At 49.4% G+C, this 57,671-nt stretch carries 56 protein-coding genes, 1 tRNA gene and 1 other annotated feature (2 of these 58 running past the window's edge); of the genes, 46 read left to right on the forward strand and 11 right to left on the reverse strand.

All coding sequences use genetic code 11. The features are described from left to right. Positions 1-2,952: the 3' portion of a WIAG-tail domain gene (locus KJS69_RS02595; protein WP_213581436.1), read on the forward strand. The gene continues 1,944 nt to the left of window position 1, outside the view; 2,952 of the gene's 4,896 nt are visible here — the last part of the coding sequence; its start codon lies off the left edge, out of view; it ends in the stop codon at positions 2,950-2,952. A gap of 175 nt (positions 2,953-3,127) precedes the next feature. Here the strand turns inward: KJS69_RS02595 and KJS69_RS02600 are convergent, their stop codons facing one another. Further along, a complete protein-coding gene (locus KJS69_RS02600; protein ID WP_213581437.1) occupies positions 3,128-3,625 on the reverse strand; it encodes a CcdC family protein in 498 nt (165 codons plus the stop codon). 375 nt (positions 3,626-4,000) lie between these two features. On the opposite strand from KJS69_RS02600, the gene KJS69_RS02605 reads away from it, so the two are divergent. The 7 genes from KJS69_RS02605 to KJS69_RS02635 all read left to right on the forward strand — a co-directional run bounded on the left by KJS69_RS02605 (position 4,001) and on the right by KJS69_RS02635 (position 8,741). Continuing rightward, positions 4,001-4,378, forward strand: coding sequence for a hypothetical protein (locus KJS69_RS02605; protein ID WP_213581438.1), 378 nt, complete (start codon positions 4,001-4,003; stop codon positions 4,376-4,378). Between the two features lie 316 nt (positions 4,379-4,694). Next, the gene (locus KJS69_RS02610) at positions 4,695-5,477 is read left to right on the forward strand and encodes a glycosyltransferase family 2 protein (RefSeq protein WP_213581439.1); all 783 of its coding nucleotides are present in this window, start codon (positions 4,695-4,697) and stop codon (positions 5,475-5,477) included. Between the two features lie 233 nt (positions 5,478-5,710). After that, positions 5,711-6,433, forward strand: a complete 723-nt coding sequence (locus KJS69_RS02615; protein ID WP_213581440.1) for a glycosyltransferase family protein — start codon at positions 5,711-5,713, stop codon at positions 6,431-6,433. 227 nt (positions 6,434-6,660) lie between these two features. Then, complete coding sequence (locus KJS69_RS02620; protein WP_213581441.1) at positions 6,661-7,692, forward strand: mannose-1-phosphate guanylyltransferase; 1,032 nt, start codon at positions 6,661-6,663, stop codon at positions 7,690-7,692. A 124-nt stretch (positions 7,693-7,816) separates the two neighbouring features. Next, positions 7,817-8,104: a nucleoside-diphosphate sugar epimerase gene (locus KJS69_RS02625; protein ID WP_213581442.1), complete on the forward strand. Its 288-nt coding sequence runs from the start codon at positions 7,817-7,819 to the stop codon at positions 8,102-8,104. A 23-nt stretch (positions 8,105-8,127) separates the two neighbouring features. Further along, positions 8,128-8,457 (forward strand): alpha-helical endospore appendage domain-containing protein, encoded by a 330-nt coding sequence (locus tag KJS69_RS02630; RefSeq protein ID WP_213581443.1) that lies wholly within the window; start codon positions 8,128-8,130, stop codon positions 8,455-8,457. After that, on the forward strand, positions 8,457-8,741 hold the full coding sequence (locus KJS69_RS02635) for a hypothetical protein (RefSeq protein WP_213581444.1): 285 nt from the start codon (positions 8,457-8,459) through the stop codon (positions 8,739-8,741). Before KJS69_RS02630 ends, KJS69_RS02635 begins: the two co-directional genes overlap by 1 nt. Positions 8,742-8,753: 12 nt before the next feature. Here the strand turns inward: KJS69_RS02635 and KJS69_RS30185 are convergent, their stop codons facing one another. The 3 genes from KJS69_RS30185 to KJS69_RS02645 are packed head-to-tail and all read right to left on the reverse strand — an operon-like array spanning position 8,754 to position 10,033. Beyond that, entirely contained in the window at positions 8,754-8,873 is a 120-nt protein-coding gene (locus tag KJS69_RS30185; RefSeq protein ID WP_374706607.1) for a zinc-binding dehydrogenase, read from the reverse strand. Beyond that, a complete protein-coding gene (locus tag KJS69_RS29545) occupies positions 8,821-9,012 on the reverse strand; it encodes a hypothetical protein (RefSeq protein WP_249730317.1) in 192 nt (63 codons plus the stop codon). Before KJS69_RS29545 ends, KJS69_RS30185 begins: the two co-directional genes overlap by 53 nt. Position 9,013: 1 nt before the next feature. Beyond that, on the reverse strand, positions 9,014-10,033 hold the full coding sequence (locus tag KJS69_RS02645; protein WP_213581446.1) for a ketoacyl-ACP synthase III: 1,020 nt from the start codon (positions 10,031-10,033) through the stop codon (positions 9,014-9,016). A 200-nt stretch (positions 10,034-10,233) separates the two neighbouring features. Here KJS69_RS02645 and KJS69_RS02650 point away from each other — a divergent pair, with 200 nt between their 5' ends. The 4 genes from KJS69_RS02650 (at position 10,234) to KJS69_RS02665 (ending at position 13,433) form a co-directional block, all read left to right on the forward strand. After that, positions 10,234-10,878: a YhcN/YlaJ family sporulation lipoprotein gene (locus tag KJS69_RS02650; RefSeq protein ID WP_213581447.1), complete on the forward strand. Its 645-nt coding sequence runs from the start codon at positions 10,234-10,236 to the stop codon at positions 10,876-10,878. A 116-nt stretch (positions 10,879-10,994) separates the two neighbouring features. Then, positions 10,995-11,219, forward strand: coding sequence for a helix-turn-helix domain-containing protein (locus tag KJS69_RS02655; protein WP_213581448.1), 225 nt, complete (start codon positions 10,995-10,997; stop codon positions 11,217-11,219). 473 nt (positions 11,220-11,692) lie between these two features. Beyond that, positions 11,693-12,445 carry a class I SAM-dependent methyltransferase gene (locus KJS69_RS02660; protein ID WP_213581449.1) on the forward strand — a complete coding sequence of 251 codons (753 nt, stop codon included), beginning with the start codon at positions 11,693-11,695 and terminating at the stop codon, positions 12,443-12,445. After that, on the forward strand, positions 12,432-13,433 hold the full coding sequence (locus KJS69_RS02665) for an MBL fold metallo-hydrolase (RefSeq protein ID WP_249730318.1): 1,002 nt from the start codon (positions 12,432-12,434) through the stop codon (positions 13,431-13,433). The genes KJS69_RS02660 and KJS69_RS02665 overlap by 14 nt, the downstream gene beginning before the upstream one ends. 40 nt (positions 13,434-13,473) lie before the next feature. Here the strand turns inward: KJS69_RS02665 and KJS69_RS02670 are convergent, their stop codons facing one another. Beyond that, positions 13,474-14,022: a phosphatidylglycerophosphatase A family protein gene (locus KJS69_RS02670; protein ID WP_213581451.1), complete on the reverse strand. Its 549-nt coding sequence runs from the start codon at positions 14,020-14,022 to the stop codon at positions 13,474-13,476. A gap of 170 nt (positions 14,023-14,192) precedes the next feature. On the opposite strand from KJS69_RS02670, the gene KJS69_RS02675 reads away from it, so the two are divergent. The 3 genes from KJS69_RS02675 to KJS69_RS02685 all read left to right on the forward strand — a co-directional run bounded on the left by KJS69_RS02675 (position 14,193) and on the right by KJS69_RS02685 (position 16,807). Next, positions 14,193-15,242 carry a GerMN domain-containing protein gene (locus tag KJS69_RS02675; RefSeq protein ID WP_213581452.1) on the forward strand — a complete coding sequence of 350 codons (1,050 nt, stop codon included), beginning with the start codon at positions 14,193-14,195 and terminating at the stop codon, positions 15,240-15,242. Positions 15,243-15,432: 190 nt separating this feature from the next. Continuing rightward, positions 15,433-16,188, forward strand: coding sequence for a ribonuclease PH (gene rph / locus KJS69_RS02680; RefSeq protein ID WP_213581453.1), 756 nt, complete (start codon positions 15,433-15,435; stop codon positions 16,186-16,188). Beyond that, positions 16,175-16,807: an XTP/dITP diphosphatase gene (locus KJS69_RS02685; protein WP_213581454.1), complete on the forward strand. Its 633-nt coding sequence runs from the start codon at positions 16,175-16,177 to the stop codon at positions 16,805-16,807. The genes rph and KJS69_RS02685 overlap by 14 nt, the downstream gene beginning before the upstream one ends. A 409-nt stretch (positions 16,808-17,216) precedes the next feature. On the opposite strand, the gene KJS69_RS02690 is transcribed toward KJS69_RS02685, so the two are convergent. Next, positions 17,217-17,489, reverse strand: coding sequence for a hypothetical protein (locus KJS69_RS02690; protein WP_213581455.1), 273 nt, complete (start codon positions 17,487-17,489; stop codon positions 17,217-17,219). Between the two features lie 187 nt (positions 17,490-17,676). After that, positions 17,677-18,240 carry a biotin transporter BioY gene (locus KJS69_RS02695; RefSeq protein WP_213581456.1) on the reverse strand — a complete coding sequence of 188 codons (564 nt, stop codon included), beginning with the start codon at positions 18,238-18,240 and terminating at the stop codon, positions 17,677-17,679. A gap of 105 nt (positions 18,241-18,345) precedes the next feature. Here KJS69_RS02695 and KJS69_RS02700 point away from each other — a divergent pair, with 105 nt between their 5' ends. Further along, positions 18,346-19,218 carry an ATP-binding cassette domain-containing protein gene (locus KJS69_RS02700; RefSeq protein ID WP_213581457.1) on the forward strand — a complete coding sequence of 291 codons (873 nt, stop codon included), beginning with the start codon at positions 18,346-18,348 and terminating at the stop codon, positions 19,216-19,218. Next, the gene (locus KJS69_RS02705) at positions 19,202-21,016 is read left to right on the forward strand and encodes an ATP-binding cassette domain-containing protein (RefSeq protein WP_213581458.1); all 1,815 of its coding nucleotides are present in this window, start codon (positions 19,202-19,204) and stop codon (positions 21,014-21,016) included. The genes KJS69_RS02700 and KJS69_RS02705 overlap by 17 nt, the downstream gene beginning before the upstream one ends. Here KJS69_RS02705 and KJS69_RS02710 read toward each other — a convergent pair. Continuing rightward, the gene (locus KJS69_RS02710) at positions 21,013-21,738 is read right to left on the reverse strand and encodes a DUF421 domain-containing protein (protein WP_213581459.1); all 726 of its coding nucleotides are present in this window, start codon (positions 21,736-21,738) and stop codon (positions 21,013-21,015) included. The two genes, KJS69_RS02705 and KJS69_RS02710, sit on opposite strands and share 4 nt — an antisense overlap. 365 nt (positions 21,739-22,103) lie before the next feature. Here KJS69_RS02710 and KJS69_RS02715 point away from each other — a divergent pair, with 365 nt between their 5' ends. The 7 genes from KJS69_RS02715 to tatA all read left to right on the forward strand — a co-directional run bounded on the left by KJS69_RS02715 (position 22,104) and on the right by tatA (position 29,015). Continuing rightward, complete coding sequence (locus tag KJS69_RS02715; RefSeq protein ID WP_213581460.1) at positions 22,104-23,057, forward strand: cation diffusion facilitator family transporter; 954 nt, start codon at positions 22,104-22,106, stop codon at positions 23,055-23,057. Positions 23,058-23,073: 16 nt separating this feature from the next. Continuing rightward, complete coding sequence (locus KJS69_RS02720; protein WP_213581461.1) at positions 23,074-24,141, forward strand: flavin-containing monooxygenase; 1,068 nt, start codon at positions 23,074-23,076, stop codon at positions 24,139-24,141. Positions 24,142-24,413: 272 nt separating this feature from the next. Further along, complete coding sequence (locus KJS69_RS30100; RefSeq protein ID WP_213581462.1) at positions 24,414-24,872, forward strand: FAD-dependent oxidoreductase; 459 nt, start codon at positions 24,414-24,416, stop codon at positions 24,870-24,872. Positions 24,873-25,115: 243 nt separating this feature from the next. Continuing rightward, positions 25,116-25,484: a hypothetical protein gene (locus KJS69_RS02730; RefSeq protein ID WP_213581463.1), complete on the forward strand. Its 369-nt coding sequence runs from the start codon at positions 25,116-25,118 to the stop codon at positions 25,482-25,484. Between the two features lie 8 nt (positions 25,485-25,492). Continuing rightward, positions 25,493-26,062: a hypothetical protein gene (locus KJS69_RS02735; protein ID WP_213581464.1), complete on the forward strand. Its 570-nt coding sequence runs from the start codon at positions 25,493-25,495 to the stop codon at positions 26,060-26,062. A gap of 306 nt (positions 26,063-26,368) precedes the next feature. After that, positions 26,369-26,588, forward strand: a binding site (T-box leader). Positions 26,589-26,630: 42 nt separating this feature from the next. Continuing rightward, positions 26,631-28,559: an arginine--tRNA ligase gene (locus KJS69_RS02740; RefSeq protein ID WP_213581465.1), complete on the forward strand. Its 1,929-nt coding sequence runs from the start codon at positions 26,631-26,633 to the stop codon at positions 28,557-28,559. Between the two features lie 231 nt (positions 28,560-28,790). Next, positions 28,791-29,015, forward strand: coding sequence for a twin-arginine translocase TatA/TatE family subunit (gene tatA, locus KJS69_RS02745; protein WP_283777433.1), 225 nt, complete (start codon positions 28,791-28,793; stop codon positions 29,013-29,015). Between the two features lie 223 nt (positions 29,016-29,238). Here the strand turns inward: tatA and KJS69_RS02750 are convergent. Beyond that, positions 29,239-29,312: transfer RNA gene (locus tag KJS69_RS02750), tRNA-Arg, on the reverse strand. A gap of 597 nt (positions 29,313-29,909) precedes the next feature. After that, entirely contained in the window at positions 29,910-30,431 is a 522-nt protein-coding gene (locus tag KJS69_RS02755) for a DUF4188 domain-containing protein (RefSeq protein WP_213581466.1), read from the reverse strand. 207 nt (positions 30,432-30,638) lie between these two features. Between KJS69_RS02755 and KJS69_RS02760 the strand changes: the two genes are divergently transcribed. The 7 genes from KJS69_RS02760 to KJS69_RS02790 all read left to right on the forward strand — a co-directional run bounded on the left by KJS69_RS02760 (position 30,639) and on the right by KJS69_RS02790 (position 39,370). Beyond that, positions 30,639-31,544 carry a hypothetical protein gene (locus KJS69_RS02760; protein WP_213581467.1) on the forward strand — a complete coding sequence of 302 codons (906 nt, stop codon included), beginning with the start codon at positions 30,639-30,641 and terminating at the stop codon, positions 31,542-31,544. Positions 31,545-31,642: 98 nt separating this feature from the next. Beyond that, complete coding sequence (gene tig, locus KJS69_RS02765) at positions 31,643-32,944, forward strand: trigger factor (RefSeq protein WP_213581468.1); 1,302 nt, start codon at positions 31,643-31,645, stop codon at positions 32,942-32,944. Positions 32,945-33,198: 254 nt separating this feature from the next. Continuing rightward, the gene (gene clpP, locus KJS69_RS02770) at positions 33,199-33,783 is read left to right on the forward strand and encodes an ATP-dependent Clp endopeptidase proteolytic subunit ClpP (RefSeq protein WP_213581469.1); all 585 of its coding nucleotides are present in this window, start codon (positions 33,199-33,201) and stop codon (positions 33,781-33,783) included. A gap of 19 nt (positions 33,784-33,802) precedes the next feature. Further along, entirely contained in the window at positions 33,803-35,059 is a 1,257-nt protein-coding gene (gene clpX / locus KJS69_RS02775; RefSeq protein WP_213581470.1) for an ATP-dependent protease ATP-binding subunit ClpX, read from the forward strand. Positions 35,060-35,148: 89 nt separating this feature from the next. After that, positions 35,149-36,246 (forward strand): flavodoxin-dependent (E)-4-hydroxy-3-methylbut-2-enyl-diphosphate synthase, encoded by a 1,098-nt coding sequence (gene ispG, locus KJS69_RS02780; RefSeq protein WP_213581471.1) that lies wholly within the window; start codon positions 35,149-35,151, stop codon positions 36,244-36,246. A 708-nt stretch (positions 36,247-36,954) separates the two neighbouring features. Then, on the forward strand, positions 36,955-38,406 hold the full coding sequence (locus KJS69_RS02785) for a transposase (protein WP_213581472.1): 1,452 nt from the start codon (positions 36,955-36,957) through the stop codon (positions 38,404-38,406). A 325-nt stretch (positions 38,407-38,731) separates the two neighbouring features. Continuing rightward, positions 38,732-39,370, forward strand: coding sequence for a hypothetical protein (locus tag KJS69_RS02790; protein WP_213581473.1), 639 nt, complete (start codon positions 38,732-38,734; stop codon positions 39,368-39,370). Between the two features lie 602 nt (positions 39,371-39,972). On the opposite strand, the gene KJS69_RS02795 is transcribed toward KJS69_RS02790, so the two are convergent. Then, positions 39,973-40,677, reverse strand: a complete 705-nt coding sequence (locus tag KJS69_RS02795; RefSeq protein WP_213581474.1) for an N-acetylmuramoyl-L-alanine amidase family protein — start codon at positions 40,675-40,677, stop codon at positions 39,973-39,975. A 161-nt stretch (positions 40,678-40,838) separates the two neighbouring features. Here KJS69_RS02795 and lonB point away from each other — a divergent pair, with 161 nt between their 5' ends. The 15 genes from lonB to hemL all read left to right on the forward strand — a co-directional run. After that, positions 40,839-42,548 (forward strand): ATP-dependent protease LonB, encoded by a 1,710-nt coding sequence (gene lonB, locus KJS69_RS02800; protein ID WP_213581475.1) that lies wholly within the window; start codon positions 40,839-40,841, stop codon positions 42,546-42,548. A gap of 131 nt (positions 42,549-42,679) precedes the next feature. Then, on the forward strand, positions 42,680-45,028 hold the full coding sequence (gene lon, locus KJS69_RS02805; RefSeq protein WP_213581476.1) for an endopeptidase La: 2,349 nt from the start codon (positions 42,680-42,682) through the stop codon (positions 45,026-45,028). Beyond that, positions 45,029-45,646, forward strand: coding sequence for a ribosome biogenesis GTP-binding protein YihA/YsxC (gene yihA / locus KJS69_RS02810; RefSeq protein ID WP_213581477.1), 618 nt, complete (start codon positions 45,029-45,031; stop codon positions 45,644-45,646). A 347-nt stretch (positions 45,647-45,993) separates the two neighbouring features. After that, the gene (locus tag KJS69_RS02815; protein WP_213581478.1) at positions 45,994-46,584 is read left to right on the forward strand and encodes a non-ribosomal peptide synthetase module; all 591 of its coding nucleotides are present in this window, start codon (positions 45,994-45,996) and stop codon (positions 46,582-46,584) included. A 264-nt stretch (positions 46,585-46,848) separates the two neighbouring features. Then, the gene (gene speD / locus KJS69_RS02820) at positions 46,849-47,256 is read left to right on the forward strand and encodes an adenosylmethionine decarboxylase (protein WP_213581479.1); all 408 of its coding nucleotides are present in this window, start codon (positions 46,849-46,851) and stop codon (positions 47,254-47,256) included. A gap of 431 nt (positions 47,257-47,687) precedes the next feature. Then, entirely contained in the window at positions 47,688-48,224 is a 537-nt protein-coding gene (locus KJS69_RS02825; RefSeq protein WP_249730319.1) for a hypothetical protein, read from the forward strand. A gap of 141 nt (positions 48,225-48,365) precedes the next feature. Further along, on the forward strand, positions 48,366-49,748 hold the full coding sequence (gene hemA, locus KJS69_RS02830; RefSeq protein WP_213581480.1) for a glutamyl-tRNA reductase: 1,383 nt from the start codon (positions 48,366-48,368) through the stop codon (positions 49,746-49,748). 112 nt (positions 49,749-49,860) lie between these two features. Continuing rightward, on the forward strand, positions 49,861-50,682 hold the full coding sequence (locus KJS69_RS02835) for a cytochrome C assembly family protein (RefSeq protein WP_213581481.1): 822 nt from the start codon (positions 49,861-49,863) through the stop codon (positions 50,680-50,682). A gap of 39 nt (positions 50,683-50,721) precedes the next feature. Next, positions 50,722-51,666 carry a hydroxymethylbilane synthase gene (gene hemC, locus KJS69_RS02840; protein WP_213581482.1) on the forward strand — a complete coding sequence of 315 codons (945 nt, stop codon included), beginning with the start codon at positions 50,722-50,724 and terminating at the stop codon, positions 51,664-51,666. A gap of 12 nt (positions 51,667-51,678) precedes the next feature. Continuing rightward, on the forward strand, positions 51,679-52,491 hold the full coding sequence (locus KJS69_RS02845) for a uroporphyrinogen-III synthase (RefSeq protein ID WP_213581483.1): 813 nt from the start codon (positions 51,679-51,681) through the stop codon (positions 52,489-52,491). Positions 52,492-52,635: 144 nt separating this feature from the next. Then, on the forward strand, positions 52,636-53,631 hold the full coding sequence (hemB, locus tag KJS69_RS02850; protein ID WP_213581484.1) for a porphobilinogen synthase: 996 nt from the start codon (positions 52,636-52,638) through the stop codon (positions 53,629-53,631). A gap of 336 nt (positions 53,632-53,967) precedes the next feature. Then, positions 53,968-55,044, forward strand: a complete 1,077-nt coding sequence (hemE, locus tag KJS69_RS02855) for a uroporphyrinogen decarboxylase (RefSeq protein WP_213581485.1) — start codon at positions 53,968-53,970, stop codon at positions 55,042-55,044. Next, positions 55,031-55,966, forward strand: coding sequence for a ferrochelatase (hemH, locus tag KJS69_RS02860; RefSeq protein ID WP_213581486.1), 936 nt, complete (start codon positions 55,031-55,033; stop codon positions 55,964-55,966). The genes hemE and hemH overlap by 14 nt, the downstream gene beginning before the upstream one ends. Before the next feature lie 6 nt (positions 55,967-55,972). After that, on the forward strand, positions 55,973-57,406 hold the full coding sequence (gene hemG / locus KJS69_RS02865) for a protoporphyrinogen oxidase (RefSeq protein ID WP_213581487.1): 1,434 nt from the start codon (positions 55,973-55,975) through the stop codon (positions 57,404-57,406). A 51-nt stretch (positions 57,407-57,457) separates the two neighbouring features. Further along, positions 57,458-57,671: the 5' portion of a glutamate-1-semialdehyde 2,1-aminomutase gene (hemL, locus tag KJS69_RS02870; RefSeq protein WP_213581844.1), read on the forward strand. 1,088 nt of this gene lie beyond the right edge of the window; the window shows 214 of its 1,302 coding nt (coding positions 1-214); the start codon lies at positions 57,458-57,460; its stop codon lies beyond the right edge, outside the window.

Below are 57,671 nucleotides of genomic sequence, written 5' to 3' on the forward strand. Positions count from 1 at the left end.
GGCAAACTGGCGATACGAAGCGAGCATCTTGCTGACCGGTCTGTTCTTACATCCCATCTCAGTCCTCAATCGATTGGTCCCGATCAGCTTCAGGAAAACAGCATAACCACTAATGCGATAAGAGACAGCAGCGTGACGACAGGCAAACTGGCTACCGGAAGTGTGACGAGCGACAAGCTGGATGTAGAGATTGTGACGGGAAAGCATATTAAACATGAGGCGATAACAGGGCGTCATATTCAGCAGGGAAGCATCCAAAGCCGGCATTTGGAGAAAGGAGCTATACTGCTGGACCATTTGGCCACACATAGTGTGGATGAAAGCAAGCTGAAGCCCGGCTCCATCCATGCGGAGCAATTGGCCGGAGCGGCAGTAACGTCCGAGAAGCTGGGGGCTGAATCCGTGTTAAGCGGACATATCGCCAAACGATCGGTGCAAACAGGGCATCTGGAGGAGAAGATTATCCGGCAGGAGCATCTGCAAAACGGCTCTGTGACTGAAGCGATTCTGCAAAACGACGCCGTGACCGGAAGTAAACTGGCCTCCGGGGCGGTTACCTCCGACAAGCTCGCTGAACAATCCGTCGGCGGAATCCATATCCAGGCTGAGGCGGTTGGACAGCGTCACATTGGGGATGAAATGATAGGCTTCCGCCACTTACAGAAAGGTGCCTTTACTTCGGATATCTTTACCGAACACGGAATAGACGGTGCCAAGGTGAGGCCTTTGACGATTGATACAGAGCAGCTTACCAACGGCTCGGTCACCGGGGATAAGCTGGCTCCGGGCTCGGTGCATGGAGTTCATTTAACCAGCCAGTCGGTGTTGGCCGAACATTTGGGAGGACGCATCATTGATTCCTCCCATATCAAGGACAATACGGTAAATGGCTCGATGCTGCAAAATGAATCGGTCACCGAGGAGAAGCTGGCTCCGGGCTCTGTAACCGGCATTAGTATTGACGATGAAGCGATTGAGGGGAGACATCTCCGGCTGGAATCTATAGGTGAAGGCCATATCCGGGAAGGAGCGGTTGGCGCCCGTCATATCCAACCGGGAGGGCTGACCGGGGAACAGCTCGCTGCTGGGAGCATTGACGGATCGAAGCTACAACCGCAAAGTGTGAGTACCTCACATTTAGAGGAGCAGTCGGTAACCGGCGCCCAACTGGCGCCCGGCTCCGTCACCGCAGAACATCTGGAGCCACTCTCCATCCGCACGGAACATATGAATCCGGGGATTATCGTCGGCGAGCATATTCAGGCCGAAGCCGTTACCGGCACCCAACTGGCGCCCGGCTCCGTCACCGCAGAGCATCTGGAGCCACTCTCTATCCTTACGGAACATATGAATCCGGGGATTATCGGTAGCGAGCATATTCAGGCCGAAGCCGTTACCGGCACCCAACTGGCGCCCGGCTCCGTCACCGCAGAACATCTGGAGCCACTCTCCATCCTTACGGACCATATGAATCCGGGGATTATCGGTAGCGAGCATATTCAGGCCGAAGCCGTTACCGGCACCCAACTAGCGCCCGGCTCCGTCACCGCAGAGCATCTGGAGCCACTCTCTATCCTTACGGAACATATGAATCCGGGGATTATCGTCAGCGAGCATATTCAGGCCGAAGCCGTTACCGGCGCTCAACTGGCGCCCGGCTCCGTCACCGCAGAGCATCTGGAGCCACTCTCCATCCGTACGGAACATATGAATCCGGGGATTATCGTTAGCGAGCATATTCAGGCCGAAGCCGTTACCGGCGCTCAGTTGCAAAAGCATTCGATCACCGCGGATAAATTGGCGCCAGACTGTGTTACTTCGGAGGCGCTGGAAGAAGGAGCTGTCGGCAGCAAGCATATTAAGACGGATGCGATTCGCAGCTACCACATTAACATTGGATCGATTCTTGGCCGCCACATTCAAACCGAAGCGATTCATGCACGCCATGTCAAGAAGGGAACCTTGACCTGGGATCATTTTGAGGTGCCGGGGGTTGACGCCTCGCAGATCCGGAATCTGAGCGTTGAGTCCAATCATATTATCAATGGATCGATAACGCACCATAAGCTGGCCGTCGACTCGGTCCAAAGCGAGCATATTGTGAACGAATCGGTATGTACCGAGCACATCGCCCCTCTGGCGGTGACGGAAGAATTGCTGGAGGACGGGGCAGTGACAGAGTCGAAATTGGCGGAGGGCAGCGTTGGCGCGGCGCATATTCAATCCGGCAGTATTCAGCTGCACCATTTGGACCCGGAGCTGCTGGCCTGGCATCAAAGCCTGCAGGAGTTGCGGCAAGCCACGCTGGGGGCCCCATCGGAGCTGTCGAAGCCCACGGCTATGACGGCTCCGGAAGGCTCGATAGCTTCGCCCGAGTTGGCGGCTCCGGACGTTGCCGCGGAAACGGGAACGTCCGAACCGATGACGCAATCGGAAGTACCGGAAGCTCAGTCGGCCCGGAAAGGGAAAGCGGCCCAAGCCGAGGCCGTTCTGGGAGCAGAAGCTCTCACATCCGACCTTGAGCTCGAAGCGTCGGCAGCACCAACTGCATCTGCACAAACTGATGGTGTATTGGCCACTCCGACCTCTGCGGGAACGTTCGCGTCAGAGCCCGAGTTGGAAGCTGCGGCATCCGCGGCCGGCTCCGAGACATCCAGGGCTTCCTCGGAGCCGGAGGCTGGCTCTGCACAAGCGACCGTAGCCTCTGTCCGGCAGCAATTCGGCGCGGCACCGTTTCATCTTGGGCTCGAAGAGGAAACGGTGGAGGTCGAGATTCAGCTCCCGGAGGCTTTTGCCAATGAAGCTTACGCGTTTGTAGCGATGACTAATCATTCCGCATGCTATGCGGTAATGAAGGAGCAGAAGGCCGATTGTGCGGTGATCGAGATCGTTAGGGCGAAGCTTTGTCCCGGCTTTGACGGAATCGTCACCTGGATCGCCATCGGCCACTAAGTGAAGACGTAAAGAAACGACGCCCACAAGAAATAGGGGGCGTCGTTTTTTGACGATTGAACCGTTATGCATTCATAAGGGTGAATATGCATCTATTTTCTATATTTTTTACCGACCTAACGCTTTGTGAACTTCACAGAAGAATAATAGAAACATGACTGGCTCAGTATTATTTTTACGCCTGATCATTGACCCCCTGCTCTTTATCCAATTTCCGGTATTGCAGCAGCATGGCGGTTCTCCATGGAAGCAGCATGCCAAACGCCAGAATGAAGAAGATTCCTGCGCTCTGCGAAATAGTAATATACTGTTCCAATATGTCGTGCAGAAGGGTGCGGACCAGAAGCAGGACAATGATGACGACTATAAACATGCTGGAACGTTTCAAGTAAATGTCGTTTCCTATACGGTGGAATTTCGAAGTCCGGATGAGCGGGTAGGCAAAAACCCCCGCTCCAATCAAGAAAGCGGCCGCAGCCCAAGACCAGGGGACACGGAATACCGGAGCTAGGAACATGAAAAAGCCCGTAGCCATACCTATAGGAGGCATAATAATTTTTTTTAACGATGTCGGTTTATGGGCTGCCCTTAGTCGCAGGAAGATGACCGCACTTCCCGCTAATAACGAAATGAGAATAGATAATATCTGCGTTGAAATCAGAGCCTTGGACATCACATATCACTCCCTAAACAAGATTGTGCAAGCAGATGATTCGAGTAAAGGAGCACTCATGGATTTGACGCTTGCCTCACCCAGCGCGAGTTGGTCACTGCATGAGGATGGTCAGGTCCCGTGTATAATCATTAAGTGGATGAAGGGCCGTAAAATGAATAATTGCCCACCCTATTATTGTATCTAATATTAAGTGCATCTTCAAAATCCCCCCGTTATGCAACTTGAGTGATCGAACGAATCCCCGGACTCCTTTTCCCTAAATCTCTTTTCCATCTCCCCCCTATTATCTGCCCATCGTTAATTGCTGGCGTGGAAACAGGATTCGATGTTATTCACGCCTGCTTGTATCTACCCGTTTAAGGGGATTCATGGGTGGGAACCGTATCCGCTCCGGGAGCGGGACAAGCGGACACACGGTATACAGTGAACGGCCTTTCCCCTGCATTAACCTACGAGTTCAGGGTAGAAGCTGCCGACGCAACAGGCAACTGGACGAATAATGGTCCGCAGGTCCGTGTGACGACAACGGGGCAAAAAGACGAGGAGCCGCCCAAGGTATTGCCTGGAAGCCGGATCGAGCTGGCGGATAAAGTCAATACAACATGGCTTACGATACGATGGTCGGCAGCCACCGATAATATAGGGGTAAAAAAGTATCTTATTTATGTTAATGGGGAATTAAAAGGGACAAACTCAAGTAACGGATTCTTCCTCTGGAACAACGTATACAGCAACAGGCCTGTCGTTTGAAACGGCATACACCTTTGAGGTGGAAGCGGTGGATGCTGCCGGCCATACGACGAGGTATCCGAAGTCCCTAAGAGGCAAGAGGAGAAAGCGTTCAGCCGGGGAGCTTATTCCCCGGCTGCTTTTGCTCTTCTGGGATCACATTGTGATAAGAGGCAATAAACTTTTATAATGTTCTAATCTATACGTCTAGCCAGGTTAGGCATTTTCCGCTTTTTCACCAATCAGAGAGCGCCAGTTGTACAAGTGCCGTTACATAACAAGCACGGATACATACAATGGGAAGGAAGTCAAGGCTTAAACTCGGGAGATGGTATAAATGGCCGTTGATGAGAGCTGCCGGCATACCGTCGTGGAACGGCTCTGTCTGGATTCCGGTAAACCGAAAGTTTCTGTTATTATTCCAGTTATGAATGAAAGGCGGACGCTCGCTTCCGTCATCCGTCAGGCTCGCAAGGTACACCCGCAGACGGAAGTTATTGTTGTAGCAAATGGTTGTAAAGACGGCTCCGATCGAATTGCCTCTAGAATGGGAACCCGTGTCATCCGTTTTCCCCGGCCTTTAGGTCATGACGTCGGTAGAAGCATCGGCGCTAGAGCGGCCGAAGGAGATATACTGCTTTTTATGGACGGGGATATTATCATTCCGGTTGGACAACTGAGAACTTTCATATCGGCTATCGAGCAAGGGACTGACATTGCATTAAACAGCTATATAGGTCCAGTTAACCATCGCCGGATTCATCCCGTTGTCTTATCAAAACACGCATTGAATATCATTCTGGGAAAGCCGGAGCTTTCCGGAGCGTCTCTAACGACTACACCGCATGCTATGAGCAGGAAGGCGTTAGAATGGATAGGAGCCGAGAATCTGTGCGTCCCGCCGCTGGCTCAGGCCATAGCGGTTCATAAAGGCTTGCAGCTGCAAACCGTCCGTTATGTGAGGGTGGGAAAAAACAATCCTAACAAACAAAGGAAGCATTCCGTAAAATCGTTAATCGTAGGAGATCATCTCGAGGCGATTAGTTGGTATTTATGGAATGGTTTTTCTCCAGGAAAATCGGACGTTTACGATTCCGGTTTGAGTGAGGGGTTGAGATGAGAAACAGAATTCGATCTCGGAAATCAAGACGTCGTTCTAGCTATTCATGGGCTTCAAAGAAGCAAAGCGGGCGTATACGCCGCCGCGGTTCCTTAAGGTTGGGGAGGCCCGGACTAAGGCGGAAACATAGCTCCGTTCGCCGTTCGCGAAGATTTGCGCTGCAAAGCCGAACAAAGCGGGCGGGCAACGCTGCTCTGCAGAGCAGCGTTGCTTCTTCGCATCATTGGGAGGCGATGGGACGCACTGCGGCCGTCCTAAGTATCTCTGGACATCATCCGCTCCTTCACTCTGTGCTTGATGAACTGCAAAAGCTTTCATTAAACGAAATCATCCTTGTGCTTCGGTGTAAGGATGATGCCCTGTCCGCACGGCTGCTCAGTCATTCCTCTAGCCCCGTTATTGTATGTGAGGAGTTGGAGAATGATGATCAGGCTCGAGCGGCTGGCGCAAGAATCAGCTCTTCGGATATTATTCTCTTCCTCTACCCCGACCGGGTTATTCCAGCGGATCATCTCGTTCAATTAATTTTCGTGATAGCGAGCGGGGCTGATCTGGCCTTGCGAGACCGAAATCGATCGGCTTTCCACCGTCCATTTCATATACGGAATGAGGATACAGTCATACGGGAATTCGTCCGCATGACACTCGGGCGTAAGGACATAGAAGCCCATACGCTGTCTGTCCTCCCTTATGCTCTCTCCCGTACGGCTGTGGAACGAATTGGATATGATCGTTTGGCGGAACCCTTTCATGCTTTGACGGATGCTATTCGATTGGAAATGAACATTCAGTCCCTCGCCTCCGATGGCCTTCCCCAAATTTCGGAAGAGAAACAGGGGGAACTGCGAATTAACGGCTTGTTGGCAAGTCTGCGGGCAGCTATGGACCTTAGGGGTCCCCGCCTCCGTTTCCGGGACTCGGTCCGTCTAAGGAGGTACACGAGAGGAGAATCGTAATCATAATGACCAACATCGTTGCAGCTTATTGGATGAACGATTTTCCCCGGATATTTTTCTCTACTATTCTATGAGTCTTATCTACGAAAAATTCCTGCCATTTGCCAATCTTTCTCTCGTTTTTACTAAGATGGATTCTGGTATCGGGAAAGCTTATCTCATAAATTGGAACGGGGTGTTCCGATCATTCCTATCATTACCGCTTTAGGGAGAGGAGAGAACTGCGAATGAAGGTCGTCATCATGGCCGGAGGCAAAGGAACCCGTTTCTGGCCGAGAAGCGTGGAGCGCAAGCCAAAGCAGTTTCTATCCCTGACCTCACAAGATACGATGCTGCAGATTACGTACGGACGATTTCGAAATTGGCTTCGGGGGGAAAGCATCTACGTCGTTACGACGAAAGCTTATCGCTCCCTGGTGGAGGAACAGCTTCCGGATTTGCCCGCAGATCATATTATCGAGGAGCCCACTCCTCGGGATACAGGGCCATGTCTCGCCTTAACGGCGAACTATTTTCTTAGGAGCAATGATGACGAAGTGATAGTGACCGCCCCGTCCGATCAATATATTCCCGATGACGAAGCCTTGATGCAAGCGTTGTGGAAGGCTGAGGAAAAAGCGGGTAACGACCTGGCAATTGTTACTCTAGGTGTCGTGCCGACAAGAGCGGAGACCGGGTATGGTTATATTGAGGCTGAAGAAGGTTCAGACGGGACCATCCGACCCGTTCGGAGATTTATCGAGAAGCCTTCACAGAAGAAAGCTCGAAAGTTGATTCTTTTACCCAATATATATTGGAACAGCGGAATCTTCATCTGGAAGCCCTCTACGATCGCCTACTATATGAAGCTCTATCAGAATTCGATCTGGGAGGGGATCAATTTGCCCGGGGATGAATGGAAGGAAGGTTATTCTGAACTCCCCAAAATTTCGATTGATTATGCGGTCTTGGAAAAAGCTGAAACGATCTGGACCGTTCCGGTCAACTTTGAGTGGGATGATGTCGGTTTATGGACGTCTTTGGAAAGAATCCGCGGCAAGGACCAATTCGGCAATATGGCGGATGGACGAATCTATTTTCTCCACTCGTTCAACAACATCGTCTACGCCGACAAGCAAAAAACAGCCGTCATTGGAGTGGCGGATCTTATCATCGTGTCGACGGAGGAAGGGCTCTTGATTTGTCATAAATCCAACGAACAGCTCATCAAAAAGGTGCTTGAGCAATGGGAACGTGAAAAAGAAAGCGAGAAAAAATGAAAGCTATGACTTCCGAAAATATAAGGATTTGTAAAATTTATAAATTAAAAGTCGTGACGGTAATTCTTTAACCTTTATTTTGGAATGTTCATATGATAATGAGGAAAGAGGGAGGGGGGCGGTTATGCAAGCTCGCGTTACAACGATCATAGAGCATATGGCCAAATCCCACGGGGAACTCGCAGAAATTATTGAGTCTACCCGTTATATAACGGTCAATATGGCTCAAATCATTGAAGCCATCCCTGATGTCCAGATTAATTTTCAAGGGGTGGAGGCGCTCACCCAGCATTCGTTGGGGGTAACCAAAAATTTAACCTCCTATCTAAACATATTGGCAGACCTGGAGGAGGCTATTGCGGATAATTTATCTATTTTAATGAAGGAATTGAACCCGGCAGACGAGGAATAGAGAGGGCTAAGGGAGGGACCGGAATGGATAGGCAGGAGTCGTACATGTCTATGCTGGAGTCAACGGCTAAAATGCAGCATAACATCTCGATTATTCTCGAAGCGAAGGCTGTGGAGGCGGAAAAGTCCCGAAGATGGCTGAATAATCATATTCATGCAGCTAATTTTGAAGAGGATCATGAAGCCCAGGTAAAGCTGTCTCTGGAATTCCATGAGCAAGTAGTGGAAGCACTCAGCGGCTTGACGAAGCTGGAGATGGGGCTTGCCCGCAATTTGCGTATCGTGCTCGGTCAAGAAGCGAACGAGCAGCCCGCGTTCGGGGGCGGATTTTTTGATATGGGTGGTAACGGATAATGGGTTTTCTGGAGAAACAGAACGAATTAAAGCTGAATATTATGGAAGCTTTGGTTCGCAGTCAAGGGGCCGTGGCCACTATGCTGGAAAGTCTTGCGGAAACGGCCTGCTTGTCCGTCCAAGACTCGGTAAGAGTGGAGGAGTATTTGAAGGAAATCTCCCAATACCAGCGAGTGTTGGCGGAACGGATGCTCGAGCTGCCTATTCGGGAGGTTCACAAAGGCAAGCCAGCCTCTCCTTGGCTTGCCTCGGATTGTATTTGCCGTCCCAAACGGCCTCATTAACGCAATCGAAAATTACCATGGGGTGCGAAGAATAATTTTCCCTATATTTTTGTTGTGCTCCATATGCTGATGGGCTTCGTTAACCTGCTCCAGCTCCCATATCGAATCGACAAGCCTTTCGATTCTCTCCACTTCCGGCTGTGACAAGGGGGACGGCCCCGGCTTCCCGGACAAGCTGAATGGCCGCGCTGCCGACGCCGCTGGCTCCTGTATGAATCAGGACGACAGAACCGGCTGATAAGCCGCCTAACATAAACAGATTGCTTCTCATTTTATCTCTCTTTGCTCTTATCGGTAGTTTTTAAGGAAGGGAGCCCCCATTTAACTAACAGTCCGGCTTGGACAAGCCCACCCCCGAATCCGTACAGGAGGATGCGGTCCCCCGGCTTGATTTTACCGCTTTTTACACCCATGTTCCAGGCGAGAGGAATCGTCGCCGCGGATGTATTTCCGTATTTGACCATGCTGTATAGAGTTTTCTCCAGTGGAAATCCGCTTTTCTCACAAATGGATTCAATAATTCGCAAGTTAGCGCTATGTGGAATAAACCAATCCGCAGCGGATAGCTCAAGACCGCCGTTTTCCATTACTTTACGCATGCCTGCAGGTACGTTACTGACTGCCCATTTATAAATTTCTCTTCCGTTCTGGACAACAAAGCCGCTATTTTGCAACTGATGTCCGTCAAGTGATTGGGCCAGTCCGGTTCTGTACAAATGATGGCCTCCGCTGCCGTCGGAATCCAGATAGAAACCGAGAAATCCGGAATCAGGGTGTCGTTCTACGAGTGCGGCTCCAGCGCCGTCGCCGAACAATACACAGGTAGTCCGGTCTGTGTAATCCGTAATCTTGGTCATAGTATCTCCACTGACAACGAGAATTTTACGGTGCACTCCGGATCGGATCATCGTATCGGCTAGGTGCAGCCCATAAACAAAACCTGCGCAAGTTGCATTCAAGTCGACAGCCCCGGCTTGATGAATGGAGAAATGTTTTTGCAGCATGGAAGAAACCGAAGGAAAGGGCAGATCTGGTGTGTGGGTACAGGCGATGATGAAATCACAATCCTGCACTTCCTTATTATAGGACTCCATCATATCGATGACGGCTTCGGTGCATAGATGGCTAGTAAATTGATCCTCCGAGGCCATTCTCCGCTCCTTGATTCCCGTTCGTTGCACAATCCATTCGTCGCTTGTGTCGACGATTTGTTCCATCGCAGCATTATCGATAATTTTATCAGGGACATAGGTGCCAAGGGCTGTTATAGCCGCATGATTCGGTTGGAGCATGTTTTTTCCTCTCCTTCAAAATTATTATTACTTGATACTATTACCTGGTACTAAACCAAGCATACATCAATAAGCAAATCCCGGTCAATCTTTTTAAGCGATTAAAGGCTAAGGCCTCAGTGAATAGCGAAGAATACTTTTTTGGGACAATGCGCAAACTACAAACCGATTATAAATATAATCCAGAAGGAGTTGAGAGGATGAGTTCATATCCTTTGAAAAAGGTAACGCTCACTGTAGTTCTTGTCTCGATTGCGGCTGTTCTAACCCTGACTGGCTGCGGGGCGGAAACGAAACGGGGGGCCGCTCCCATCAATAAGCGAGGACTTGATCAGGCAAATCCCTATGGAATGAACCGGGTGGGGGACGGCACAGTTCCCCATGCGACAGGGACTCCATATCATACGAATGATCGTGTTATGGAAAGAAGCCGAATTAACGCTTCCTCCAAAATGGAGATGAGCCAGCACGTGGCCGACGCGGTAGCGGCATTGGACGAAGTGGATAGCGCCAATGTGCTCGTTACGGATAATAACGCCTATGTAGCCGTTAAGCTGCATTCGGGTTCCGCAGTTCAGAACACTAATCCGGCTAACCCATCGGTGATTGGAGATGTCACTCCGGAAATAAAGCAAAAAATTGCGGACAAGGTCAAATCGGTGGACGCTCACATTAAAGAAGTGTACGTTTCGGCCAACCCGGATTTTGTGGAACGAATGAATGTCTATGCTCAAGATTTCCGGGAAGGCCGTCCTCTTAGCGGCTTTGTGAAGGAATTCAGTGCGATTGTCGAAAGAATATTCCCCACCAGGGTAATCAGCGAGCAATCCGTGGTCACGCCTTAAAGGCCTATTTTTACGGAACAAAGCACCAACAATGCCGGCCCTTCATAGTATAGATTTGACTGTATCCCTTTACCTTGTAACTTATATAAATCCCGAGCAAGGAGGGGTGACACACTATGAAGGGCAGCGATCATAAAAGCAAGTTTTTGTTGACCCACCGTGAACGAGAAGTATTCGAATTATTGGTTCAGGATAAAACGACCAAGGATATCGCTCAACAGCTGTTTATCAGCGAGAAGACCGTGCGAAATCATATCTCTAATGTCATGCAAAAATTAAATGTCAAAGGTCGTTCACAAGCAGTAGTCGAGCTTATTAAGCTTGGGGAAATAACAATCTGAGGAAAGCAACGCAATGGCCTCAACCAGTGGCCTTCCCTATAGGTTCTCTCCATTCCGGGAGGAGTGCAGAAGGGGAGGCTTTTTATTTTGTAATGATATTCGCTTGAGTTCCACTTTTGACCTGTATCCCCTTGACTCAGAAAAGTTTGGCTGTCCCGATCACAAGAAGTGACCCTGGTATAGAAGATGGGAGAAGTTGACGAGTTTAACAAAAAGGGACCCGGAAAATGATGGCTTGAGAATGTTAGGATCCAAGCAGGAGAGGTTATCTGAGCGAAGGGGATAACAGCCAAAAGCATGGGAAAAGGAATTAAGGAGGTCCACTCAAGAAATAGTCCCGCAGAAGCTTGATGCACCCAAGCATCTTTAGTATCGTTGCCGGAATGGGGGTTTAACTGTACAATTAAAATATGCAGATAGAAAAATTGGATCTTACATATGGAAGGACCAATTATACAGGAGAGGCATTATATATGATGGAATGGTATGAACAGAGCTTTGGGGAAGATTACCTGATTGTTTACAAACATAGAGACATGCAGGGAGCCAGGGAGGAAGTGGGCGAAATGATCGGCTGGCTCGATCTGGAGCCGGGAGCTTCTGTTTTTGACCTGTGCTGCGGAATGGGGCGCCATTCTCTGGCGTTGGCTGATCTTGGATTTCGTGTCACCGGGATGGATTTATCCAAGGTGCTTTTGCGTGAAGCGAGAGAGCGGGACCCGGATGACCGTGTGGAATGGCTGCAAGGCGATATGAGAGAAGTGCCCTTGACCAGATCTTTCGACGCAGTCGTGAACTGGTTCACCTCTTTCGGTTATTTTAATAAAGACGAGGAGAACGCGAAGGTGCTCGGTCAAATCAGTCGACTGCTGTCGCCAACCGGCCGCTTTCTGATTGATTATTTGAACGCGGATTATGTCGCGAGGAATCTGGTTCCGCACTCGGTCCGAGAGGAGGCGGGAATGACCATCGACGAAAAAAGATCGATAGAGGACGGATGTGTACGGAAAAGAATTACTATTTCGGAGCCCGGCAGCGAGAATCGGAGCTATCTGGAGCAAGTCAAGCTGTATAAGCTGGCCGATTTTCATTCCATGTGTCAGAAAGCAGGCTTGATCATCGAGAAGGTATACGGGAATTACGACGGACTGGGCTATGACGAGACAGAGTCCCCGCGACTTATTATGCTGGGCCGGAAAGCAGGGGATGCCGGTGGGGTTTGTTGACGCTGCAAAGAAACGCGGTTTGAGTGCTTCCGAACCGACGATCCGGGTTAAAGTGCCGCTTCCATTTCCGCTTCGTTGGGTCAATAGCTATCTGGTTCGAGGTCGAGACGGGTATACTCTGATTGATCCCGGTTTACATACTCCTGAGGGGGAACAGGTCTGGGAAGAAGCGTTAAGCAGTTACGGAATCCGATACGGGGATATTGAGCAGATCGTTCTAACTCATCATCACCCCGACCACTATGGTTTGGCTGGATGGTTTCAGGAGCGCAGCGGGGCCCCTGTCTGGATCTCGGAGGAAGGGCAGCGGCAAGCGGAACGAATGTGGACCGGGAGCTACCCGATGAACAGGCAAGTGTACGATTTGTTTATTTGTCATGGAATGGACACAGACACAGCGGCCAAGCTTCATGGGCACTTTGAGGGCTTCCTTCCGCTCGTTCATCCCATGCCCGCTCGAGTGAGCTTTTATGACCGTGAAAAGCCGTTTGCCTTAGGGACAAGGAACTGTGAAGTTATTCATACTCCCGGGCATGCCTACGGTCATGTCTGCTTTTACGATCGGGAGCATAAAGAAATGTTTTGCGGCGACCATGTTTTACCAAGAATCTCTCCTAATGTCAGCTTTATTCCCGACACGGAGATTAATCCGCTGCAATCCTATTTGGAGAGCTTGTCGGATATAAGCCGGTATGAGGTTATCCGGGCTTATCCCGGTCATCGGGACCCTTTTGAATCGTTCACGGAACGGGCGTCCGCCCTCGTGATCCATCATGAAGAGCGTCTCGCGGAGATGGAGAGACGGTTGCCGAACCCGCGAACGGTATACGAGCTGTGCCTCGACATATTCGGTGAACGATTGACAATGCATCAGCTTCGCTTCGCCATGGCCGAAACGTTGGCCCATGTCATTTATTTGCACAAGGCGGAACGTGTGGCCGAAACAGAGCAGGACGGTGTTCTCTTCTATCAAAGCTCACGGGAATAAAGACTGAGGGAAGCTTCCTTCAGTCTTTATTCCCGTTCTATTACTTCGATTCGTCGGCGGATGCCGTTCCTTGACTGTTTCGTTCCTCAGCCACTTTCTGTTTGTTATGGGCGATGCTGCTGGCTGCAGACGCTGCAATCGCTCCGACAATATCGTCGAGGAATGTATGAATCATCGGACCGCCCTTTTCATTAAGCTTACCGATAATTCCCGGCTTCACCTTATCCAGGTAGCCGAAATTGGTAAATCCGATACTTCCATATACATTGACAATGGATAAAGCCAATACTTCGTCACACCCGTACAATCCTTCGTCGTTCTCAATCATGTCCTGAAGGGGAGAGAACAGTTGACCCTGGTCCGCCAATAAATCGAGTTGGATTCCTGTTAGCACAGCATTTTGCACTTCCCTTTTGGCCAGCACCTTGTCTACGCTCGCAAGGCATTCCTCCAAGGTGAGATCACTGTAGTATCCCTGCTGCAAATACATGACCAGCTCCGCGATGTCGCTTCTTTCCACTCCTCGTTTTTGTAACCATTCATTCGTGGCTTGCTCCACTTTACGGCTGTCTAGGCTGTACTTCTTCATAAGATCATCCCCCTTCCATAAATTGCGCGTCCCGCACCCTTTTTTTCGATCCAGGACCAGGTAACATTTCCCTGAAAACCGTTTTACTATTGTGGACAAAAAGTAGTTATAAAATGCGGGACAACTCGTATACATAATACTACATTACCATACTGGAGGAGGTAAGAAACATGGCTGTATCGAAAGGGGTGCGCCGAATTGCAATGGCAGGCGCCATTATTTTGCTGGCCTCGGGATGTTCTGTTAACAAGCCGGAAGAAAGCCAATCTATAGATCCGCCGCCGATCAGCGCCGAAGAGATGATGCTTCAGATACAGGATAACGAAGCAGGAGTGAGTGAGATCATCAGCGAAACCTTCCGGGCTACTTTATATTTTAAAGACGAGAGGGGAATGGTGGCCCCGATTAGCCTGAATCTTCCCCGCGAGGAAGGTGTAGCAAAGAAATCACTGGAATACATGGTGCAGGGAGGACCGGGGGAGGCGCTTCTGCCTCAAGGATTTGCCGCACTGCTTCCGGCTGGAACGAAAATGACGGTAGACATCGATGCGGAAACAAGAGTGGCTGCGGTTGATTTTAGCAAAGAATTTACAAATTACAGTAAAGAGGACGAACGCAAGCTGCTGGAAGCGATCACCTGGACGCTTACCGGCTTCCCGACAGTGGACGAGGTCAAGCTGAGCGTGCGCGGCACTCCGTTAACGGAAATGCCTGTAGACCACACTCCAATTAACGGTGCATTAACCCGGGACATGGGCATTAATATGGAAATTGCCAATGGGGTGAATATTGGCCGAACTACACCGGTGACACTCTATTTCACCAAGGAGGGCTCAGATTTCTCCTACTACGTTCCAGTAACCCGCTTGGTGGAGCGGACCGATAACGTGCTTCAGGCAACTGTGGAGGAGCTAATTAAAGGCCCGGGGGAAAGTAAAGGGATGACCCCGGTCTTATCCGCCGCTGCCCAGGTGCTGGAAGTGGAAAGCTCGGAAGAAAGCGATCTGGTAACGATTAATTTCGATTCAAAGCTATTGGATGAAAATGGCAAGGCGGCTGTCGAAGCTATGGAGTCGATCGTATTATCCGTTACTGAAAATACCGGTGCAAGCCAGGTTCAAATTTTGGTGGACGGAGAAGCGACCGTTACCACGACCAACGACCAAAGTTATGCTAAGCCAGTCCAGCGGCCTTCTCATGTCAACGCTCCGAAGATGTAAAGTTCCATCCGCGAAAAAGCGAAGAAATGCTTTTTATAAGTTCCGGGGCCCCCGCAAAGTACTTGGAATACGCTTCGAAGGCCAACGTCACTTTGCGGGTTATTTTATTCGGATGATTTTCCTCATAGGCTTTGGTAAAATGAGGTATACTCTATTTGTGGTATTCAGCAAGCTTAGGAGGACTTCATGAATGAGAATTGACGGAAGACGGTACGATCAACTAAGACCTTTGTCTCTGATTCCCGATTATGTTAAGCATGCGGAAGGTTCCGTGCTGATCAGTGTCGGGGACACGAGAGTGCTATGCAACGCGACGGTAGAGGAGCGGGTCCCTCCATTTATGAAGGGGCAGGGTAAAGGCTGGATTAACGCCGAATATTCGATGCTCCCGAGAGCGACTCAGGTTCGCAATCAACGCGAGGCGACAAAAGGCAAGCTGGGTGGTCGGACCATGGAAATTCAAAGACTGATCGGGCGTGCTCTAAGGTCGGTAGTCGATCTTGATCGCTTGGGCGAACGGACGATAACTTTGGATTGCGATGTCATTCAAGCGGATGGCGGAACTCGAACGACCTCGATAACCGGAGCGTTCGTCGCGATGGCCATGGCTGTCGATAAGCTGCATCGGAATAAACCATTCTCTACTTATCCGATTACCGATTTTTTGGCTTCGGTCAGTGTAGGAATCGTTAACCAGCAAGTCTGTCTCGATCTGAACTATGCCGAAGATTCAACGGCTAAGGTCGATATGAACATAGTAATGACCGGCGCTGGCAAGTTCGTCGAGGTTCAGGGGACCGGGGAAGAGGCCCCTTTCTCCAGGACGGAATTGGATGGACTGCTTGGCGTGTCCGAGGCCGGAATCCAGATATTGATCGAGGAGCAGAAAAGGGTGCTGGGCGATATCGCCTCCCGGATCGGGGTAAGAAACCATGCATCCAGCTAAAGAACAGATCCTGGTCATAGCCACTGGAAACCCGGGCAAAGTCAAGGAGTTTGCCCACTGGTTCCATCCTCTCGGGTGGACCGTGCGGAGTCTCGCCGATTATGACCGGATGCCCGAAATTGTAGAGGATGGAGAAACGTTTGCCGACAACGCCTGGATTAAAGCGAGTACGATAGCGGACCTTCTTAAAGTTCCCGTATTGGCCGATGATTCAGGTCTATGCGTGGACGCTCTAGACGGGGCTCCAGGTGTCTATTCGGCCCGCTATGCGGGTGAGAATGCTTCCGATCAGGACAATAACAGGAAGCTGCTGTCCGAATTGAAGACACGGGGAGCCCAAATGGCCGTTGAAGGTCATCCGCAAGGACTCAGCAGAGCCAGCTTTGTTTGTGCCCTCGTGCTTTACGATCCCGTCACGGGAAAGACTCATCGAGCTGAAGGACGCGTCCCCGGTTATATTCTGAAAGAGGCACGAGGGGACGGTGGCTTCGGTTACGATCCTTTATTCTACTTACCGGAGCAGGGCCGCTCCATGGCCGAGCTCACCACGGAAGAGAAGAATCAAATCAGTCATCGGGCTCTGGCGCTGCGGAGCTTGTTCGAGCAGTTGGATAAATAGAAGGATACCCAACTATGAAAACAGAGTAAATCGACGAGGCTCATCTTGACATTGCCATTGCAGCCCGTCTTCAATAGCCTGAGTCTAACGAAGTTATGAACAGGAAAGCCGCCTGGGTTCGACCGGGCGGTTTTCGTCATGAACGGGCACGTTTACAGGCATCTCCCGGCTTTGTAAGATTAAAGGTATGCATCCATCCCAAATTTCATGTCTGTCCAACAGCATCCATCACTAAACAAACCGGTCTGGCCTCTATCCCAATCGATGGCAGAACCTCTAGAAAATAGAGCTGGAATGCAAATTGCCGTGACGGGGCGAGAAATCAAATAAAGCAAATCAAGCAAATCAAGCCAAACGGTTACTACCGATTGGCTTGAAGGAAGACATTATGAAAATTTACAGATGTTCTTCATTGGCTTTTATCATTGATCCTGCTTTTATCCTCATTTCCCTTATCTTCATCCAGCTCTTCCAGGATGGAGTGAACAAATAGTTCCGCCGTTGCCATGGATGTGGTAGGCTGAGTCCGATACTCAATATACGTTCCCGAAGCTTCCTGCATATGAGGAGCCGGATGATGCGGCGGGATGATGCGAATCAGCTTGCCAACAACCGACCCGTCGGGCAGCCGCTCGAAATTGAGAAAGGTTTCCTCGTCGATCACTCGGGTTTCGAAGATCACTATAATCTCCTCCTGATGTTAGGAATAGGTGATATCCCTATTTTACCCGAATAGCGGCTTTTTGAAGCGCTCCACTGACGGAGCGCAGATATTCGCCAAGGAAGCTTGACGAGACGCTGGTGATCATCATTCTACATAGACTTGGTCTGTTCAGCAGGGTTTGGTCCTGGATAGACTGTTAGTCAGGCTACATCAATCGGGAAGCGGGAAATAGCTTGCGAACGGGCAACACAATGAGTGCAGCGGCTAATGCCTTGATCGCGTCCCCTGGCAAGTAGGGGTAACAGCCAAGAACCATCGCTTTGCCTAACGATATTTTAGCAGAGTAAGCCAACCAGGGCACACCGGGTACATATAGCAAAAGCGAGCCAAAAGCGAGCATGACAATAAATAAGAGCAGGAAAGAAAAGATACCGTGGCCTTTAATCCGATTAACAAAATAACCAATAAAAAACGCTGCCAGCGGATAAGCCCAAATAAATCCTCCGGTGGGACCGAAAATTAAACCGGGTCCCCCTGCGCCGTGAAGCAGTGGGAATCCGAGAGCAGTCAACACAACTACCGTTCCCACACTTATTAATCCGTAACGGGCCCCGAGTACAGCTCCTGCAAGCATAACGGCAAAATTTTGCAGAGTGATAGGTACGGGGGAAAATCCGGTATAGATCGTCACAAAGCTGAGAACGACCAGCAAAGCGGCAAACATAGCGCTGAACGTCAGCCCGCGAACCGTAACGGCCGAAGTTTTCATTGCATCTTCTCCTTTCATTTGTTAACCTTATGTAAGTGATTTATGGTTAACAATTGGCATTGTAACACAAAAGACTTCAAGAGGAAAAGAGGTTCCGAATAAATTATGCAATTATTGGACGAGTCATTTGTACTAGAGCGCGGAACCGTCTCGTTTGAAAAAAGAGATTCTCGCCTGCAGGTGCTGTCCGATATTCAATTATCGATAGCCAGGGGAGAATGGCTTGGCATTATCGGCCGCAATGGAAGCGGCAAGAGCACTTTGGCTAAAGTGATTGCCGGCTATTGCCCGCTGGCTTCCGGCCATATAACGAAGGGCTGGATCGAGGGCAGAAGGATTGGAATGATCGGACAGCAGCCCGATGCGCAAATTGTCGGAGAAACGATATATGAAGATGTCTGTTTTGTTATGGAAAATGAAGCGAAGGACCCAGTGGAGATGCCCCGGTTAGCTCAGCAGGCCTTAAAGCGTGTCGGGCTGGATTTGCCTTCCGCTCATCCGGTAGCTGAGCTTTCCGGCGGGCAGAAGCAGCTGCTGGCTATCGCCGGATGGCTCGTAACCGATGTGGGGATGCTGATCTTCGACGAAGCGACGGCCATGCTGGATCCGGCGTCCAGACAAAGGGTGCTTCAGGTGGCGGCTGAGCTTAACCGTTCCGGAACGGCCATTGTCTGGATTACTCAATGGATGGAGGAATTGGCCTGGGCCGACCGTGTCATAGCGTTAGATAGCGGTGAAATTGCATTCGAAGGCCCGACTTCATCATTTTTTTACGGAAATCGGGATAATGAACAAGGGGAGACAGCCTCTTGGTTGGATGATTGGGCTTCAACCCCTTGCCAGCTTCTCGGGTACGAGCAGCCCTATGCTGTACAAGTGGCCCGGTCCTTGCAGAAGCGGGGGATTGGGCTTTCTCCCCTGCCCGTGACGGTAGAACAATTAAGCGCGGCGGTGAACAATTATGGATCTTCGGCTTGAAGGAGTCTGTGTCTCATCGCCAAAGCGGAAGGAATTCAGGCTGATCCACGACGTTACTTGCACTCTGCGCAGCGGTTCTTTAACGTTGCTGATTGGACGTACAGGTGCGGGGAAGTCGACTTTGCTCGATGTTCTGGCCGGTTTGACGGAGCCTACGCAAGGAGTCATTTCTCTGGGGGAAACGCCCTTCTGGAAGCGAGGGCGGGTTAATCGAGCGATTCTTGAAAAAAGCGCCTTTGTGTTTCAAAGTCCCGAGAAGCAATTATTCGCTCGCACCGTCCGTCAGGAATTCGAATATTCGTTAAAGCCTTTGCGTCTTTCTTCGGAGCAGACCGAGAGTTGGATGACACAGGCACTGAAGCAAGTGGAGCTTCCTGAGAGCATACTGCTGGATAATCCGCTTACGTTAAGCGGAGGACAGAAACGCAGGGTTGCTGTGGCAGTCGCTTTTGCCTGCCACCCGGAATGGCTGCTGCTGGATGAGCCGACGGCCGGTCTGGATGGTGAAGGAATCCAAGCGTTCACGGATTACATCCAGTCGTGGAAGCAGCAATCCGGGGCCGGAATCGTGCTCGCTACACACGATTTGGACACATTCCTCCCGCTCGCTGATTCTGTTCTGATCATGGACGGAGGAATGGTTATGGCCCAGTGCTCAGGTGCGGAATTGCTGCGCCGCCCTCAGCTTCTGCTGGAGGCCGGCTTGATTCCGCCTGGCCGGCTGCGGGCAGTCGAGCTGCTGCGGCGGCAAGGAATCCCCTTGCCGTCGGGCTGGCTGACGCCGGAGCAGCTAGCTGCCGCGGTTGCGGAGGCGCTCCCTGCGCAGGCCACCGCCGCCGCAGCGACTGCCTGGCCCGGCGCCCCTGCGCACGAGCGTTCCGCCGCCGCAGCGACTGCCTGGCCCGGCGCCCCTGCGCACGAGCGTTCCGCCGCCGCAGCGACTGCCTGGCCCGGCGCCCCTGCGCGCGAGCGTTCCGTCGCCACGGCGACTGCCTCGCCCGGCGCGCCGGCGGGCCCGGGTCCTGCCGCCGCCCGGAGCTGGCTGCAGAGCTGCGATCCCCGCTCTCTATGGGCCGTATACATGCTCATATCGGCGGGAATCCTGCTGCAGCGCTCCTGGATAGGCGTGGCCGCGGCTCTGGCGATCACAGCGGCGGCCATCGCATGGTCCCGCGCTGGCTGGCGGCCGATCCGCCGGCTGGCGCTGGGCTTCCTGCTGTTTATGGCGCTATCCTCCCTGGTGGCCGGACTCCGGCTGACCCTCGCGGAGGGGGCCGCTTTCCCACTGGCCATTGGCTTCTCGGCGGAAGCGGCCCAGACGACCATGCAGCAGCTGGCCAGAATCTGGTGCTTGCTGCTGCTCGGCGCCCTGCTTCCTCTGCTCGCCGGCTCGATGAGGATGAAGCAAGGACTGGAACAGGGCTTGGCCTTCTTATCGCGCATCAAGCTTCCGGTCGAGGCACTGGCCTTGTCTGTCGCTCTCGTTTTCCGCTTCATCCCGTTAATTCTTTCAGAATGGGAACGCTTTTCGCGGATTGCGAGAGCGAGGGCTAAATCAGGAAGCAGGCCCGGAAGAATTTCGCTCCGAGAGCTTCCCGCTATTGTTATCCCGCTGCTATCCTCTTTGCTGCAGTTGGCGGAACAATTTTCTTCGGCGATGGAGATGAGAGGGTATGGCCACATTGGAAGCCGGAGAACATCCTGCATAGTTCTGCGCATGAATCGGAAGGACTGGGCCTTTGTCGGATCAGGCTTCTTGCTGTTCGCGCTTCTCCTGCTGATCCGTCTGAAGGGTTAGGAATGACGTCTCGGGCTCGGCTTCGGATAGGAATAGACCCGCACATTCTCATTTTCGTCAACGGTTGCCAATAGGACATCGCGGATATTCGTATAAGTCGGGGATACCTTTCTTTTAAGCCACATTTGGTCTTTTCCAATTTCTTCGAGAAGCCGTTTATCGATTTTTCCGTGAACAATAATTGGCCTTGCGAGTGTAAACGGCCCGGTCTCAAGCTTCATATCGGCAGGAGTAAGCGGTTGGTAAGGGGTATCCGTGAAGACAGAGAGGGTGCCTCCCGGTTCCCATAAGGCGAGGGATACCTTCTGAATATCCTCGACCTTTGCTTTTCGAAGCTCGGAAAATAAATAATCAATAGAGATTTTGGCGATAGGCAGGTTATGAAATTGGATCTGTCCATTTTGGATGAGCTTGACCGGCGGAGGATCTAGATACCTTTTGAAAAACGGCCATTTCAGGCTAAGCCAGGTTGCTGCAACATACAAGACGATGAGAACAAGCGTGGTGAGTATAGATCCCTGAAGTCCTAATTTTTCATCTGAAAGCGGATGAGCTATAATATTGCCGAGGACAAGCGCAATAATGAAATCGAGGAATCTTAATTGAGAAATCGAGCGCTGCCCCATCATCTTGGCGGCAAGCAGCAAAAAAACAAAGCTGACCAAGCCTCTTAAAATCCATTGAACGGTAGTCAACGATTCTTGTCCGTGGTAAAAATCCAATCCCATCACATCCTCAAGCTTTGAGTTAAAAAGTAAGCTTCCCTCATTTTCCCATGACTATACGAACAGTAGAAACCAAGAAGGAAGCGTAAAGGATTAATGATTTGGATGAACTGACTTTGATCGGTGAATTCTATCCTTGAATTCACCTTTTTTTTGTCCTTATAGACCAAATTCCCTAGAGAAGCAACTCCGGAAAAGGTGAGAAAAATTCACGACAAAGCTTTCCTGAGGAGCGTACCTGGGAGAGCCATACCCTCGAAGCTTAGACCATTGACAAATTTAGGCAGGTAACTATAATAGTATATGAGCATATGTTCATATACTAAAATTAAAGCAGCAGTTGATCTAAGGAGGGAATTTCGATGAACCATCACCACCACCATAATCATTCCGATTCTCACCATCATGGACCAGCCACAGCAGGCGGGCATATCCACGACTCGGCCCGTGAAGGAAATAAGAAGGGATTGACGATCGCCCTGATTATTACCGGTCTTGTCATGATCTTGGAATTTGTCGGTGGTCTGGTCACTAACAGCTTGGCGCTGCTGTCGGACTCCGGTCATATGTTGAGCGATTTCAGCTCTCTCTTACTCAGTCTGGCGGCTATCTGGTTTGCGACTCGGCAGGCACCGGCTGACAAAACGTATGGCTTTTACCGATTTGAAGTGTTGGCGGCGTTATTTAACGGGGTTTCCCTATTCGTTATCGCCGGTTTTATCGTCTGGGAAGCCTACCAGCGATTTCTCGAGCCGCCGCAGGTGGCGGGAGGCTCGATGCTCATTATTGTGGCGATTGGACTGGCCGCTAACCTGCTCAGCGCTTGGGCTCTTATGCGCCGAGGGGATGTCAAAAACAACTTGAATCTGCGAAGCGCCTACCTGCATGTGCTTGGAGATGCTCTGGGCTCTGTTGGTGCAATTATCGCCGGAGTTGTGATGCTTCTGTTTTCGTGGTACGCGGCGGATCCGCTCATTAGCGTTATTGTTGCGCTTCTTATTCTTAAAAGTGCATGGGGAGTTATTAAGCATTCCCTTCACATTCTGATGGAAGGAGCTCCGGCATACGCCAGTCCGGATAAGGTCGAGGAAGAGCTGATGCAAATCGCCGAGGTCGTCGGCGTACACGATTTGCACCTATGGACGATTACCTCTGGGATGGATGCTTTGAGCTGTCACCTGGTCATCACGGATTTGGCCGACGGACAGGAGGTTTTGCAGGAAGCCATTCGTCGGGTGCAGGAGCGTTTCGGCATAGACCACGCGACCATTCAGATTGAGGAGTCGACTATCCGGCACCCGGTTCTAAAAATATAAGAGGGGGGAGAAAAGCTTGGAAGAACAGGTTGATGTTCTGGTCGTTGGCGCCGGTCAGGCCGGACTTGCGGTCGGATATTATTTGAAACAGGCAGGAATTTCTCATCTGATCGTAGATAAAGCCATTGAGCTTGGCGAGAGCTGGAAAACGCGGTATGATTCGCTCACCTTATTCACCCCGAGAAGGTACAGCTCTCTGCCTGGCTGGCCGATGGAGGGCAGGAAGGACGGGTATCCGACTAAAGATGAGGTCGCTCAATATTTACAAAAATATGCTGAAAGGTTCTCTCTTCGTGTAAGGTTAAATACGGAAATTATTCGTTTGGAAAGGGAAGGCCAGCGATTCCGCTGTATCACCGAATCGGAGGAAATCAAGGCCCGGCGGGTGATCGTCGCTACCGGACCGTTTCAGCAGCCATCTTATCCTGAATTTGCGCGGGAGGCTTCGGAAGCGGTTGTCCAGCTTCACTCTTCCGGGTATCGCAATGCTTCCCAACTGCAAACTGGCTCGGTTCTCGTAGTAGGCGGCGGCAACTCAGGGGCGCAGATTGCAGCGGAATTGGCTGCGGCCCCAGAACGGGAAGTCTATTTATCTGCAGGCCATCGGATGAAAGTGATCTCATTAGAGTGGGCGGGACGAAGCGTCTTTTGGTGGCTCGACAAGCTGGGAGTGTTGAGAGCGGATGCTCATTCCTTCATCGGACGAAGGCTGCGCCGGATGGATGATCCGATCTTTGGCCGTTCGGTTCCAAGGCTGGCGGAAGCGGGAGCCCTCCGGATTAAACCGCGATTGGCGCAGATTCGCGGGGGAGAGTTCTATTTCGCGGATGGAACCCGGCTAAGGCCGGACAACGTCATTTGGGCGACCGGCTTCCGGTCGGACTATTCATGGCTTGCGCTTCCCGGGGCGGTAGATGACAGCGGCCGGCCGGTGCATGACCGGGGAATCAGTCTTGCGGTTCCGCATCTATATTATATCGGCCTGCCCTGGCAGGTTAATCGGGCTTCCGCCCTGCTCGCCGGTGTCGGTAGAGATGCGGAATCTGTCGTTAATCATCTTCTTTCAAATCCGGTTAGCGGATGAGAAATTAGGGGCGTTCCTCCTTTAAGCGGTAGATCAGCCTGAGATCATCTTAATATTTTCTTCATGATCGTAAGATTGCATCCTTTTCCAAAGAGGGGTCCCGTTGGACAATAGGAAGGGGACGTGCTTCTGTTGGCCGGTGTGGAATACGTTACGGGTTCGGAGTCCATAGCGCAGACCGGTGAACTCCACGCTCTGCAAGGAGAGGCCGATCCTCAAGATATGCAGGCCTTCACCTATTGCTTCGCGGTGGACCATTTGGAAGGGGAGGATTGGACAATCTCCAGGCGGTTCAGTATGATTTCTGGCGGCAGTATCAGGCGGATTTCTGGCCGGATAAGCAATTAAGCTGGATGGGACTCGTTCCGCATACTTTGGAACCGATTCGCTACAGCTTTTTTCCCGACGGAAAGTCATTCTCGCTATGGAAATACCGTAGAGTAATAGACCGAACTAACTTTGCGGATGGAGCTTATCCCAGTGATATGACGATTGTCAACTGGCCGCAAAATGATTATCGGCTCGGCTCCATCATCGACCGCAGGGGAACGAGAAGCGAGGCCCGTTCTTTTCGATGGAAAAGAGCGGGCTTTTCCTTCGATTTTCCTATAATTTTCATAATAATTCCTAACATTCCATCTTTAGTCCTAGCAAGTTATAGTAGTCCCATGCCGAAATTGATAGTAAATTTAACATATGCAGGAAATGAAGGGAAAGAAGGGGCAGCTTGAAGTTGAATATAAATCAAAAGATACGGTCCGCCAAAACCGATATTTTTCAGAATAGGGGAGGATCTATATAGAGGAGCATCGAATTAATATTTAGAAAAAAGCCAAAATTTAGAACGGATGCCTCTTTTCTGGCGTCTCTTTTTATGACATATAGAATTTAAAGGTTAGGTTGGTCCGCGATGGAACAAACTGCTTAAACGGTATAATCCGGGGCCATAAATTTAGAAAGGAATGAAATGACGAATGAATAATCCTAACGGGCTATGGTCGAAGGCCGTCGTCAGGCTGCTCCCCGCCGTTCTTCTTACGGCGGCGATGACCGGCTGTGCTGCAGCAGCCAATATAGAGTCGGGGGCGTCACGGAATGGGGCAGCTTCTCCGTCCGGTTATGAAGTAAGCTCTGTGGAACCAGCTCTTGTTAATCTGGCGACGGAATCACTGGACTATAACGAGGAGGAAAAGGCGCTTCTTTTGCACGCCGCGGCTAGAGCTGGCCTGAATACAGTGTACATTCCAGCCAAAGGCTATGCTGACGACAGCCTCATAGAGGTCAGTCGCTGGGAGGGGGGAGTGTCCGTTATGTTTAAGCATTTTACAATCAAGCAACCCTGAAATCGCCTTTGTCCGAGGAAAATATCAAGTCCAGAACAGCCGCAGAGCTTGACATCGGTTCGGCCGAATGGATTCGTCAAGGAATGTCCGATCCGGTCTTATATATTCGATTAGATGATGTGCATCTAGTTGTCGAACCCTTCCAAAAGGTTACTAAAGCTACCATGGAAGCGGTAGCCCAATCTCTCATTCCTTTAACGGAATCCGATCTTCCAGCGAAGGAGGACAAGCTGCAGGTGGACCAGGATTACTTGATGGCGCTGCGGGCAGCCAATCAATTTCTGGAGGCCTGGGTTAACCGGGATGGCAAGCAAGGGGCTCAGACGGTAACCGCCGAGGTGAAGGACCTCTATAGCGAAGAGCAGCTTTCTGCTTATTTTGTAGGAACCTCGAATCCGCACCATCAAGCCTATGAGATCACCGGCAGTGATCAGATAGATGAAAATTCCTATCGCTTCAAGGTGTGGATGTATGAGCATTATACCGGTGTAGAGGTGCTGTTCGACCATCCGGAACCGTCCTATTTAACGGTAGTAAGAACCGAGGATGAGACGTGGCAGGTCAACGAGCTCCCTTGATAGGGAGAGTGGATTGATATAACACGAATCTTGAAAAAGCCAAACAGAGAAGACCCTAATTCAAGTCCGAAGCTCCTCTTTAGGGGCTTCTTCATTATTTACATAGAAGAGTGAAGGAGATTTCATTATGCTTACTGAGGAACTTATCCAAAAGATTGAGGCAGGAAAGGAGAATGGACATCATCTGTTTCAAGCTGTGCGGGATGGCGAGCGAAATAATTGATCATAGGGTATGGCCCTCCTATTATGGGCTTCGGTTCGGCTTGTTTTTTCTTGAAATATGGTTATAATAGTTAAAAATAATATGACATTTCGATGATTGGGAGAGTATTTATCGATGTTCAAGGTCCAAGCGAGCCGGGAGGGTGGGAGCCGGTACTGAACCGATAGTGAAGCGGACCCAGGAGAAGGACTTCTGAAAAATAGGAGTAGGAAGCCCCGGCCGAGGCCGTTACAAGATGAAGGGGTTAAACGATATGTTTAGCAACGAGAGTGGTACCGCGAGCGATCAGTCCTCGTCTCTTTTGGAGACGCGGGCTTTTTTTATTTTTCATAAGGAGGTTATGACGTGCTGAGTCAATGGATAATTACCCGTCTGGAGAAAGCTGTATCCAGGATGCTGGAGGAGATGGAGCTAAGTCAGTCGCTGGCGGCTCCTATAAAAGTGAGAGTGGAACAGCCGGCAAGCCTGGAGCATGGAGATTATTCCACTAACCTTGCTATGCAATTGGCTAGAGTGCTGCGATTGCGCCCGATGCAAATTGCCGAGCAGATTCGGAATAAGCTGGAGCAGCGGGATCAAGCGGACGATTTAATTGCCAACATCGAAGTAATCCCGCCCGGTTTTATCAATTTGTTTATCCATTGGCCGCGATGGGCTCAGAGGACATTTACCCTGCCTGAAGCGTCCGGGGACAAAATAGTGGTGGAACACACTTCGATTAACCCGAATAAATCGGCCCATATCGGCCACCTGAGGAATTCTTGCATTGGAGATACGTTAGTGAGACTGTTGCGAAGAAATGGCTGCCGGGTCGAAGTTCATAATTACATCGATGACTTGGGCAATCAATTGGCGGATACGGTCGTCGGAATATTAAACACTTCGTACACTATGGAATACGACCGTTTTGGCGATTACTGCTGGGATTTGTATTCCAGCATTAATAAAGAATACGAGGTCAATCCCAAATTATTAGAGCAACGGGCCGGAGTGCTGCACGCCCTGGAAGAAGGGAATACGAATGTATCCTGGATCGGTTTGCTCGTGGCCGAACGAATTGTGCGCGAGCATATAGAAGAAATGAAATCGTTTGGAATCGAGTATGATCTGCTGGTTTGGGAAAGCAGTCTCGTTAGAGAAGGATTCTGGTCTTCGGCCTTCCGTCTCTTGCAGCAGACCTCCGTATTTTATCAAGAAACCAAGGGAAAATTAGCGGGGTGCTGGGTTCTGAGGTCATCGCCAAGCGAAGCTGTGAACAATCGAGAGAATACGGGGGAAGAACTCGAAGAGCCCGGTGAAGTCAGAGATCGGGAACACAGTTTGGATAAGGTGCTGATCCGTTCCAACGGAATTTTGACCTATACGGCCAAGGATATCGCCTATCACCTGTGGAAATACGGATTGCTCGATAAGGACTTTTCGTATAAACGGTTTGAGGGCAGCCTATGGACTACTGATTCTAACGGTGACTATAAGGAATATGGTAAAGCGGACAGGGTCATTAACGTCATTGACCGCAGGCAAGAATACCCGCAAGCCGTCGTTAAGCAGGCACTTCAAGAGCTGGGGTACGCTCAGCAAGCGGAGAAGCTAAACCATGTCAGCTATGGAGTTGTTTCTTTAAGTCCGGCGGCGGCTGCGGAGCTAGGTGTGGATATATCCGCTGGAAAGACATCCTACGCCATGTCGGGACGGCAAGGAATTGGTATTAAAATATCGACTCTGCTTGATATGATGGAGACCGTAATAGAGAACAAACGATCCGATAAAAGCGGTCTGTCCAGCCGGATCATTGCAGCTGCGGCCATTCGTTATTATTTGCTGCGGTTCGGTCTGCAGACAGAGGTGGTTTTCGACTTGCAGCAAGCGACTGAAATATCGGGGAATACCGGTGTCTATTTATTATATTCGTACGCTCGTGCTGGAAGTCTGTTGAACAAGGCAGGGAAGGAAGCGGCCAAAGCAGAGGCAGATATCGCATTACAGGTGCCCATGTCCTGCGGGGAGATGGAAAAAGCAGAATATGTCTTAATAAGACATCTAAGTATTTGGTTAGATGTTCTTCACACTGCGGGTAAAGAATTGACTCCCCATTCAATCTGCACCTACGCACACGAGTTGGCTACAGCATTCAATAACTTCTATGCGGCATGCCCTATTCTTAAAGCCGACAGCGAACGCCGCCCATTCCGAATCTGGCTTACGGCCAAATTCAAAGAAACGCTGGGGGACGCTCTTCAGGTTCTCGGTTTACCCACACCGGAGCGGATGTGATTAGTTGGCTGCTGTACCATTAAATTCTCTTTAACATGGTAAAATAGTTTGGTTGCAATATGTAACCCAATGCAAATCCCCGCTTGGCGCCAGATTGTAGTAAGCGAATGATTATGCTTCATTTAAAATTTACAATACGAACAAAAATCTTGTATGATTATATTGAAGGGGAGAGAGGGAACAAGTAGATTATATTTGTCTCATTAGTAAGGCCAGAGGAATGTATTCAGAATGAAAGGCGATGATTTTATGGTGCGCAACATTTTAACCCCGAGTCATTTATTTTTAATATTGCTGGTTGCATTATTGTTATTCGGTCCGAAAAAACTGCCTGATCTAGGACGCGCATTGGGCAGAACATTAAAGGAATTTAAAGATGGCATGAACAACCATACGACTAGCGGTGACGAACCGTCAGTTCACGAAAAAGTGGAACGTGACAAAAAAGAGCAGTGAGGTACCCCTCCTGCTCTTTGTTCTCATAACGGAACTGCTGACTCAACGATGCCAGCCTATCATTGAGCTGTACCAGCCATCCGGATTGATCTTAAATCCTATCGTTTTCTAACGTATTCTTATAGGAGTTAAACGAAAGAGAAAATCCCCCAAAACCCTTATGTAACAAGGATTTGGGGGGATTTTATTATTGTTTTAAACTTAACGTAAACTGGCTAAGGTACGTCCCAGGAGGGATTCGAACCCCCGACACACGGCTTAGAAGGCCGTTGCTCTATCCAACTGAGCTACTGGGACTAATATCTGCGATAGAAAAAAGAATCAGATCTTCATTCTTGACAGGACAGCTGAATAATTAAGCAAACTGTTGTCATATTGAGCAGAATTTTTAGCGTGAAACATGAATAATAATATCACATGGAATAAACAAAATCAACCGTTTTTTTGTGGTATTTTTAAGTTCTATATTTTTAGGGCTGAGCGCTTGGTTTTTGAAAGGTTATTTGCATGACGGAAAGTTTTTCCTGCCGGGTAATAAAAGTGATGTAAGGATTTGCCTCTCTTTCAGTAAACGTCGGGTGAAATGATCGACAACGAGCGAAAGTGCAGGTCTTTGGGAGGAATTTAATTGAAATTAACCTATGACCAGCAAAAATGCAGTTCAATTTTGGGATATAACCGCTTTTTGAATTTTGCCGGTAAAGGACATGCACTTTCGTCTGTCATTTTCACTATATGACGGATTTCCGCAAATTTACGTGTACTTTTGCATTTCTTTGATTCATCTGCCTTCTGCCTTGTAACTTTTGGACTGCCTGCCTTGAACTTGAGTAAAGTAGAAGTGCCTAAGTTGAGCTGCATTTTGTACCATTTATTCCTGCAGGTCAAATTGATTTAACTAATGGTTTGATCCGCAGCTTCTGGATTGGAAGGAGTAGCCACCGCTGGATCGTTATGCCCGCCCATACGTCGACGGGAGGTTTCCCATCTGCCTACTGCCGGAATATGCTTAGTTGCTTTGGCTAGTCCGAATTTAGGCATATTATTGTATAGACATTCGTATTGTCCTGGTTGAACAATGTAAGTTTCATGATAAATTCCGACGGTACCGTCCGTTCCGACTGCCCGATTAAAATTTCTCCATGCTTTAAGATGGATGCCTCCACGCGCATATTGCTCTAATTGATCGTAGGAGCGCCAATATTGAAGCAAGGAAACTCCACGCCATTGAAGGAAATATTCCGTACCGAGAAAACCGAGTTCGGGATTTTGATATAGCTCCGAAATCATCCCTCCCATCGCTTTGAATACGGGAACCCATTTGTGAACTGCCCACACCCGGTTTACACGCATTCCTATCATAAAGACGACGAAGGAATCCTCTGCTTCGGCTGTAAATCGTCCGGGGATGCTCATGATACACCGCTCCTTCTGTAAATGATTGTATAACGCTCACCGGCAAAAATTACAAAGTGTTGCCGCATCGAAGGGGAAGATCTAAAATTTATTTATTAATTAATAAATAACAGAGGATAGAAAATTTGTCAACCTTATTTCATTTAATATTTTGCATTTTTGTTCCGAAAACGATAGTATCTAGCTAAAGCTTTTTATAACGGAAAGATGGTGAAGGCGATAACCGAAAAACTTAGGCATAATGTCGTTTTATTTCCTAAAACGATCGATTACTATCAAATTGAATTGACGCGGATGCTCGAAACCGAGAGGTACCGCGAAGCGATAGAGCTGCTCCGTTTTCTGGTGGAATGCGACAGCGGTGATCCGAGGACGAATGAGGAGTGGCAGGCGCTGCTCGATTGGCTTCGAACCATGCAGCCGGATCTCTATATAGAAGAAGAGGAAGAGGTGTCCGAAGAGGAATTACGCCGACGGCAATTGACGGACAAAGAGAAGAAGGATGCAAATTATGTCCGCGAGCTGCTGCAAATTTTGGAGGATGGCACGAATCTCGCGAAGCAGGCTCTCGCCCTGGAGCAATTGAGCTGCCTCGAAGATCCTTCTATTAATGAAGCTTTGAAAAAATGGCTCATTTCCGTCCCGCTTCCTCCGACGCTTCAATTTAAAGTGCTGCAAGTGCTGCGGCGCCGGGGCGAGGACAGCACCGTTACGTTGGACAAGTTGGGAGAGCCGGTAAAGTTTGATATTCAGGCTACCCCGTCTTCTTTTGATGATTTTCCACAAGAAGCCTATTCGATAGTGGACAGATTTTTGTCGTTCAGTGAGACCAAGCACCCTGTACTGGCATATTTTGCAGAAGAAACCTGGCAAGAATTTCTGTCATACCTCTATGGAACCTCAGTCTATGAAGAGCTTCTGTCATTAACGGAGGATCAGACGGATGCCTGGGCCTGCGCTTTTCACCTCGTCCTGGAGGAGACGATGCTGGGTACGGTCGACGAGGAGAATGCCTACGAGTTATACGGCATTACGGAGGAATTGAAGTTCTCTTTATCGCGGGCATCTATGTTGTTTAAAAGATTTGTCAGAGACGTTTTTCCGCAGGCGTAGCTGTTCTTGAAATGAAAAGGTTTTATGATATAATGGAATGGTTATTAAAGCTGAAACGTGAAAAAAGTTAGGTACATTTTTGGAGGGGAAAGCATAAAATGAAAGCAAGCTGGGAAAAAATAGAGAAGAACCAAGGGGTTCTTACCGTTGAAGTCGATGCGGAGCAGTTCAATGACGCATTGGATAAAGCATTTAAGAAAGTAGCAGCGAAAGTGAATGTCCCTGGGTTTCGTAAGGGCAAGGTTCCCCGTTCGATTTTTGAAAAAAGATTCGGCGCGGAATCCCTTTATCAGGACGCACTGGACATTGTACTTCCCGAAGCCTACATACAGGCCGTGAAGGAAACCGGAATCGAGCCGATCGATCGTCCCGAAGTGGATATCGAAGAGATTGGCAAAGGACAGGCATTGAAATTCAAGGCCAAGGTAGATGTGAAGCCAGAAGTAAAGCTTGGCGACTACAAAGGTCTGGAAGCAACCGAGCGCAGCTCTGAAGTGACCGACGAAGAACTGGATGCCGAATTGAAGCAGCTTCAACAGCGTCATGCGGAGCTGGTTGTTGTTGAAGAGGGCCAGGCTGAGCAGGGTGACACGGTCATCATCGATTTTGAGGGCTTCGTTGACGGTGAAGCTTTTGAAGGCGGCAAGGCTGAGAAATATTCGCTGGAGCTGGGCTCGAACAGCTTTATTCCTGGATTCGAGGATCAGGTTGTCGGCATGGCCAAGGAGGAAGAGAAGGACATTGAGGTCTCTTTCCCGGAAGAGTATCATGCGGAGCATTTGAAAGGGAAAGCAGCGGTGTTTAAAGTTAAGCTCCATGAAATTAAACGCAAAAACCTGCCTGAACTGGACGATGAGTTCGCCAAAGACGTGAGCGAGTTCGAAACCTTGGCAGAATACAAGGAAGATCTGAGCAAGCGCCTGGCTGAAAGAAAAGAGCAGGCTAACAAAGCGGAAACTCAGCAAGAGCTCGTTACTAAAGCAGCTGAAGCGGCTGAAGTGGAAATTCCGGCTGTTATGATCGACACGGAAGTAGAAACGATGCTTAAAGATTTTGAAGACCGCTTGAGAATGCAAGGGATGAATCTGGAAATGTACTTCCAATTCTCCGGCCAAAGCGAGGAAGCACTGAAGGAGCAAATGCGCGGCGATGCCGAGAAACGCGTTCTCAACAACTTGGTGCTTGAGGCGATTGCCAAAGAGGAAAATATCGAGGCCAGCGAAGAAGACATCAATGAAGAGCTTGAGAACATGGCCAAGACTTACCAAAGAACAGTGGATGAAATCCGCGGCATTCTGGAAGCCAACGGCAGTCTGGAGAACATGGGTAAAGACATCAGCATTCGCAAAACGATCGATTTTTTAGTGGAAAACAGCAAACCCGTTTCTAACGCAAGCTAACATAGTCAACACAGAGGCGCGTCCAGTTACGTGCCTTTCTTTTACTATTGCGAGGCCGCCGGAGGAATGACTGTACTCTGTGTCGGCCTTTAAAAGAAGGCAAGAGCCGGGTCGATTCCGGACTCTGCCCTAACGCAATGCATAGGAAAGTGTAAAAATGACACAATACGTTAAACATGATAAAATGAAGCTGATCTGAAGGTGATTCAGACGGTTCCATTCGCTTTAATGAAGGAGTAGGAGGGATATCTAACATGGCTTTGATACCAATGGTCGTCGAGCAGGAAAGCCGCGGAGAACGTTCTTATGACATTTATTCGCGCCTGCTAAAGGACCGAATTGTATTTATTGGCACCGCCATTGATGACGATGTAGCCAATCTAGTTATCGCACAGTTGCTATTCCTGGCTGCTCAAGACTCCGAGAAAGACATCCATTTGTACATTAATTCCCCCGGGGGCTCGATCACGGCCGGTATGGGGATCTTTGATACGATGCAGCATATCAAGCCGGATGTATCGACTATATGTGTCGGAATGGCAGCCAGCATGGGCTCCCTTCTGTTAACAGCTGGTGCACCGGGCAAAAGGTTTGCCTTGCCTAACAGCGAGGTGATGATTCACCAGCCGCTTGGCGGAGTTAGAGGGCAAGCGTCCGATATTAAAATCCATGCCGACTGGATTATCCGTACCCGACAAAGGCTGAATCAGATTTATGTGGATCGCACAGGCCAGCCGTTGGAAGTAATAGAACGGGATACCGACAGGGATTTTTTCATGAGTGCCGAGCAGGCTAAAGAATACGGGATCATCGATCAAGTGATCACCGGAAAGATTTAAAAGGAATAGGGGTGAACCAATGTTCAAGTTTAATGAAGAGAAAGGCCAATTGAAGTGTTCCTTTTGCGGCAAATCTCAGGACCAGGTCCGGAAGTTGGTAGCCGGTCCCGGGGTCTATATTTGCGATGAATGTATAGAGCTGTGCACAGAGATTGTGGAAGAGGAGCTCGGTCACGAGGAAGAGGTTGATCTGAAGGACATTCCGAAGCCGAAGGATATCCGCAACATTCTCGATCAATATGTGATTGGTCAGGACCAGGCGAAGAAATCGCTGTCTGTGGCCGTATATAACCATTACAAACGCATCAACTCCCAGAGCAAGGTAGACGATGTGGAGCTGCAAAAGAGCAACATTTTGCTGCTCGGTCCAACGGGAAGCGGAAAAACGCTATTGGCACAGACGCTGGCTAAAATATTGAACGTTCCGTTTGCCATTGCTGACGCTACTTCGCTAACCGAAGCCGGATATGTCGGGGAAGATGTCGAGAATATTTTGTTGAAGCTTATTCAAGCGGCGGATTACGATGTAGAGAAGGCCGAAAGAGGGATCATCTACATCGATGAGATTGATAAAGTAGCACGTAAATCGGAGAATCCATCCATTACCCGTGATGTTTCGGGGGAAGGCGTACAACAGGCGCTTCTGAAAATATTGGAAGGTACGGTCGCTTCCGTTCCTCCTCAAGGCGGAAGAAAGCATCCGCATCAGGAGTTTATCCAGATTGATACGACGAACATCCTGTTCATTTGTGGCGGTGCCTTTGACGGCCTGGAATCGCTCATTAAACGCAGAATCGGCAAGAAAGTGATCGGATTCGGCACAGACGGGATGAAGGCTGATTTGAAGGCCGGAGAATATTTGTCGATGGTTCTGCCTGAGGACCTGTTGAAATTTGGTCTGATTCCAGAGTTCATCGGCCGTCTGCCAGTCATTTCCACACTGGAGCCTCTGGACGAAACGGCGCTTATCCGCATTTTGTCTGAGCCCAAGAATGCTCTTATCAAGCAGTATCAGAAGATGCTCGAATTGGATAACGTATCCCTTGAGTTTGAACCCGAGGCGCTTGAAGCGATAGCTAAAGAAGCGATGAAGCGCAGTACGGGCGCTCGCGGCTTGCGTGCCATTCTGGAGCGGATTATGCTGGATACGATGTACGATATTCCTTCGAGAACGGATGTGCACGATTGCACCGTTACCAAGGCCGTAGTAGAGGAGAAAATCGCTCCCATGCTAACGACCAAGGAAGAAGATAAGAAGAAAGAAGAAAGTGCATAACGGATTTCAATTTTCCGGCCGATCATCCTCTTCACCGGTTCCACAGGAACCGGGCAGGAGGATGTTTGCCGTCATGGGAGAGGGGAAATATGTACCATAGAACGGAGACTGTTCCTGTCCGTGTAGGGGATTTGACGATCGGCGGGAATAATGATGTCATCATTCAAAGCATGTGCACTACCAAGACCGCTGACGTTAAGGCTACGGTAGCCGAAATCCATCGCTTGGAAGAAGCGGGATGTCAGTTGGTACGGGTAACGGTGAACAATCCGGAGGCCGCTGATGCCATTAAGGAAATAAAGAAACAGATCAGCATTCCGCTCGTGTCCGATATTCATTTTGACTACCGGCTTGCGCTTAAAGCGATCGAGAACGGCATTGACAAGGTTAGAATCAACCCGGGCAACATTGGGAAGCGGGAGAGAGTCGAGGCCGTCGTGAAGGCCTGTAAGGAGCGCGGGATCCCGATTCGTATAGGCGTGAACGCAGGTTCTTTAGAGCGTCATCTTCTGGAAAAGTTCGGGTATCCGACGGCGGAAGCGATGGTGGAGAGCGCTCTTTTTCATATCGGCATTCTGGAAGAGCTGGATTTCCACGATATTATCGTCTCGCTTAAAGCTTCCGACGTACCGATGGCCATCGAGGCTTATTCGAAGGCGGCAGAGGTTATTCGCTATCCGCTCCATCTGGGGATTACCGAATCGGGCACACTGCATTCGGGGACGATCAAGAGTTCGGCAGGGCTTGGGGCTCTGCTTGCGATGGGAATCGGCTCGACCATTCGAATTTCATTAAGCGCCGACCCCGTGGAAGAAATCAAGGTGGCGCGGGAGCTGCTTAAAGCTTTCGGACTCATTTCCAATGCGGCTACCTTAATATCCTGTCCGACTTGCGGCCGGCTCGATATCGATCTCTTCGCGATCGCCAATGAAGTGGAAGAGTATATTTCTAACGTCAAGGTGCCGATTAAAGTATCGGTGCTCGGCTGTGCCGTTAATGGTCCAGGAGAAGCTCGTGAGGCGGATATAGGCATAGCCGGCGCCCGGGGCGAAGGGTTGCTCTTCCGTTACGGAGAGATGGTGCGTAAAGTTCCCGAGGCGGAGCTTGTTAACGAGTTGAAGAAGGAAATTGACCACATCGTGGACGTATACGAGAAAACGGGAGTCATTCCCGGACGCAAGCACTAAGTCAAGTATTTAGGCATGCTTAGACAAGTGAACATAAGCATTGAACAACGTAAAGGAAACGTTGCTGGATTTAATACATCCCGGTCTGTGTAGAGCAGCCGGGTTTTTTGCGTTTTTCGGCTAGCTAAAGATTTAGAATGTTAAACGCGCTAAACGGGAGCGGCGGCATCCGTTCACTCTTTTCTTAATTCATCGATTTTCACTCTCTATAATAATAAATAGTAGATTATTTTCTAGGCTCAATCTCATAATCAGTGCTTGACGAAATAAATGCCTCATGGTACTTCATGTTCTGTTCTCCCAGGTGATAGCCTGGGCTGAATTTTATGTTGCGGTGTCACTGGCTTCACAAGAAAGATACGATGCGAAAGGTGCTTGCTTTTAATTATAATGGAGTTAGGTAGGAAAACAAAATAAGGTGCATTGTGCTCCCCAATTCTATCGTTCTAGCCATTTTTGAGATTAAAGTGTAAAAATGCGCTCTATTTTCCACGATTTAAAAAAAACGACGATTTCACCAAATTAGAGGGTACTTTCTGCACTTTAATACCCATTTCGGGAAAAAGGTTGGATTTAAAGTCAATTTCATAATTAGAAAGCCTTGATACGATTGAGTTTTTGAGCCCAAAAAAAGGAAGACCTCCCCATGTTCTCGAAATTATAGGTATCCCGACCACAACCCGAGAACAGAAAAAGGAGGCTTCCTCTATGTATTCTAATCGACAAGAAGAGCTGTTTCCCTTTGAAGATCTTTTTAAAATGTCATCTTGCGCAAAGGCGGATCTTGTATTGGAGCAATTACCTATCGAAAAGATATTACATGCCATTACTCCCCCTCGCCGGCGCGGACGTCCCGAGTCTTTGAATGTACGGGCAATGATCTACTCCTTAGTCCTTGGCAAGATGGAGCATATGATTTATACCAAGGATATCGTTCGTCGCCTGAAGGACAGTCTCGAATTTGCTATCCGTTGCCGTTTTAATGGAGCTGAAACGATTCCGAGCGAGTCGTCTTACTCCCGGTTAGTGTCCAAACTGGCCGAGTGCGAGATTTTTCGCACGCTTCAAGAAGATTTAGCGGACCAGGCGAGAGCCGAGGAATTTCTCCTTGGAGAAAGTTTGGCCCTGGATTCTTCGGCGGTAGAGGCATTCGATCGCAATCCGAGCTTAAACCGGGAGGAAGCCTTAACAGAAGAGAATCTCCCTGCTGAATCGGATGAACCGACTTTTCTGGAGGAGACCGAGGCCATCCCGGAAAAGAAAAGCAAGCGCCAAAAACCGAAACGCTCCAAACGCGGTCGCGTCCCCAAAGCCGAAGAAGCGGCATGGCAAGCCGAGCTTGCGGCCTACTACAACTCGCTCTCCCTTTTCGAACGGGAGGTGGCTGACATGCTTCCGGCCCGTTACGACGAACTGGTAGCCGACATGCCGCAGTACGCCAGCACTGGTGCCAAGGGAGACCCGCGTGGAAGTGGTCACGTGAAGTATTGGTATGGCTATAAATTGAATGTCGTGGTCGATTGCCAGAGCCAATATATTCTCACTGGAGCGACTTGCTCGGCCCATGTCAGCGACCAAAGACTGGCCATGGTGCTGCTCAAGCGGATCAAGGAACGTTTTCCGGGTCTGCCTGTTCGCCATGTGCTTGCTGACAAAGGATACGACAGCGAGCCGGTCTACCGTGCGATTCGTGACCTTGGAGCGTTTCCCTTGATTCCGCTGATTCATCGTTCAAAGAAACTCCGGGAGGGAAAGGATGAGCATTTGCGGCCGATTTGCAAACAAGGGCATTCTTATGTCTACGATAGCTATGATCCCCAGCGGGATACCGTAAAGTTCACGCGACCGAAGGAATGCGCATCGTGCTCCTTTCAAGCCGAAGGCTGCCAAAAAGTGTTTAAGTTTCGAGTCGAAGAGAATATTCGCGCGTATACCGCTCCTGGACGAGGAAGCAAGGCCTTTAAAGAACTATTTAAATTACGAACTGCAGTTGAACGCGTCTTTGCCTATTTGAAACTCTACTTGGGATTAGCTTCTAGCCGTAAACTCAAAAAGCGTGCTTTTGTCGATATGGATTTAAGCTGTATGACCTATAATTTATGCAAGCTTGCATTAGACCGGTTGAACCGGTCTCTTCAAGCAACCGTGGCATCCCCCTAATTTTTCCAAAAAAATGACTTCATTTTCAGGGGATCCCTTATCCTTTATATACATGCTCGTATTATGAAATTGACTTTTTAAGAGGCATTTTTGCACTTCAATCCTTCCTATTAGGCAACTGCTGGATGCCGCTCGATTTCGTTCAGCAATAGATGCCGTTTTCCAGTTATTCTATAAAATCCGTCGGCTGGAGCACCTGAATAAAGTCCATTTAGTTAGGAGGGAATTGGGCGTTATTGCACCGATTTCAAGATTGAGCCATTGCTTTAGTTGATTTTTCAAATACTTTGCAACTGGCAATAAATAATAAAGGTTGTGTGTTACATTGAAAGCTTGGAAATTTACAATGCTGATGCTGATTGCGATTTTAATCGCTTGCGGCAAACAGCCAAATACTGCAACTCCTTCTTACAAAGATCCTCTCGGCCCGAGTTCCACGCTAACTGATGAAGAAAGAAGGAGCGAATCGGTGGAAGAATTGTTAAAACTATATATTTCCTTGCAATATTCCTCAGATGTTAAAGATATCAGGATTACCGATGTTCGCCGGGAATCTGGTAACCAGCTTTTTTATTCCTGTATGTTTCGCTATAATGGTCAAGAGTATATGGGAATGTTTTATGTTCAGGAACTTGAAAATAATCTTTTTCAAGGGGAAGTATTTGATGGATTTCCTGTTATAGAGGAGGAGCCTCTCCAGTTACTTATTGGTGGGGGTGGGCTGCATGAGGACAGAGTAAATAGAGACTATAGCTTTACAATGGGGTATAGCCACGATGTGGAGATTAGTACGGTTTATGTTGAACATCGTAATGGGCAAGTTATGGTCTACCCGATAACCGATGAAAAATTATTTTTGGATGTGTTCATAGGTGATCTTTATACGCCTGTTTCCGTTATTGCTGTTAACGATAATGGAGATGTTATCTTCGAGAAAACGTATAACAGGGACCATGTAAAATAGCGCGTTTGAGAAATATACTGATAGCTAACGTAAAGTTGGAGGGTGTCGATTCATTGTGTATATGATTACGGACATCCGTGACCCTTACCCTCCCTAAAAGGGGCTTTTCGTTAACGTAATGGACACAAAGGACCATAGGCTGAAACACAGGATGCGAATGAGGAGTTTTTCTCAAATAACAGTCATCTATGTCCGTTAGAATAAAGAAACCGTCTCATTTGTCGGATAATGGTCGTTAATGACCGTTACTGTTTCCACAATAAATCGACAGCCTGAGTTGCTACGGTATAGTTGTGTATACACCTTCTTATACGGATCGTATCGCTCAGCCATTTAAGTCAATTGCCAAGGCAGGGTTTTCTGACTTCATCTTTTATAATGAAACAAGCAGATGATTTCTTTGCTTTGAGAGTATTGACATGGCAGTCCAAGAGTGGATTGACATGTGGAACTATCCAATAAGTAAGCAAGAAGCTTGCACAACCTCCTAGTTAATGCTCATTTATTATGTAAGAACACCTCTTCTGTAGCAGGGATGGCTTTGATGCCTTCACTTTACCAAAAGAAGCGGTGTTTTCTATTTTTCTTAAAGCGTTTATGAATCACTTCACCTCTAAAGGTATCTTATTCAAATATTTATCAATTCCGTCGGCTATCGTGTCTGCAAGCTCCTGCTGAAGCACGGGGTCGGTCAACCTCTTGCGGTCTGAAGGATTGGAGATAAAGCCCATTTCCACAATGACGGTAGGGCATTTCGTTTGATTGAGCAGAAAATAAGTTTTGCCATGAAAGACGGAATGACTAGTCCGATACAGCTTGTTTAGTGACTGCTGAATGTGAACAGCTAAATTTTTGCTCTCTGCATTTTTTTGATGGAGAACGATGCCGCCGGATTGCGATGAACGCCTTGACCAGTTGACGTGAAGACTGACCATAATTTTAGGCTTAAGCCGATTGGCAATTTCTTTACGTTGGATTAAATCCCTTCTATGACGGGACCGCATCTTCGGGAACCGGTTGTCGTCACTCAAGGCGTAATCGCCAATCCGGTTGATGGCGACATTGTATTTTTTATCGCGAAGCGCGGAATACAACTGATAACCCATCTGCAGATTAATGTCCTTCTCCAGCAGCGAACCATGAGAAGTACCCCCATCAATCCCTCCATGCCCCACATCAATTAAAATTTCAGCTTCAGGCATTAGCAAAGAATACACCGGAAAAGGAGCAACTTGGGTCTCCTCGGCACAGCCAAGCAATGCAAAGCTCTGCAATAGGCTTAACAGAGGAAGCAAATAAACCAGCATAGCTTATCCTCCCTTATCTACAATCGATTAGCGTTAGTTTTGTGCTAGGTAGGGGAAATCATACGCGCGCTAAAAACTTTGCCTGGTTGGAGGATTATGACGAACGAGGAAAGGTCATACTAGAAGCATAATCAATGGAGCGAAAGGACGGAGGTATTTCTATGAGCTTAAGTTGGATTCTAATGCTGATTCAATTGTTTTTTGCGGTCATTATAGGTTTGTACTTTTGGAATTTGCTGCGAAATCAGCAGAGCAACCGAACCGCAGTCGATCGTGAGTCGAAGAAGGAAGTCGAAAAGCTTAAAAAAATGAGAACGATCTCTCTGTCGAAGCCTTTGGCTGAGAAAACAAGACCTACGAAGATGGATGACATTATCGGGCAGAAGGACGGGTTAAAAGCTTTAAAAGCGGCGTTGTGCGGACCGAACCCGCAGCATGTTATTGTATACGGACCGCCTGGGGTAGGCAAAACAGCGGCCGCTCGAGTCGTGCTGGAGGAGGCCAAAAAAAATCCATACTCCCCCTTTCGCCAAGATGCCAAATTTACGGAGATAGACGCGACTACGGCCCGGTTTGACGAGCGGGGCATTGCCGATCCGCTGATTGGTTCGGTGCATGATCCGATCTACCAGGGAGCCGGGGCGATGGGGGTAGCCGGCATTCCCCAGCCTAAGCCGGGAGCGGTCACTAAAGCTCACGGGGGGCTATTATTTATTGATGAAATCGGGGAACTGCATCCGGTTCAAATGAATAAGCTGTTAAAGGTGCTGGAGGATCGCAAGGTGTTTCTGGAGAGCGCTTATTACAACTCGGAGGATTCCAATATCCCAAGCTATATTCATGACATCTTTCAGAATGGTCTGCCCGCAGATTTCCGCTTGGTCGGAGCGACGACGCGGACACCGCAAGAAATTCCTCCAGCGATTCGCTCCCGCTGTATGGAAATTTTCTTCCGCCCCTTATTACCGGAAGAAATCGGGGAGATTGCCTCCAACGCGATCAAAAAAATCGGACTGCCCGATAATCGGGAAGCGGTGGAAGTCGTGAAGCGCTATGCGACGAATGGCCGCGAAGCGGTCAATATTATTCAATTGGCCGCGGGCCTGGCCATGACCGACGAACGAAACGAAATTACAGCAGCCGATGTGGAATGGGTAGTCAATAGCAGTCAAATCCCTCCTCGTCCGGACAAGAAAGTGTCAGATCAGCCCAAAGTCGGTCTGGTTAACGGGCTGGCCGTTTATGGGCCTAATCTCGGGGCACTTCTTGAGATTGAAGTATCGGTGATCCCGGTAGGACCAGGCACCGGAGCCTTTAATATTACCGGGGTTGTGGATGAAGAAGAGATGGGGGGCAATTCCAAAACCTTGCGGCGCAAAAGCATGGCCCGCGGGTCTGTAGAGAATGTACTGACCGTTCTTAAGCGGCTTGGATTAAGGCCACAGGATTACGATATGCATATTAACTTTCCTGGAGGTACGCCTATTGATGGTCCTTCTGCCGGAATTTCGATGGCAACGGCCATCGTCTCGGCCATACATGGGATCCCGGTCGATCCGAAGCTGGCCATGACCGGTGAAATTAGCATTCACGGAAACGTCAAACCGGTGGGTGGAGTTGTGGCCAAGGTGGAGGCCGCTTTCCAGGCTGGGGCCGACCGAGTCATCATTCCCGCGGAGAATTGGCAGGAGCTGTTTGCCAGCCTGCAGGGAGTCGAGGTGATCCCGGTGTCTACCATTGAGCAGGCGCTGCAAGTAGGGCTAGGTATTGAAATTAAAGCGGAATCGGCCAATCCGCCCGTTCCTAACGACGTACTTGTGGCATCCCCTCTTCCGTATCTCCATGCTAAATCCGTAAACCGTTCAACGTGATTATACATGTGTAAGTAAGCGGCAATGGCTGGCCGTTCGCCTGACCATTGCCGCAAATTGGTGTTTTGAAATAACTTTTGATAAAATGGATTGCACAGTGAATAAGACAGAGTTCATCGGAGGTGCTGCAGATGGGGAATAAACTAAAGGTGCGTACTATGCCTTTGCTCCCATTACGCGGGCTGCTTGTTTATCCAAGCATGGTTCTGCATTTGGATGTCGGACGGGAAAAGTCCGTTAAAGCGTTGGATAAAGCCATGGTCGACGACAGTTTGATTCTCCTGTGTTCCCAATCCGAAGTGAACATCGAAGAGCCGGCCACGGAAGATATATATCGAATCGGTACCGTCTCCAAGGTTAGGCAGATGCTTAAGCTGCCTAATGGCACGATCCGGGTCCTGGTGGAAGGAATGGTCAGGGCAGAAATTATCGATTATGTATCCACATCGGAATACTATGAGGTTCAAATCAAGGAATTGCCGGAGCGGCTCGCTCAAGATCCGGAGATTGCGGCTTTGATGCGAACCGTGCTCAATCAATTCGAGCACTATATCCACTTGTCCAAGAAGGTGACACCCGAGACGCTGGCGGCTGTCTCGGATATTGAGGAGCCGGGAAGGCTGGCGGATGTCATTTGCAGTCATCTATCGCTCAAAATCAAGGATAAGCAGGAAATATTGGAAACGATCGACGTTCGAGAGAGAATGGAGAAGCTTCTCGATATATTGAACAACGAACGAGAAGTGCTTGAGTTGGAGCGCAAAATTAGCCAGCGGGTTAAAAAGCAAATGGAGAAAACACAAAAGGAATATTATTTGCGCGAGCAAATGAAGGCGATCCAAAAGGAGCTAGGGGATAAGGAAGGGCGCGCGGGCGAAGTCGAGGAGCTAAGGGGCGAGTTGGCCAAGACGGAAATGCCTGAGCGGGTACAGGAAAAGGTCGAGAAAGAGATCGACCGCTTGGAGAAAATGCCTTCCGCTTCCGCCGAAAGCGGCGTTATCCGCAGCTATATCGATTGGCTGCTGGCGCTACCCTGGTCGAAGCGGACCGAGGACGATCTAGACATAGTCAAAGCAGAACAAATATTGAACGAAGACCATTTCGGGCTTGAGAAGCCGAAGGAACGCGTGCTTGAATATTTAGCCGTGCAAAATTTGGTTAAAAAGCTGAAAGGCCCGATTCTATGCCTTGTCGGACCTCCCGGGGTCGGAAAAACATCGATAGCCCGCTCTATCGCCCGTTCTCTTGGGCGAGAGTTCATTCGGGTCTCGTTGGGCGGAGTTCGCGATGAAGCGGAAATCCGCGGTCATCGCCGTACCTATGTGGGGGCAATGCCTGGAAGGATCATTCAGGGGTTGAAAACAGCGGGAACTAATAATCCGGTTTTTTTATTGGATGAAATCGATAAAATGTCGATGGATTTCCGAGGTGACCCTTCGGCCGCTCTGCTTGAAGTGCTGGATCCGGAACAAAACAGCACTTTTAGCGATCATTATATCGAGCTGCCTTTTGATTTATCCAATGTTATGTTCGTCACGACGGCCAATGCGGTTCATAACATTCCGAGACCGCTGCTGGACCGGATGGAAATGCTCTACATCCCCGGTTATACCGAAATAGAGAAGCTGCAAATTGCCAAACAGTATCTGCTGCCGAAGCAAGAGAGGGAGCACGGACTGGAGCCCAATCAGCTAATTGTGGAGGAGGGGGCGCTGCAGAATGTTATCCGGCTGTATACGCGGGAGTCGGGAGTGCGGAATATGGAGCAGCAATTAGCGAGTCTCTGCCGTAAGTCGGCCAAGAAAATTGTCTCCAAGGAAGCCGACTCGGTTAAGGTCACGCAAGCCAATTTGAAGGATTTTCTCGGTCCCCCCAAGTTTCGCTTCGGGATGGCGGAGGAGCAGGATCAGATCGGCGCCGCCACAGGTCTGGCTTGGACGGAGGTAGGGGGAGATACCCTCATGATCGAAGTGAGTGTCTTGCCGGGCAATGGCAAGCTGACGTTAACGGGCAAGCTGGGAGAGGTTATGAAGGAATCGGCTCATGCCGCCTTTAGCTATACCCGTTCCCGTGCCAGAGAGCTGAACATCGCTCCGGATTTCCATGAGAAGAACGATATCCATATCCATGTTCCCGAGGGAGCGATTCCCAAGGACGGCCCTTCGGCCGGTATTACGATGGCCACTTCTTTAATCTCCGCGCTGACCGACATTCCGGTTTCTCGTCAGGTGGCGATGACCGGAGAGATCACTCTAAGGGGCCGGGTGCTGCCGATAGGCGGTTTGAAGGAGAAAGCCTTGGCGGCGCATCGTGCGGGAATCAAGACGGTGCTGATGCCCAAGGATAATGAGAAGGATATTCAGGAAATTCCTGATAGCGTACGTGAAGAATTGCACTTTATCCCGGTGGGTCATATGGATCAAGTGCTCGAGCAGGCTCTTACCCGGCCGGCGCTCGCCGGAAAGCAGGTGCAGCCCTAGATGAAGGTTAAACAAGCCGAATTTATCATTAGCGCGGTAGGTCCCGCGCAATACCCTGAAGATGCTCTGCCGGAGATAGCTCTGGCAGGGCGCTCCAATGTCGGCAAATCGTCCTTGATCAATCGAATGATCGACCGAAGGAATTTGGCAAGGACCAGTTCCAAGCCCGGCAAAACCCAGACCCTGAACTATTACAAAATAAACCAGGACTTATATTTCGTTGATTTGCCAGGCTATGGCTATGCTCAAGTATCCAAAACATTGCGGGCGGTTTGGGGCAAGTTTATCGAGCAGTATCTATTGGAGCGTGAACATCTCAAGCTGCTTTTGCATCTCGTGGATCTTCGCCACCCGCCGACCAGCGATGATCGGGCTATGTTTGAATGGCTGAAATATAATGAACTGCCCGTATGCGTTGTTACCACTAAAGCGGACAAGATTCCCAAAGGCAAATGGCAAAAGCATGTTAAGATCATTAGAGAGGCCCTGCAAATGGATGCGGCTGATAAATTGATCCTGTTCTCCTCCGAGACAGGACAGGGCAAGGAAGAGCTTTGGTCCGTTATTCAGGAACACGCCAATATAACTGAACAAGAACAGGAGGGAGCCGGGAAATAGGGCTCCCTCTTGCTTCGGAAACATCGGCTATTGTTATCGGATAAGAAATTTGAGGATAACAGCGACCGGAAGTCCGGACTTAGCTTGCAGCGATGAAATTTGATCGCCAGACTTTCTAAAGGCTCCTGCATGGGGATGCTTTTCATTCAGATGATACTCTTTTAGCGAGGATGAGCGAACAAGGGAGAAGGAGCAAAGGGTTCTTTATTTTTCTTTTCGGATTAAAGCGGTTTTTCAATAAAAATGGCCGTTTGCTCAAAAAATTAGGGAGGAATAATCGACTTTGATGTAGTATACTAATAATTGTACGATGTGCAAGGTTTAAATTAAAGAATCGAGGGGTTTTTATGGCTCATAGGTTAGCGACCGAATACGTCAAGACCTGCCTGAAATTATCAGAAGCCGAAATGACCGATTTTATCCGATTATTTGAGGAACAGAAAGCCACTCTGCATGTGAAAGTGCTGGATAACGGCAATCAGAATGTGGTGCTGCATGACGACGCATCAGGAGAAGAAGTGGTTCTTACCTTCGAGCGGGAGGCCAATGAATATGTTTGCAGCGGATCGTGCAAGCTGAGCAGCCCGAACTTAGTCAATTTGATGCGCAGGGCCGTATCCCGGTTTAAAGGGGACGCCATCGTCAACCGAATTTATTCCAGCTTCATCATGGTTTATCATTATCATAAAGGCAATGTCGTCAAGATTATCGAAGTCAAAGGAACGCAGAAGAAGCTTGTCTATGAGTACAAAGATACATTGGGTCAGTTGGAGCGACTGTTCCAGAACCAAGAGCCGGAGAAAGAAATTGCCGGCCTGTACGTTCAGATTAACCAGCTTCTAGACTTGCGCAATTCTACTCCGGAACCTGAAATCCGGGAGCATATCGATCGCAAGCTAAGCGGTTTGACCCATCGTCTGTTTGTGCTGGAGGCTTGAACTTCCGCGTGAAAGATCTCCCTCGGGTATCGAATTGCTGGTTATAAAACGCCCAAGTTTTACTAAAAAAGCTCTTTCTTTAAAAAAGTATTGCTTTTTTACTCAATAGATGTTATTTTTAATTTCGTTGAAAACTTTATAGGAACCAGGATTCACTCAGGACATTGTATGTTGCGAGAGAGTTTTCCCTCGAGAAGTGAATGACGTAGGTCCTAGCGGATGAAATCAAAACAATTTTATTCCTAGGAAGGGGGAACCGAAAGAATGGAATACTCAACTTTCGGAAGACACGTTGCTGTCGATACTTGGGGAGTCGATTTTGATCTTCTTAACAATGCAGATTGGTTACAAGCGCAAATGATTGAAGCAGCGGAGGTTTGCGGTGCAACTGTTCTGTCAGTACAGGCTAAGCAGTTTGAACCTCAAGGTGCAACCGTTTTGGTACTCTTGTCAGAAAGCCATCTATCCATTCACACGTATCCTGAGAAGGGTTTCGCCGCTCTCGATTGTTATACTTGCGGTGAAACAGTCGATCCGCAATTGGCGATCGATTATATGGTCTCGGTCCTGAAACCTGAGAGAGCGCACGCTAAGAAGCTCGTTCGCGGACTCGGTGAATTGCAAGTTGAAACTCCGGAAATGAAATGTGTTGAATTAGTCAAAGTCATATAGAGTTTAAATATATCCCTGAAGACCATGGAGAGATCCATGGTCATTTGTTTGTCCATCTGCCCATACAATCTATATAGAGGGTTCCTCGGAAGTGTCCTGGCATCTTATGGCTGAAGACATTTCTGGAACCGGATCTATATACACGGCACTATAGATTTCAAAGCTCATGAAGTGGAGAAAGAAAGATGCTTCCAGGGCGAGTTTTGGCTTTGTATTCCTACTACCCGAAGGCCCATCTATATACAAGGAATGATCGGTTGGATCGGGGTACCCGAAAAGTAAATGGAACTCACTACGAAGCCTAGCTTCACTTTTTGGGGAAGGAGTATGATGTTTGAAGCTTCGGAGGCACTTTCCTTCGGAACGGAATGATCGCTTTCTTTAGTGCCGCTTATATAATACAATTCAATGGCGGATGCGGAGGGAGCAAATTGGGAAGACTAAAGCCTGCACGTCTATTTGGAATGCTGCTGGTTATTTTTTTGTTAATATGGCCCATATATCAAATATACGGAATGCTGCAGCCTAGCCGAACCAAACATGATGCGACATTTTTACTGTATCAAGTATCGTTGTTTCAACTAGAGCTGTTGAGCAATCTTCTGGGAGAGGCTGAAAAAGCAGCTCATACCGGGCAATTGAATGCGCTGCGTCAAGCCGCTTATTCGGTTAATTACACTCACGAAAGACTGGTGCTGGCCGTAGGTGAGGATCGTCTCTCGGAGTTAAGCTCTATCCCGCAGCTGCTTCAGTACATTATGCGGCTGCAATTGGGGGGAGAAAGACAGCTCAAGACCGAGGAACGGGATACATTGACTGAGATTCGGAATGGCTATAAATCGATTTATGATGATTATACGAAGCTGATGGCCGCAAGCGGCACGACGGTGATCGCTTCCCAGAACGAGAAAGTGGTCAAGATCGACCAGGAATTGACCGATATGCTGCGCAAAAAATTGCTTCAATAGAAGCCCGATCAATAAGAAAATTGAAATGACTTTTCATAATATATTCAAAAGTGAAGAGTGACCTTTGTACCAGCTGTGGTATAATAGTCGTTGAGGATCAGACCGGAGAACCCCGGCAGCAAGAAAGGCAGGTGGACACAATTGCATATCATCGTGGTAGGCTTGAATTATAAGACGGCTCCGGTGGAGATTCGTGAGAAGTTTGCTTTTGCTAAAGAGGATCTGCCGGAAGCCCTCGCACAGCTTAAGAAGACGAAGAGCATCCTGGAATGTGTCATTGTGGGCACCTGTAACCGGACGGAAATTTATGCAGTTGTTGATCGGATGTACTTATGTGGCCACGCTATCCGTGGTTTTATTGAAGAATGGTTTGGAATTCCGCGGCAGCAATTTAATCACCACTTATATGTCAAAGAAGACGAGCATGCTATCCGGCATTTATTCCAAGTAACGAGCGGTCTGGATTCCATGATCATTGGAGAGACGCAAATTTTGGGGCAGGTTCGCGAAGCCTTCTTGCTTTCCCAGAAGGAGAAGGTGACAGGCCCTGTTTTTAATACGTTATTCAAACAGGCGGTTACGATGGCCAAGCGAGCTCATTCCGAAACCGGGATTGCCGATAATCCGGTTTCTGTCAGCTATGCCGCTGTGGAATTGGGCAAGCGAATATTCGGATCCTTTGCTAAGAAATCCGTTCTGTTGATTGGGGCGGGCAAGATGAGCGAGCTGACTGCAAAGCACTTGCGTGCTAACGGGGCCAGCCGGGTCGTTGTGGCTAACCGGACGTATGAGAAGGCCGTCGAATTTGCTGATAAATTCGCGGGAGAAGCGATTTCCTTTGACGAATTGACTCGCGTATTAGCGGAAACGGATATCGTCATCAGCTCTACTGGTTCACCCGGACTCGTAATTAACCGTCAGCAGGTCGAAAGCATGCTTCATCTGCGTAAGTCTAAACCGCTTTTTATGATTGATATTGCGGTTCCCCGGGATCTGGATCCCCACATAGGGGAACTGTCCAACGTGTTCCTGTATGACATCGATGATCTGCAGTCGATTGTCGAGAGCAATTTGGCTGAACGGGAGAAGATAGCGGCGGAGATCGAGGCGATGATTGCCGAAGAGGAGAAGGCTTTCGACGAATGGTTTAAGACGATGGAGATTAATCCGCTTATTAACGCTTTGCAGACTAAAGCCAGCCGGATTCATGAAGAAACGATGGAGAGCATGTTAAAGAAGCTTCCCGATCTGAGCGATAGAGAAGTCAAGGTTATCCGCAAGCTGACCAAGAGCATTGTCAATCAGATGATGCGGGACCCGATCGTGCGCTTTAAGGAAATGGCAGGCGGCAAGGACGGTAAAGAAGCGATCGCCATGTTTTCTCATCTTTTTGCTCTGGAATCCGTGACGGACGGGCAAAATGAAGAAGAGGAAGCGGAGCCGATGAAGGCGGGTGCCGGAAGAGCTAACGACAAGCTACCCTTATTGGGTCTTCAGCTTCAGGAGGCTTTGGCCCGGTCCTAAAGCACATGCGTACAAGCCGGAAAGGCGGGTGAATAGGACCTAATGCGGTCTTTCGCTCAAGGCAAGTCGTTATGGCTGCATTGGGCTGGCCGGATCGCTAACAGGAGGTTGCATGGTCACTCAAAGCTGGATATACGATGCGATAATTTATATATATGCCCTGAGCCTTCTGTTTTATTTCTCTGATTTTGTCGGCGCGAATCGGAGCGCCAAACGGATGGGCACAGGGCTGCTTATATTTGTATGGGTATTACAAACGATCTATTTTTTCTTTGAATTTAAAACGGTTCATGTCTTTACTAACTTCGAGACTTTGTTTTTCTTTTCCTGGGTGCTGGTCACGGTCTCCTTAGTCATCAACCGTTTTTTTTCTATTGAACTGCTCGTTTTTTTCGTCAATTTGGTTGGCTTTGCGATTCTCGCCTTGAATTTTTTTAGTGATAATACGGTCTCCACCGCTCTCAAAGGGTGGCAGATTGCAGATGAATTGCTATTCATACACGTCAGTCTCGCTATCGGGAGCTACGCCGCTTTTACGATCTCGGCTATTCTTTCTGTCATGTATCTATTTTTACACGGACAGTTGAAGGATAAAAAGTGGTCAAGGACAATGCGTCGCATCCCCAGCCTGGAAAAAATCGAGAAATATACTTATGTAGCTGTGGTGGCGGGAATTCCGCTTCTCATGCTCGCTCTATCCTTGGGAATCGTATGGATCGTGCTGCAGGGGGAAGTTCGCCTGCTATTGGATCCAAAAGTTTTGAATTCCTTGTTTATTTTAGCGTTGTATGCCTATCATTTATTATTAAAGCTGTCTTTGAAAGCTTCGGGCTATCGCTTGGCCCAGTGGAATTTATTTTCATTCTTTCTCGTACTGGTCAATTTTTTTATTTTGAATCGCTTTTCTATTTTTCACAGCTGGTTTTTGATGTAAGGGATGCAGCAGTAATCCGGAGTTGGGAGGAACAGACGTATGCGCAAAATCGTAGTAGGAACAAGGCAAAGCTCGCTTGCTCTGACACAAACTAATCAGGTGATAGAGGATTTACGCACCATTTGCCAGGAAAACGGGCTGGAATGTGAATTCGAGATCCGTAAAATTGTCACCAAAGGGGACCAGATTTTGGACGTTACTCTTTCCAAGGTAGGAGGAAAGGGCTTGTTCGTTAAGGAAATAGAGCAAGCGCTGCTTAACGGAGAGATCGATATGGCCGTCCATAGCATGAAGGACGTTCCGTCGGAGAGTCAGGAGGGACTGATGATCGGGGCCGTACCGAAACGGGTGGATCCACGAGATTGTCTGATCACTAACGGCCACGTCAAGCTGGATGAACTGCCGGAAGGCTCTTTAATCGGCACAAGCAGTCTCCGGCGCGCAGCTCAACTGAAGGCGTATCGCCCCGACTTTAGAATCCAATCGATTCGCGGCAATATCGACTCCCGTCTGCGCAAGCTCGAGACCGAAGGCTTCGATGGGATTCTGCTTGCAGCGGCCGGGCTGTTGCGGATGGGCTGGTCCGATCGGTTGAGCCAATATTTGCCTCAGGAGATTTGTCTTCCGGCCGTTGGACAAGGGGCGCTTGGCATCGAATGCCGGGAATCGGACGATTTCGTCCTGGGCTTGCTTGCACTGTATGACGATGAGGAGACAGCCCAGACGGTTCGTGCCGAGAGGGCCTTCCTCGCCAGATTGAACGGAGGCTGCCAAATCCCGATCGGAGCTTATGCTGAATATACTTGGGATTCAGCAGCAGAGACGAGCAGGCTTAAGCTGACTGGACTGGTCGGCGAGCCGGAGGGAGACCGTATACTTAAAGAGACGAGAACCGGGGACGATCCCGTTCGTCTTGGACTTGAAGTGGCGGAAAGCCTGATCGAGCAAGGGGCCGAAGAGATTCTGGCCACGGTGAGAGAATAGAGGGGGCCGCCGATGGAGATAGGCCAAAAGCCGTTGTCCGGCCGGCGTATATTAGTAACTCGGACGAAGGAGCAAGCGGGAGAGCTCGTGCAGCGGATTGAAGAACTGGGAGGGAAAGCAGTGGCGCTTCCGGTCATCCGGCTGCAATCTCCAGTCGATCCGGCCAGGCTGTCCGAATTGGAGCAGGCGATAGAGCGGCTGGAGCAATTCAATTGGATATTTTTCACAAGTGTCAACGCTGTGGTTCATTTCCTTGATCGGCTCAAGCAGTTCGGCTCGGATGTTCACAGGCTGCATGGGGCGCGTATTGCAGCCGTCGGCCCGAAGACAGCGAGAGCACTGGAGGATCGGGGATTAACCGTCTACGCGATCCCTGAACGTTATCAGGCGGAAGATTTATTCGATACCGTTGCTGGGGACCTGCGAGCAGGCCAGCAGGCTCTTATCCCCCGTTCGGATTTGGCCCGCAAGGTTTTGCCGGACAATCTACGTTCGCAAGGAATACATGTGACGGAAATTGACATTTATGAAAATATCCTATGCACGGACCATGCGGCCAAGCTGGCTGAATTATTTATCGATAGGCAAATTGATATGCTCCCTTTGACCAGTCCGTCCACCTTCCGAAATTTGGTCACCTTGCTCCAGTCCGCAGGGGTGAAGGAGCCGATGGTGCTGTTATCGGATGTAATGCTGCTCTGCATCGGTCCGGTAACGGCCCGGGCGGTCGAGGAAGCCGGCTGGACGGACTATCGCATGGCGAAGGAAGCCACCATCGATTCGCTCGTCGAGGCCATGGTCGAAGCCTCGGAGCAGCTTGGTTGAATATTGTAAAACAGAATTTTAAAATCTGGCGGGCATGCAGGGCTCCTGGAGCGAAAAAGGTGCAGTTATACCTTTATTTTCCCAGTTAAGATTGGACAGATTTTAATTTCATTTGAAATAACAAATATGCAGGAGGGAAACCGAATGAACTTTCCGGTAGTTCGCAATCGCAGGCTCCGCACTTCCCGGGGGATGCGCAATTTAGTAAGGGAAAACTCTTTATCCGTCCATGATTTAATTTATCCGCTGTTTGTTACCCATGGGACGGACATTAAAGACGAGATCGCTTCAATGCCCGGCGTCTATCACTATTCTTTGGATCGGCTGGAAGAGGAGCTCGCTGAAATTCATGAGCTGGGTATTCAGGCGGTGCTGCTGTTCGGAATTCCCGAGCATAAGGATGCCGAAGGAACTTCCGCCTTCGAAGAAGACGGAATCGTCCAGCAGGCGACCCGCCGGATCAAGGAGCTCTATCCGGAGCTGCTTGTCATAGCGGATACTTGCCTCTGTCAATTTACCGATCATGGCCATTGCGGCATCGTCGTTCAGGATCCGGTCAGCCGGCAGGCGGTGATCGACAACGACCGCTCCTTGGAGCTGCTCGCCCGTACGGCGGTTTCGCAAGCGAAGGCCGGTGCCGATATTATCGCCCCCTCCAACATGATGGACGGCTTTGTAACCGCTATTCGCGCAGCGTTGGATGAGGCCGGCTTCGAGCAGGTCCCGGTCATGTCCTATTCCGTCAAGTACTCGTCCTCATTCTATGGTCCATTCCGCGATGCGGCACATTCCACTCCGCAATTCGGAGATCGGAGAACTTATCAGATGGATCCGGCCAATCTTCGTGAAGCTATCCGCGAAGCGGAAACCGATGTGGCGGAGGGCGCCGATTTTCTGATGGTTAAACCGGCCTTGGCTTATATGGATGTAATCCGGACGCTTAAAGATAACTTCGACCTTCCGGTCGTAGCTTACAACGTCAGTGCGGAATACTCGATGGTTAAGGCTGCCGCTGACAAAGGGTGGATTGATGAGCAGGCGGTCGTAATGGAAATGCTGCTTGGAATGAAGCGGGCTGGCGCTGATATTTTAATTACTTATTTCGCCAAAGATGTTATCCGTTGGCTTAAGGAGCAGTGAGCGGACGGTGTCGAATGATCGGTTCCGGATCCGCAGCATTCCGTCATTGTATACTTGAAAGAGCAGAGAGACTGAACAGAGAGAGGGATACAGTCGGTTGGCATGTAAAATGCATCCTTTCGACGTCAATCCTTTATATAGCAAGCATCAAGTGGAATTAACGGTCTTAATCATGGCCGTTATTTTTTTCTGCGGTTGATTCGATAGGTTAGGTCACCCCAGAGCTGCTGGCGGCTTGTCATAGGATTGTCGGAATATCGCTGTCGGATCGGTTGTTACGCTCATTTAAATAGGGCATAATGAGAGGTAGCAATTTAACGGAAATGAGGAAAAAATATGATTACTAACGACAGGTTTCTTAAAGCATGCCGCAAGCAGCCGGTAGATCGTCTTCCTGTATGGTACATGCGCCAGGCTGGACGCTATGATCCGGAATACCGCAAGATTAAAGAAAAATACAGCTTGCTCGAAATTTGCCTGCAGCCCGAATTGGCAGCCGAAGTTACATTAATGCCGGTCCGGAAGCTGGGAGTGGACGCTGCGATTCTATATTCCGACATTATGAATCCTGTAGCTTCCTTGGGGATTGATTTCGATATTGTGCCCAACGTGGGGCCCGTTATCGCCAATCCGATTCGTTCCACGCAAGATATAGATAATCTGCGCCCGATTGATGTGGAAGGGGATTTGTCTCACGTGTTGAAGACGATTGAAATCCTGGACCGCGAGCTCGAGGTGCCGCTTATTTCGTTTGCGGGAGCTCCTTTTACTATCGCAAGCTATTTAATAGAAGGGCGTCCTTCCAAGAACTATATCCGGACTAAAGAGTTAATGTATTCCGAGCCGGAAGTATGGCATCGTTTGATGGACAAGTTGGGAGATATGGTCATCACTTACTTAAAAGCTCACGTTGCTTCGGGAGCCAAGGCTGTTCAATTGTTCGACAGCTGGGTGGGGGCGCTGTCTCCGAACGATTTCAAGCAATATGTTCGACCCGTTATCGAACGGATTTTTAAGGAGCTGTCTCATCTGGCCGAGCCCAAAATCTATTTCCCCGGCGTCAGCTCCGGAGAACTTCTGCCAACGATAATCGATCTGCAGGCGGAAGTGATCGGATTGGATTGGCGGCTTTCCATCTCGGAGGGACGGAGAAGGCTCGATAACCGGTTTGCTGTTCAAGGCAATCTGGACCCTCTCGTGCTGACGGCCCCGATGTCGGTCATTAAAGAACAGGCCAAAGCGATTATGGATGAGGGAATGCTGAAGCCCGGCTATATTTTTAACCTGGGGCACGGATTGTTCCCGGAAGCCTCGCTGGAGAAGCTGAAGGAATTGACCGAATATGTCCATGATTATTCAAGCTCTGTGCTTAATCCATCCGCGAAGGAAGTGAATTCGAATGTCCAAGCGTAAAGTCGGTGTGCTCGTCATGTCTTACGGGACTCCAGAGAGCATGGATCAGATCGAGGCCTACTATACTCATATTCGCCGCGGTCATCCGCCTACCGCGGAGCAATTGAACGAATTAAAACAACGTTATGAAGCGATTGTCGGCGGTTTTTTTCCGCTGAGGAAGAATACGGACCGTCAGGTCGCCGCTTTACAGGAAACACTGAACCGCAACCAGACGGACATTGAATTTGTTTGCTATCAAGGATTGAAGCATGCCTCTCCGTTCATTGAGGACGGAGTAGAGCAAATGGTGAAGGACGGGCTGACCGAAGCGGTCGGTGTAGTGCTCGCTCCGCATTATTCAACCATGAGCGTGGGCACCTATAACAAGCGGGCCCAGCAGAAGGCAGAGGAACTTGGACTGTCCATCCGGTTTGTGAACAGCTACCACCTTCACCCGAAGCTGCTTGAAGCATTATCATCGCGTGTGGAGAACACGCTGCAAAAGTTCGGAGATGCGGAGAAGGACGAGGTTCGCGTTATTTTTACGGCACATAGTTTACCGGCCAAAATATTGGAGCTGAACGACCCGTATGTCGATCAGTTGATGGAGACATCTCGGGCGATTGCCGATCGCCTCGGACTGACCAACTGGCAGTTCGGCTGGCAAAGTGCGGGCCAAACCGCGATGCCATGGCTTGGTCCGGACATCTTGGAAACGCTGGAGACGATCCACAAGGAAGAGAACGTAAAGAATGTTCTCCTCTGTCCAATCGGCTTTGTGTCCGATCACTTGGAAGTGCTGTACGACATTGACATCGAATGCCGCCAAACCGCTGACAAGCTGGGCATCCATCTTGAGCGGACGGAGTCTTTGAACACAGACCCGCTGTATATGGAGACTTTATCGGACGTTGTTACTGCGGAGCTTGAAAGGAATTGATTCGCTATGACCGAACCGAAGCAGATTGTCGTAATCGGCGGCGGGATCACGGGCTTAAGTGCCGCATTTTATATAGATCGGTTGTTGAAGGAAAATAAAATCAAGGCGGACATTACCGTTCTTGAAAAAAACCATACGATCGGCGGCAAAGTCAACACGCTGGCCAAGGATGGATTTGTGATCGAGAAAGGCCCGGACTCATTCCTCGCTCGAAAAACACCGATTATCGATTTGACCAAGGAGCTTGGATTGGAGAAAGAGCTTGTCCCGACTAATCCGAAGGCCAAGAAAACCTATATTATGAACCGGGGCAAGCTTCACCGCATGCCGCCGGGACTTAATCTGGGCATTCCGACGGAATGGAAGCCTTTTATGAAGAGCGGGCTTATCTCTCCATGGGGGAAGGTCAGAGCGGCAATGGATCTGGTTCTTCCCCGGCGGAAGGAATCCGGAGATGAATCGCTGGGCGGATTTCTGGAGCGAAGGCTGGGCAGGGAGGTTCTGAATAATATTGCCGAGCCGTTATTGGCCGGAATTTATGCCGGAGATACTCACCAGCTTAGCCTGCAGGCGACCTTTCCCCAATTCCAGGCGCTGGAGCAGAACAAACGCAGCCTCATTCTCGGCATGACCGAAAGCAAGAAACAAACCCCTCCGCCTAGCGGAGTCCCGGAGGAAGTCCGGCACAGTCTGTTCCTCTCCTATCGGGACGGACTGATGACGCTGATCCGGGGGCTGGAGGATGCTTTGCGGCGGGCAGGCGTGCAAATAATAACAGGCCGAGGCGTAGCCGGTATCGAGCGGCTGGACGGCGGGCAAGGCCGTATTGTTCTGGATAACGGCGACAGTCAGATCGCCGACGGGGTGGTTGTAGCGCTGCCAACCTATGCCCTGGCTGAGCTGCTGCCGGAGCTTCCTGCGGTTCAGAAGCTCGGGGGCATGACTTACGTGTCCGTCGCCAACGTCATATCCGCCTTTGATGCCAGCCAAGTTCCGCACGATCTGGATGGATCGGGGTTTCTCGTGCCGCGTAAGGAAGGACGGTTTATAACAGCGTGTACCTGGACCTCTTCCAAATGGATGCATACCGCTCCCGAGGGCAAGGTGCTTATTCGCTGTTATATCGGCCGATCGGGACAAGAGGAATGGATGAAGCTTTCCGACGAAGAGCTGATGCGCGGGGTTCGCAAGGATATGAAGGAATTGACAGGCATTGAGGCGGAGCCATTGTTTTACGAAATTACAAGACTCCCGCGATCGATGCCGCAGTATCCGGTAGGCCATCTGGACGTTATCCGTCAGGCCAGGAAAGAAGCTGCCGAGTTTATTCCGGGGCTGCTCCTGACCGGAGCGGGCTTTCATGGAGTCGGGCTGCCGGATTGCATTCGCCAAGGCAAGGAAGCGGCGCTGCAAATGGCAGAGCAGATGAGCCGGTCCTGACGGACTGCTGCTAAATATAAACCAGAATGACAAGGAGAAGGACAGGTGAGTATGTTGAATCAATCTCAGGGGCGAATAGATACGAAATCAAAAGCCGCGTTTGCAGAAGCTAAGCAATATATTCCCGGTGGAGTGAACAGTCCGGTCCGTGCTTATAAATCGGTCGGGCTTACCCCCGTTTTCATAGAGAGGGCGGAAGGCTCGAGAGTGTACGATATCGATGGCAATGAGTTTATCGATTATGTCTGCTCCTGGGGACCTCTCA

The organism is Paenibacillus sp. J2TS4 (assembly GCF_018403245.1).
Lineage (GTDB): Bacteria > Bacillota > Bacilli > Paenibacillales > NBRC-103111 > Paenibacillus_L.

Bases quoted from the DNA above. Each gene is read 5' to 3' on its own strand.
- KJS69_RS02760 (WP_213581467.1), top strand. From the start codon at position 30,639: ATGGTGAAGGCGATAACCGAAAAACTTAGGCATAATGTCGTTTTATTT.
- KJS69_RS02715 (WP_213581460.1), top strand. From the start codon at position 22,104: ATGAACCATCACCACCACCATAATCATTCCGATTCTCACCATCATGGA.
- KJS69_RS29545 (WP_249730317.1), bottom strand. From the start codon at position 9,012: ATGAGAAGCAATCTGTTTATGTTAGGCGGCTTATCAGCCGGTTCTGTC.
- KJS69_RS02660 (WP_213581449.1), top strand. From the start codon at position 11,693: ATGATGGAATGGTATGAACAGAGCTTTGGGGAAGATTACCTGATTGTT.
- KJS69_RS02610 (WP_213581439.1), top strand. From the start codon at position 4,695: ATGGCCGTTGATGAGAGCTGCCGGCATACCGTCGTGGAACGGCTCTGT.
- KJS69_RS02685 (WP_213581454.1), top strand. From the start codon at position 16,175: ATGCATCCAGCTAAAGAACAGATCCTGGTCATAGCCACTGGAAACCCG.
- tatA (WP_283777433.1), top strand. From the start codon at position 28,791: ATGAAAGGCGATGATTTTATGGTGCGCAACATTTTAACCCCGAGTCAT.
- tig (WP_213581468.1), top strand. From the start codon at position 31,643: ATGAAAGCAAGCTGGGAAAAAATAGAGAAGAACCAAGGGGTTCTTACC.
- KJS69_RS02620 (WP_213581441.1), top strand. From the start codon at position 6,661: ATGAAGGTCGTCATCATGGCCGGAGGCAAAGGAACCCGTTTCTGGCCG.
- KJS69_RS02795 (WP_213581474.1), bottom strand. From the start codon at position 40,677: ATGCTGGTTTATTTGCTTCCTCTGTTAAGCCTATTGCAGAGCTTTGCA.
- KJS69_RS02835 (WP_213581481.1), top strand. From the start codon at position 49,861: ATGGTCACTCAAAGCTGGATATACGATGCGATAATTTATATATATGCC.
- lonB (WP_213581475.1), top strand. From the start codon at position 40,839: ATGAGCTTAAGTTGGATTCTAATGCTGATTCAATTGTTTTTTGCGGTC.
- rph (WP_213581453.1), top strand. From the start codon at position 15,433: ATGAGAATTGACGGAAGACGGTACGATCAACTAAGACCTTTGTCTCTG.
- KJS69_RS02670 (WP_213581451.1), bottom strand. From the start codon at position 14,022: ATGAAGAAGTACAGCCTAGACAGCCGTAAAGTGGAGCAAGCCACGAAT.
- hemC (WP_213581482.1), top strand. From the start codon at position 50,722: ATGCGCAAAATCGTAGTAGGAACAAGGCAAAGCTCGCTTGCTCTGACA.
- clpP (WP_213581469.1), top strand. From the start codon at position 33,199: ATGGCTTTGATACCAATGGTCGTCGAGCAGGAAAGCCGCGGAGAACGT.
- KJS69_RS02705 (WP_213581458.1), top strand. From the start codon at position 19,202: ATGGATCTTCGGCTTGAAGGAGTCTGTGTCTCATCGCCAAAGCGGAAG.
- KJS69_RS02845 (WP_213581483.1), top strand. From the start codon at position 51,679: ATGGAGATAGGCCAAAAGCCGTTGTCCGGCCGGCGTATATTAGTAACT.
- KJS69_RS02675 (WP_213581452.1), top strand. From the start codon at position 14,193: ATGGCTGTATCGAAAGGGGTGCGCCGAATTGCAATGGCAGGCGCCATT.
- KJS69_RS02635 (WP_213581444.1), top strand. From the start codon at position 8,457: ATGGGTTTTCTGGAGAAACAGAACGAATTAAAGCTGAATATTATGGAA.
- KJS69_RS02755 (WP_213581466.1), bottom strand. From the start codon at position 30,431: ATGAGCATCCCCGGACGATTTACAGCCGAAGCAGAGGATTCCTTCGTC.
- lon (WP_213581476.1), top strand. From the start codon at position 42,680: ATGGGGAATAAACTAAAGGTGCGTACTATGCCTTTGCTCCCATTACGC.
- KJS69_RS02645 (WP_213581446.1), bottom strand. From the start codon at position 10,033: ATGCTCCAACCGAATCATGCGGCTATAACAGCCCTTGGCACCTATGTC.
- KJS69_RS02700 (WP_213581457.1), top strand. From the start codon at position 18,346: ATGCAATTATTGGACGAGTCATTTGTACTAGAGCGCGGAACCGTCTCG.
- clpX (WP_213581470.1), top strand. From the start codon at position 33,803: ATGTTCAAGTTTAATGAAGAGAAAGGCCAATTGAAGTGTTCCTTTTGC.
- speD (WP_213581479.1), top strand. From the start codon at position 46,849: ATGGAATACTCAACTTTCGGAAGACACGTTGCTGTCGATACTTGGGGA.
- KJS69_RS02730 (WP_213581463.1), top strand. From the start codon at position 25,116: ATGAATAATCCTAACGGGCTATGGTCGAAGGCCGTCGTCAGGCTGCTC.
- KJS69_RS02650 (WP_213581447.1), top strand. From the start codon at position 10,234: ATGAGTTCATATCCTTTGAAAAAGGTAACGCTCACTGTAGTTCTTGTC.
- yihA (WP_213581477.1), top strand. From the start codon at position 45,029: ATGAAGGTTAAACAAGCCGAATTTATCATTAGCGCGGTAGGTCCCGCG.
- KJS69_RS02695 (WP_213581456.1), bottom strand. From the start codon at position 18,240: ATGAAAACTTCGGCCGTTACGGTTCGCGGGCTGACGTTCAGCGCTATG.
- hemB (WP_213581484.1), top strand. From the start codon at position 52,636: ATGAACTTTCCGGTAGTTCGCAATCGCAGGCTCCGCACTTCCCGGGGG.
- KJS69_RS02625 (WP_213581442.1), top strand. From the start codon at position 7,817: ATGCAAGCTCGCGTTACAACGATCATAGAGCATATGGCCAAATCCCAC.
- KJS69_RS02615 (WP_213581440.1), top strand. From the start codon at position 5,711: ATGGGACGCACTGCGGCCGTCCTAAGTATCTCTGGACATCATCCGCTC.
- KJS69_RS02630 (WP_213581443.1), top strand. From the start codon at position 8,128: ATGGATAGGCAGGAGTCGTACATGTCTATGCTGGAGTCAACGGCTAAA.
- KJS69_RS02600 (WP_213581437.1), bottom strand. From the start codon at position 3,625: ATGTCCAAGGCTCTGATTTCAACGCAGATATTATCTATTCTCATTTCG.
- ispG (WP_213581471.1), top strand. From the start codon at position 35,149: ATGTACCATAGAACGGAGACTGTTCCTGTCCGTGTAGGGGATTTGACG.
- KJS69_RS02655 (WP_213581448.1), top strand. From the start codon at position 10,995: ATGAAGGGCAGCGATCATAAAAGCAAGTTTTTGTTGACCCACCGTGAA.
- KJS69_RS02815 (WP_213581478.1), top strand. From the start codon at position 45,994: ATGGCTCATAGGTTAGCGACCGAATACGTCAAGACCTGCCTGAAATTA.
- hemE (WP_213581485.1), top strand. From the start codon at position 53,968: ATGATTACTAACGACAGGTTTCTTAAAGCATGCCGCAAGCAGCCGGTA.
- hemG (WP_213581487.1), top strand. From the start codon at position 55,973: ATGACCGAACCGAAGCAGATTGTCGTAATCGGCGGCGGGATCACGGGC.
- hemH (WP_213581486.1), top strand. From the start codon at position 55,031: ATGTCCAAGCGTAAAGTCGGTGTGCTCGTCATGTCTTACGGGACTCCA.
- KJS69_RS02785 (WP_213581472.1), top strand. From the start codon at position 36,955: ATGTATTCTAATCGACAAGAAGAGCTGTTTCCCTTTGAAGATCTTTTT.